Below are 57,671 nucleotides of genomic sequence, written 5' to 3' on the forward strand. Positions count from 1 at the left end.
TCGTGTACGAGGATCCTTGGCTCGCAGGCGGTCATAACGGCTTGTCTAACGCTGAGGACCCGTTGAAGCCGCAGGACCCGTATCCGCGCGTGAAGGAACTGCGCGACGTGATGCGCGAAGGTGGGATCAGCGATGCCGTGCCGATCGTGATGGCCGGCGGCGTCTGGTATCTCCGCGACTGGAACGACTGGATCGACAATCCGGAGCTCGGCACGATCGCGTTCCAGTTCGGCACGCGGCCTTTGCTGACGCGCGAGAGTCCAATCCCGCAGGATTGGAAGGACGCGCTGACGCAGATCGAGGAAGGCGACGTGCTGCTGCACAAGTTTTCGCCGACCGGCTTCTATTCGTCGGCGGTGCGCAATCCCTTCCTGCGTTCACTGGAAGCACGCTCCGAGCGTCAGATCGCGTTCTCGACGCAGGAGGCGGGGGATCACATCTTCCAACTCGACGTCGGCGTGAAGGGCAAGAATTTCTGGGTCACGCGCAACGACCTGCTGCGCGCACGCCAGTGGTTCGGCGAGGGCTATACCGACGCGCTGAAGACGCCCGACAACACGCTGGTGTTCGTCAGCCCGACCGAGAAGGGCATGATTCGCAAGGACCAGGCCGACTGCATGGGCTGCCTGTCGCAATGCTCGTTCTCGAGCTGGGCAGATACCGATACCAACTCGACCGGGCGTCTCGCCGATCCTCGCAGCTTCTGCATCCAGAAGACGTTGCAGGACATCGCCCATGGCGGGGACATCGACCAGAACCTGATGTTCGCGGGCCATGCAGCGTATAATTTCAAGAAGGATCCGTTCTATTCGAACGGGTTCGTACCTAGCGTCGGGCAGCTGGTGGATCGAATCCTGACGGGGGATTGAGGCGAGCGGGCGTCGTGCAATCGGGCTAGTGCCTGAGGTGCGCCGTCCGACTGCTTCTGGCTCAACCACGGCGAACAGCCAGGCGATTATACCCAGGAGTCAAAGATAGACTGTTTCCCCGCGAAGGCGGGGACCCAGACTGCCTCCCGCCTTCGCGGGAGGACGGCGCAGGGCGGGCTGTCGTTCGAATGCGGCAGTCCTTGCTTCGACAAGAGAAGCAGCGAACAGGTCGGCCTCCAGACATGGGATGCGCAGATGACGTTACACGCATGGTGGCTGTTCGTGGTCGCGGTGTTCCTGTTGTGCGGGACCCCGGGGCCGAACATGCTGCACATCATGACGCGCAGCATCGCGTTCGGCGCGCGACGCAGCATCGCGGCGATGGCGGGGTGCCTGACTGCGTTGGTACTTGTCCTCGCGGCATCGGCGGCAGGTGTTTCCGCGTTGCTGGTTGCGTGGCCGCGCGTATTCGACGCGCTGCGCTATGCGGGCGTCGCATATCTGATCTTCCTCGGGATCAAGGCGTGGCGCGGGGCGGGATCGCCGATCGATGTCGGCAGCGACGCGCTTCCGGAAAGCTGGTCCGCCCGGCGCCTGTTCCGGGGCGGGTTCGCGATCGGGATCAGTAACCCGAAGCTGTTGCTGTTCGCCGCGGCGTTCCTGCCGCAGTTTGTCGACCGCGCATCGCCGCGAGCGCCGCAGTTCGCGATCCTGGTGGCCACCTTCGCGGTGGTCGAAAGCGTCTGGTACGGCGTCTATGCGGCAGGCGGGCGGACGCTCGCCAGGTCGCTGACGCGGCCGGCGCTACGCCGCGCGTTCGACCGCGTGACCGGTGCGATCTTCATCGGCTTCGGCCTCGCATTGCTGCGAGTGCGCCCGTAACGATCTACGGCCTGCGGCGCCTCTGGCATTGCCGTTTTGGGCGATAGCGCGCATAGCCGAAGCATCGCGGCGCTTCGTACGGGCAGGCTGCGACTGAGAGATGCTTTGCGCTCCCGCTCTAAGCCGGGAATGCCGCATGACGATCTATTCTTCCATCATGACCTCAGGAGCCACATCGTGACGTCGGCTACCGATACGGTCGTACCGATCTCGCGCGCGGTCAACGTCAGCGTCGAACAGCCGCAAGTCGTCGCGATGTGCAAGAAGCATGATGCGATCATCAGCGCCATCGAGACGCTGCCATCGGGTGGAACGCGAGTCGTGTTAATGAACAGCGCGGATGCCGCGAAGATCATCAAGGCGTTCGGATCGAAGGTGCTGACCGGGACGGTCGCTCGGACGCACTGGATGCGCGCGGTCTAGGCATAACCCAATCCTCCCTCGCAAAGGGGGGGGGGGCTGGCACCGGGTAGCCGGAGGGGGAGGAAAGCGACACGTCGGTTCCGGGTCCTCTTCGCCTCAGGTGCCACCTTATCAATTCCGAAATTGTGAAGCGGCGTGTTTCTGCGGCTTTAGATCCAGCCGTCGAGCACCTGATCCGGCGGGCGATGCCCGTCGGCCCACATCCGGATATTCTGGATGACGCGCTCACCCGACGCCATACGGCCTTCGAGCGTGGCAGAGCCCATGTGCGGGAGCATCACGACGTTGGGCAGCGCCAGCAGGCGAGGATCAATCGCGGGCTCATGCGCCCAGACGTCTAGCCCTGCGCCGGCCAGCCGCCCGTTCTCCAGCGCCTCGACCAGTGCCGCCTCGTCGACGATCCCGCCGCGCGCCGCGTTGATCAGGTACACGTGCGGCCGCATCAGCGCGATACGGCGCGCGTCGATCAGGTCGCGGCTGTCGGGATTGAGCGGCGTGTGGATCGTGACGATGTCGACCGCCGCGAGCATGTCGTCGAGCGACGCATGGAACGTCGCGGCCAGCTGCGCCTCCCGCACCGTAGGAAGCTGCTGTCGATTGTGGTAATGGATCGTCAGCCCGAACGCGCGTGCCCTGAGTGCGACCGCCTGGCCGATCCGCCCCATGCCGACGATCCCCAGCGCCTTGCCGCCAATCCGGTGGCCGAGCATCCCGCCCGGGCTCCACCCCTTCCATTGGCCCGATCTCACCAGCTTCTCGCCCTCGGCAAGGCGGCGCGGGACCGACAGGATCAGCGCCATCGTCATGTCCGCGGTGTCCTCGGTGAGGACGCCCGGCGTGTTGGTCACGATGATCCCGCGCGCACGCGCCGCTTTCAGGTCGATATGATTCACGCCCGCGCCGTAGTTCGCGATCAGTTTCAGGCGGTCGCCCGCGCCTGCGATCAGGGCAGCGTCGATGTCGTCGGTCACGGTCGGCACGAACACGTCGCAGTCGGCCATCGCTGTGGCGAGCTGCTCGCGGTCGAGCTTGGTGTCGGCGCGGTTGTTCTGCGTGTCGAACAGCGCCTCCATCCGATCCATCAGCGTATCGGCCAGCTCGCGGGTGACGACGACCTTGGGGTTCGGACAGGGGCGTGTGTCGGTCATGCGGATGGCTTGGCGAAGCCATTCGTGCGCGTCAACGTCGGGCCGTCAACTTCGGTTGAGGAAAGCAGTTCGTCGCGATAGGACGGCGGCTCGCCAGTTAGGACATGACCATGCGCATTCTCGCCGCAGCGCTTTCCGCCCTTGTTTTCACCGCGCTGGTGCCCGAGCCGGTGGCTGCGGCCGACGCGACGAAGCGCACGCTGCCTTATTACGCGTCGATCTCGGCATCGCGTGCGCGGATGCGGACCGGCCCGGCGCGGACCTATCCGGCCAGCTGGCTGTACCAGCGCCAGGATTTGCCGATCAAGGTCGTGGCCATCTTCAAGGAATGGCGCAAGATCGCCGATCCCGCCGGCACCGAGGGCTGGATGCAGGCGAACCTGCTAAGCGGGACGCGGACTGCAATGGTGCAGGGGGCGGGGCCAGTGGAGTTGCGCGAGAAACCCAATGCGGGAAGCCGGTTGCTCTGGCGCGCGGCGCCGGGCGTGGTCGGGCGGCTGAGCCAGTGCGGCAATGGCTGGTGCCGGATGGATGTGAAGGGGCAGGCGGGGTTCGTGCAGATCGGTGGGTTGTGGGGCGTCGAGGCTGATGACGTTCTGCCTTGACCGCAACTTCGAGCCGATGGCGGATCGTTCGCGACGACCTGACCAACCCCGAGGTTATCGCGCTGGTCGAACTGCATCTGCGCGCGGCGCACGAAAACTCACCGCCGGGTAGCGTCCTTGCGCTAGACCTGACAGGGCTGCGCGATCCGCAGGTGACGGTCTGGTCGGCGTGGGACGGCGATCAGGTGGTCGGGATGGCGGCGTTGAAGCAGCTCGACGATCGTCATGGCGAACTGAAATCGATGCGGACCGCGCCGAACGCTCTGCGACGCGGCGTCGCACGGATGCTACTCGATCATGTCATCGCTCAGGCCCGAGGCCGCGGGTATCGGCGGATCAGCCTCGAAACCGGAACCGCGGCGTCTTTCACCGCGGCACATGCGCTGTACGAAAATGCCGGGTTCATCGCTTGCGAACCGTTCGGGCCGTACAGCGATCGCGTGTTCGCGGCCTATTATTCGATGGACGTGTGACCCACGACGGGACCGAGGGGGCGGTGCCCCCTCGATAGCGTTAGCGCCACAACTCCAGCGCCATCGCGGTCGCTTCGCCGCCGCCGATGCAGAGCGAGGCAAGGCCGCGCTTCTGGCCGGTGGTCTCCAATGCCGACAGCAACGTCGCCAGGATGCGCGCGCCGCTCGCACCGATCGGGTGGCCCAGCGCGCACGCGCCGCCGTGGATGTTCACCTTGTCGTGCGACAGGCCGAGGTCGCGCATCGCGATCATCGCAACCACTGCAAACGCCTCGTTGACCTCGAACAGGTCGATATCGGCCGCCGACCAACCCGCCTTCTCCATGGCCTTACGCATCGCGAATACCGGTGCGGTCGTGAACAGCGCTGGCGCATGCGCATGCGCTGCGTGCGCCACGACGCGCGCTATTGGCGTGATGCCCAGCCGCTCGGCAACGCTCGCACGCGTCATCACCAGCGCGGCGGCGCCGTCGGAGATCGACGAAGCGTTGGCGGCGGTGATCGTTCCGTCCTTCGAAAAGGCGGGCTTCAGCGTCGGGATCTTGGCGACGTCGCCCTTGGCCGGCTGTTCGTCGAGCGTGACCGTCGTCGTGCCCTTGCGGCCCGCAATCTCGACCGACACGATCTCGCGATCGAACGCGCCCGACGTCTGCGCGCGCTGCGCACGGTGCAGCGACTCGATCGCGTAATCGTCCATCTGCTTACGCGTGAACTGGTATTCGTGCGCGGTATCCTCGGCGAAATTGCCCATCAGCTTGCCGGGTTCGTACGCATCCTCAAGCCCGTCGAGATACATATGGTCGTACATCCGGTCATGCCCGATCCGCGCGCCGCCACGGTGGCTCTTCGACAGATACGGCGCGTTGGTCATGCTCTCCATGCCACCCGCGACCAGTAGGTCGACCGACCCCGCCGCCAGTGCATCGGCCGCGAGGATCGCCGCCTGCATTCCCGATCCGCACATCTTGTTGACCGTCGTCGCCTCGACATGGTCGCCGAGCCCGGCGTTGATCGCCGCCTGCCGCGCGGGCGCCTGGCCCAGCCCGGCGGGCAACACGCAGCCCATGTAAATCCGCTCGATGTCCGCGGCCGACACGCCCGACCGGCCGACCGCACCGCGGACTGCATCGGCGCCAAGCTGAGTCGCGGTCGCGCCCGCGAGCTCGCCCTGGAACGATCCCATCGGCGTACGCGCGTAGGACAGGATGACGACGGGATCTCGATCGACGGCCACTTCAGCTCTCCAGTTATTCTTCTGCCCCCGTATCTGGGGTTGATGCGCGGCAATACAAAGCAGCGCGGGATGCGCCTAGACCCATCGGCATGGAAACACTCATCACAACGCTCAAATGGTGTGCAGCAGGGTCGGGCGTGATCGCCGCCTTCATGGTGTCGCTGGACTTCGGCCGGCGCGTGACGGGGTGGGGGTTCGTGCTGTTCGTCGGCTCGTCGATCGCGTGGCTGAGCGGTGCGGCCTTGACCGGGGACTGGGCGCTGGGCACGCAGAATATCGTGTTGTTCGGGATCAACCTCCTCGGCGTGTATCGCTACTTGGTGCGCAAGACGGGTGTCTGAGCCCGCGTTCTGGGCGGTGCTGCTCGCGGTACTCGGTGCGATCGTCGGCAGCTTCGTCGCGGCGCTGGTGACGCGATGGCCCGATGGTCGATCGGTGGCTCAGGGGCGGTCGGCTTGCGACGCCTGCGGACGAACGCTGCGCCCGAGCGACCTCGTGCCGCTGCTCAGTGCACTGATTCTGCGAGGACGCTGTTGGTCGTGTCGCGCACCGATCAGCCCCGTCCATTGGCGGATCGAACTGGCCGGGCTGGTGATCGGCGTCGCGGCGGGGATCGTGGTGCCGGGGCCGGTCGGGCTCGCGGGTGCGGTCTTCGGATGGCTGCTCCTAGCGCTCGCCAGCCTCGATCTCGTCGCGTTCTGGCTCCCCGGTCGGTTGACCGGGCTGCTCGCCCTCGCCGGCTTGGCGAGCGCGGCGATCGGCATCGATCCGCCGCTTCCCGAGCGACTGATTGGCGGCATCGCCGGGTTCGGCACGCTGTGGCTGGTCGCGCTCGGCTATCGGCATGTGCGCGGGCGCGACGGGATGGGCGGCGGCGACCCGAAGCTGTTCGGAGCAATAGGGCTATGGCTCGGATGGCAAATGTTGCCGGCCGTTCTGCTGATCGCAAGCATGATCGGGCTCGGTGTCGTCCTCGCTGCACACCTCAAGGGACGCAGCATGGCCGCGGACACCGCGCTTCCGTTCGGCGCGTTGCTCGCGATCGCGGGTTATCCCGCGTGGTTGTTCATGATAGGCCTGACGTCATGATATCGCTCGCTCTTATGCTCGCGCTGCAGACCGCGACGGCTGCTCCTGCCGCCAATCCGGGTCCCGGCCCCCTTGGTGCGATCGGCACTCAGAAGCTGCCCGCGAAAGGATGTGCCGCCTATCTGTGGAGCATGGACGTCGGCCGGCAACTTGTCGCGATGGCGACCGCCGACCCTGCGCAGATCCGCGTAGCGGTCGACGGCAAGACGACCGATTACGCGGTGGCCACCCAGTCGCCTACGATCGGCTTCGGCTTTGGCGGAGTCACCCAGTATCGCGGCGGCGACGTGACCGCGACGCTAGACATGGCGATCGCCGTGCGCGCCGACATTTCGGCAGGCGCGACCGTGACGTCCGCGACGCTCCGCATCGACCGCCCCGGACGCGATACCGTCGTCATGCCGGTCGGTGGTCTAATCGGCTGTGTCTGAGGTAAATTTGTTGGAAACCAAGCCGTCCTATGTGCGTTACGTGGGCGAAGATGGGGGTGAATCGAGTACGATCGCTGCCTGTAAAGGGGATCGTGTGAAAGCTTCGAACAGCCGGCATCATTGGCTCGCTCTGGCGTTGGTAGCGTCGACAACGGGATTTGCGGCGACTGGTTCCGCCCAATTGGCGAAGCCGGGCACTGCCCCGGCCAAGGGTCCCGACGCGCCCAAGCCAAGCGACCGGCCGCAATCCAGCGATCCGCGCAACGATGCGCCGATCGTACCCGATTCCGAGTTCGACAGCGCGTTGCCGCCGTTGAGCGGCAACCTGAACGCGCCTTTGGAAGCGATGGCGCCGCTGCCGGCTTCGTCGACCCAGGCACCTGCCACGCCGGCTACCGCTACGACTTCGGCAACGACGGTCACTGGCGACGTCCTGCCGCCGACCGGCCCCGCCGATCCGCAACTCGCGCAACCGCTGACCCCGCTGTCGAGCTTCGACACGACTCCGCTCCAAACTGCGGCGGACATCAAGGACAAGGACGCGCCCGAGATCCGGTACGAGACCGCGACCAAGGGGCTCGACAAGGCGGGACCCGGGCTAGAGGGCGAATACAAGGCGCTGTCCGCGCTCGCCGAGGGCAAGGGCAAGGCGGCGAACGCCACGCAGGTCGCGGCGCGCGGCCGCGAGGACGAGGCGCTCGCGGTACGCTTGCTGAAGTCGCTCGGCTATTATGACGCCACCGCGATCTCGACGATTGAGACGATCCCCGACGCCGACAAGACCAAGCCCGCGCAGCTCAAGGCGACCGTCAGCGCGCAGCCCGGGCGGCTTTATTCGCTGTCGTCGATTACCGTGCAGGCGAACGCGACGACGCCCCCCGATCTGGTCCGCCAGCAATTGCCGCTGAAAGTCGGCGATCCGATCGAGGCCGCCCGGATCCAGGGCGCGGAAGCGAATGTCAGCCTGACGCTGCCGCAACAGGGCTATCCGTTCGTCAAGGTCGGCGAGCGCGACATCCTGCTCGACGATCAGACCCCGACCGGCGCGTATACGCTGCCCGTCGATATCGGCCCGCGCGCCTCGTTCGGCCAGCTTCGCACCGAGGGCGATCCGGTCTTTAATCTCAAGCATCTCGGCCTGTTCCCGCGGTTTAAGACGGGCGAACTCTACGACAATCGGATGACCGACGATCTGCGCGATGCGCTGGTCGCGACGTCGCAATTCTCGACCGTATCGGTCGAGCCGGTCCGCACCGGCACGGTCAACCCCGACGGCACCGAGCAGGTCGACCTGCTGGTGCGCCAGAGCGCGGGCAAGCCCCGCTCGCTCGGTGGCAATGTCGGCTTCTCGACCGGCCAGGGCTTCCGTGCCGAGGGGACGTGGCAGCACCGCAACCTGTTCCCCTATGAGGGCGCGCTGATCGGGTCGGTGATCGCAGGCACGCAGGAACAGGGGCTGGCGGGCACGTTCCGCCGCGCGAACGCGGGCCGCCGCGACCGGACGTTCAGCCTGACCGCGGGCGCGAACCATTCGAATTACGACGCCTATGACGCGTTCACGACCAGCGTCGGCGTTCGCTGGAGCTACGACTCGACGCCAATCTGGCAGAAGCCGCTGACCTATTATTATGGCGGCGAACTCGTGGGCACGAACGAGAGCGTCTATGACTTCGCGCAGGGCAAGGACGTTCGCCGGACCTACGGCATCGTCGCGCTGCCGGGCCAGGTGAAGTTCGATCGGTCGGACAGCCTGCTCAATCCGACCAAGGGCTATCGCCTGACGCTAAACCTCAGCCCCGAAACATCGGTGCAGGGGTCGGTCAAGCCGTACATCCGGACGATGATCGAGGGGACGTTCTACTACCCCGTCTCCAGCAGCATCGTCATCGCCGGGCGTGCCAAGGCAGGCTCGATCCAGGGCGTCGACCGCGACGACCTGGCACCGTCGCGGCGTTATTACGGCGGCGGCGGCGGATCCGTGCGCGGCTATGGCTATCAGCGGCTTGGGCCGTTCGATCCTAACGGCAACCCGATCGGCGGGCGTTCGCTCAACGAATTTGCGCTCGAAGCCCGCTACCGGTTCGGCGATTTCGGCATCGTGCCGTTCATCGATGCCGGCAACAGCTACGAGAGCAGCACGCCGAACCTGTCGTCTCTGCGCTATGGTGCGGGTATCGGCGGGCGCTTCTATACCAGCTTCGGCCCGATGCGTTTCGATATCGCGACGCCGCTGAACCCACGCGAGGGCGACGGCAAGATCGCGCTCTACATCTCGATCGGGCAGGCATTCTAATGGCCGAAAACGGCACCCCTGCGGTCGAGCAGACCGTCATCGTCGCGCGTCGCCCCTTGTGGCAGCGTTTCCTGAAATGGCTGGCGATCCTTGTCCTCGGCTTGGTCGCGCTCGTCCTGATCGTCCTGTTCGGCATCAACACCGATCCCGGCCGGCGGCTTGTCGCGGACCAGATCGGCGGCTACACAACCGCCTCGGGGCTGAACATCAAGGTCGGCCGCATCGACGGCTCGATCTACGGCGCAATGACCTTGAGTGACGTCCGCGTCTCGGACCCCAAGGGCGTGTTCCTGACCAGCCCGAAGCTCGCCGTCGACTGGCGCCCATTCGCATTCGCCAAGAACCATGTCGACGTGCGCTCGCTGACGACTCCGCTCGTCACGCTGCAGCGCCGTCCGGTACTCAACGCAACGCCGACCGATCCCAACGCGCCGTTGCTCCCCGATCTCGACATTGACATCAACCGTCTGGTGATCGACCGCTTCCTGATCGCCAAGCCGGTGACCGGCCAGACGCATATCGTGAAGATCGACGGCACCGTGCATGTCGCGGACAAGCGCGCGCAGCTCACCACCAACGCGGCTGCGCTCACTGGCCCCGGCATCGCCGGCGGCGATCGCCTCATGCTCAAGCTCGATGCGGTCCCGGCGCAGAACAAGTTCGACGTGAACGTGAGGCTGACCGCGCCGGTCGGCGGGGTGGTCGCGACGATGGGATCGTTAAAGGCGCCGCTGACCGCGACCGTCGATGGCCGCGGCAGCTGGGCCGTGTGGCAGGGCCGCGCAGTCGCAACGCTCGGCGGCGGGCAGCTCGCGAACCTCGCACTCACCGCGAAGAACGGCCATATCGAAGTGCGCGGCTCGACGCGTCCCGGCCTGTATCTCGAAGGGCCCGTCGAACGCCTGACCGCGCCACAGCTCGACGTCGCGATCGACACGACGCTCAACGACCGCAAGGCCGACACGCGGGTGACGCTGAAGTCGGACGCGCTCGCCGTCGACGCGGGTGGTCTGATCGATCTCGCCAATAGCCGGTTCGGCAATTTCGCGGTGAACGCAAAGCTGCTGACGCCGGGCGCGATCCTTCCCAACCTCCGCGGTCGTGACGTCACGGCGCGCGTCGTCCTCGACGGTGCGTTCGCGATGCCCACGGTCGACTACAAGGTGCGCGCCGCGACGATCGCGTTCGGCGACATGGGCGTCGAGAACCTCTATGCTGAGGGTCTCGCCCGCATCAACGCGGACCGCATCCTGGTCCCCGTCAAGGCGCGCGCGCGCCGCGTGACCGGGCTCAACGCCGCGGTCGGCGGTCTCGCCACCAACGTCGCGATCGACGGCGACTTCGCGATCTCTGGCGTCAACATCCTGTCCGACAACCTTAAGATCCGCTCGGACAAGATCGACGCGACCGCGGTCGTCGTCGCGAACATGGCGACCGGCCGCTACACCGGCGCACTGAAGGGGCGGGTCAACAACTACCGCGTCGACGGCATCGGCATCGTCAACCTGACGACCGACGCCAAGCTGGTGCCGGGGCCCAATGGCGGCTTCGGGATCACCGGCCGCGTCGTCGCGCAGACCTCGCAGATCTTCAACGAAGGCGCTCGCAGCTTCCTCGGCGGCAACGCGATCGTCCGCTCGGATATCGGCTACAGTCCTGAAGGCATCGTCACCTTCCGCAACCTGCGGATGAACGCGCCCCAATTCCGAGTCACGCGCGGCGAAGGCCGGTTCGATCCGGCGACCGGAGCGGTGCTGGTCAATGCCGATGCCTATTCGACCGTCTACGGCCCGCTGTCCGCACGCGTGACCGGCAGCGCGACCGCCCCTGTCGTCGTGCTGCGCGCCCCGCGGCCGGGCGTCGGCGTCGGGCTCGTCAACCTCAACGCGCGCATTGTCGGCCGTGGCGGCGCCTATGCCGTCACCGCGAGCGGCGGCACCAATTACGGCCCGTTTACCGCCGACGTGCTCGTCACGCCGGGCACGCAGCTCGCGGTCGACATGCGCCGCGTGGTGTTCGCCGGGATCGTCGGCAGCGGGCGTATCGTTCAGACCGCCACAGGTCCGTTCGCCGGCGCGCTCCAGTTCGCGGGCCAGGGTCTGTCGGGCAACGTTCGTCTCGCCAACCAGCGCGGCTATCAGCGCGCCGACGTCGCCGCGCGCGCCAATGGCGCCCGGATCCCCGGGATGGTCTATTTCACGATTGGCCGCGCGATCATTAACGCGACCGCGGTCCTGACTCCGACGCCTCAGATCGTCGCCGACGCGCAGATCGCGGACATGCGCTATGGCGCGATCGTCCTGTCCGCAGGCCGCGCGAAGGTGAACTATGTCGGCGGCAACGGCACCGCGCAGGCGCTGCTGACCGGCTCGAACGGCGTCCCCTTCCGCCTCGCGGTCAACGCCAAGCTCAGCCCGAACAACTACCTCGTCGCGGCGCAGGGCCAGGCCAACGGCATCGACTTCCGCACCGTCAACCCGGCGCACATCCAGGCAGTGAAGGGCGAATATCGCCTGTCGCCGACCCGGATCGACTTCGGTGGCGCAGGCGGCGGCTCGGCACGTCTCGCGGGCACCTATGGCCGCGGCACGACCGCACAGGTCCGGCTCGATCGCCTCGATCTGTCGACTCTGTCCGCGCTCGTTCCCAATCTGGGGATCGGCGGCAAGGCCACCGGCAGCCTCGATTTCACGCAGGTCAATTCGACCGCGCTGCCCAACGCCGATGCGCGCATGACCGTCACCAACTTCACCCGCTCGGGTCTCGCCGCGGTCTCCGATCCCGTCGACATCGTGTTCGCCGGGACGCTCGGCGGCGAAGGCGGCACCGGCCGTGCGCTGGTGCGTCGCGGCACCTCGGTGATCGGCCGAATGGTCGCGAACCTGCGCCCGCTCCCCGCGGGCACCGGCTCGTGGAGCACGCGCCTGATGGCCGCGCCGCTGTCGGGCGGGATCCGCTATAACGGCCCGTCCGCGGTGCTGTTCAGCTTTGCCGCGATCCCGAACCAGCAATTGTCGGGGCCGATCGCAGTCGCCGCCGACTTCTCCGGCCGCCTCCAGGCACCGCAACTGAACGGCGTCGTCCGTGCCGACAACCTGACCTACGACAACGAGACCTATGGGACCCGCCTGTCGCAGATGCGGATCGCCGGCCGCTTCTCGAACACCGACCTGCAACTGACGCAGCTCAGCGCGAAGGCCGGCGACGGCACCGTGCAGGCGCAGGGCTCGATCGGGTTCGCGGCCGACAGCGGCTTTCCGATCGATCTGCGCGCGACGCTGAACAACGCGCAGCTCGCCAAGAGCGATGCGATCAGCGCCACCACGACGGGCACGATCCACCTGACCAACGGGCGTGACGGCGGGCTCATCCAAGGCGATCTCCAGATCCCCGAGGCGCGCTACCAGATCATCCGCCAGGGTCAGGCCGAAGTGCCCGAACTGACCGGCGTCCGCCGCAAGAGCGACATCCGCACCCCGGTCTCGACTGACCGGTCGCAGGTGCCCGCAGTCGGCAAGTTCAAGCTCGACCTGCGCGTGCGTGCGCCGAACCAGCTGTTCGTGTCGGGCATGGGGCTCGAATCCGAATGGGAAATGGACATGCGGATCGGCGGCACGTCCGCCGCGCCGGTCATCACCGGCGGAATGGATATCGTCCGCGGTACCTATTCCTTCTCGGGCAAGCGGTTCGAGGTCACGAAGGGGCAGATCCGATTCCGCGGCGGTGCGCTGACCGACCCGGACATCAACATCCAGGCAAGCACTACGACCAGCGACATCACCGTGACGATCAACGTCACGGGCACCGGTCAGCGTCCGCAGATCGCGTTCACCTCGACGCCAACGCTGCCGCAGGACGAGGTGCTCAGCCGCCTGTTGTTCGGGTCGAGCCCGGCAAACCTGTCGGCGACCGAGGCGATCCAGCTGGCGTCTGCGCTGAACTCGCTGCGCGGGTCTGGTGGCGGGGGTCTTAACCCGCTCGGCAAGCTGCGTTCGGCGACTGGGTTCGATCGCCTCCGCGTCCTTGGCGCCGATGAGGCGACCGGCCGCGGCACCAGCCTCGCGGCGGGCAAGTACATCACGAAGAACATCTATGTAGAGATCGTGACCGACGCGAAGGGCTATACGTCGACTCAGCTCGAGATCGCGTTGACCAAGGCGCTCAGCCTCTTGTCGGCGGCGGGATCGAGCGGCGGGCAGAGCGCCAGCGTCAAATATACCAAGGACTATTGAGTAAAGAACACAACAGGATAGGTTCGGTTATGAAACCTAGGGCGTAACGCCGGGGCGAGAGGATGCAGCATGACCGAGCATGTCGACGTGATCGTTGTGGGCGCCGGGATTTCCGGGATCGGGACCGGCTATCACCTCCAGACCCGCTGCCCCGGCCGCAGCTACATGATCCTCGAGGGGCGCGCGGCGATGGGCGGGACGTGGGACCTGTTCCGCTACCCTGGCATCCGCTCCGACTCGGACATGCACACGCTGGGGTTCGCCTTCCACCCCTGGACCGCGGCCAAGTCGATCGCCGACGGTCCTTCGATCCGCGCCTATGTCGAGGAAACGGCGAGGGAATACGGGATCAACCGCAAGATCCGCTACGGCCATCACGTCAAGTCGGCGGCATGGTCCACCGAGGATGCGCGGTGGACGGTTGAGGCGACGGGACCCGATGGCGCGCCGGTGACGCTCACTTGCAACTTCCTGTCGATGTGCGCGGGCTATTACAATTACGCCAAAGCCTATTCGCCCGAGTTCGCGGGGGCGGCGAGCTTCGCCGGGCAGATCGTCCACCCGCAATTCTGGCCCGAGGATCTCGATTACAGCGGCAAGCGAGTCGTCGTGATCGGCAGCGGCGCAACCGCGGTGACCTTGGTGCCGACGATGGCGCAGACTGCCGAGCACGTGACCATGCTCCAGCGTTCGCCCACCTATATCGTCGCGCGTCCCGGCGAGGATGGTGTCGCGAACTGGCTACGCGGGAAGCTTCCGGCCAAGGCGGCCTACGGCATCACGCGGTGGAAGAACGTGCTGATGGGGATGTTTTTCTTCCGCCTTGCGCGGAAAAGCCCCGCCAAGGTGAAGGAGCGGATGATCGGCATGGTCCGCGATCATCTCGGCCCAGACTACGACGTCGCGACGCATTTCACGCCGCGCTACAATCCGTGGGACCAGCGCGTCTGCCTCGTGCCCGACGGCGACCTGTTCACTGCGATCAACGCCGGCAAGGCCTCGATCGTCACCGATACGATCGCGCGGATCACGCCCGAGGGCATCCACCTCGAGTCAGGCAACGACCTGCCCGCCGACGTCATCGTCACCGCCACCGGGCTCGAACTGCAGTTGATGAGCGGCGTCGCGTTCAGCCTCGACGGGCAACCGATCGAACTCGCCGGCCGGCTCCAGTATAAGGGGATGATGTTCGATGGGATCCCGAACCTGTCCTCGACCTTCGGCTATACCAACGCGTCGTGGACGCTGAAGGCGGACCTGACCGCGGTCTATGTCTGCCGCCTGCTCAATACGATGACGAAGCGTGGGCTTCGCCAGGCGACGCCGCACAACGACGATCCGACGATGAAGAGCGAGGCGTTCCTCGATTTCTCGTCGGGCTATGTCCAGCGCGCCGCCGCCGCGCTGCCCACGCAGGGCGAACGCAAGCCGTGGAAGCTCAACCAGAATTACGCGCTCGACCTGATGGCGTTGAAGTTCGGCTCGGTCGACGACGCGATGCACTTTTCGAACCATGCGCCGATTCGTGCCAGACCGGCGCCAATGACAGTCGCGTGAGAGCGCTGCTGATACCGGCAGGGTAGGGCGCGAAGTGGGGCGACAGTTGAGCCAACCTCGTCGCGAAAGGACGGCCGAGCCAAGCGCTCGTATTATGCCGCTAGTGATCCAGCCAAAGCTAAACAAGCCATGTTCGCAGACGGTTGGCGACGATTGCCGGCAGCGGTTGCCGATACGGAGACAGGTCGCCGTCGCGTTGGGGGGGCGCTCGTAACAGTCTATGCTCGCCCCAACGTTAAGTGTCGGCCCGAACACCGAGACACGCCCTTATTCGACGTGCCACCGGCATCCGGACCGACTTAGTCATTCACCAGGGGCGAATGCCTTCGCCGTAGACGAGCGAGATAATGAACTTCAGCATGTTTTGCTCCCTTATTGACACCCATCGGGTGCCTTTTTTGTATAGATGTTAACGCTGCGTTAAACAATAAAATTTGTAAGATGTTAACCATTTCTGGGATGGCGTCATGTGCTTGCGGCTTAAGGGTATATTTAGGCGTTAACGCTATTCGGGATCGCATGAGGGACACTCCGTATGCGCAGATCGAGAGTAGCAAGCCGGTTGCGGGGACGCGGCTAGATATCGATTCTGCGGTAGAGCGCACACGGGAGGTCATCTTCCAGGCTTCGCACGCGTCGTGGCGGTTCGTGGTGCTGGCCGAAATCGCGAACTTCGCGCTATTGCGACGTCATCTCGGCCGGCTCAGGGCGGACACGCTGATCGTCGACGTGTCGGCCAGGATCGCGGATGCACTACCCGATGCTAGGGTAATGGTCGCCGGTAGAGAGACCGTGGAAATCGCCTTTGAGAGCAACGCGCGTCTCGCACTCGACGTCGCCATAGCGGCGGTGGAGGCTGGGTTCGAAGAACCGTTCGATATCGATGGCGAGTCTTACGTCGTGCATATCCAGTTGGGCGCGGCGGCTGCCGCGGCGCACCGCGACGAAGTGCTGCTGATCGAAGAGGCCGAGCATGCCTTGCGTGAAGCGCGGGCGGAACGAATAGCGATCGCTCGCGACGTGACTGACAATCCAGCAGCGATGGATCGTGCCGAGTTGTCGCTGGACCTGACCCGGGCGATCGAGAAAGAAGAACTGTTCCTTCAATACCAGCCAAAGGTTCACCTGCGCCGGCGGGAGGTCACGAGCGTCGAGGCGCTGGTCCGCTGGAACCACCCGACGCGCGGCCTCGTGCTACCCAACGACTTCATTCCCCTTGCTGAGGAATCGCGCGATATCGTCGCGCTGACGCTGTGGACGATCCGCCGTGCGATTACCGACCAAAAGACGCTGGCAGCTAGCGGTCACGATCTGCGGATCTTCATCAATATCGCGGGGGCATTGCTCGCCGACAAGCGCTTCGTTCGGTGCGCCTGCGCGCTGGTGCAGTCGAGCGGTGCGCAACTCGGGTTCGAGATTACCGAGACATCCGTCATCCGTGATCCGGAAAGTGCGATCGCCAATCTCAAGATCTTTGCCGATATCGGGATAGTCATCGCGATCGACGATTATGGTGCCGGCCTGTCCTCGCTGGCGTATCTCAAACAGCTGCCCGCGCGCGAGTTGAAGATCGACAAGCTGTTCGTCACGCAACTCACCAGCTCGAACCGGGATCCGTTGATCGTCCGCTCGACGATCGATCTTGCGCACGCGCTGGAAATGGAAGTCGTCGCCGAGGGGGTGGAGAGCCAGGCGGCGATGGCATTGCTGTCCGTCATGGGTTGCGACATGGTCCAAGGGTTTCTCATCAGCCGGCCGATCAATCTCGATGCGCTGATCCATTTCCTCGACGACGGAAAATACCAGGCGATCGCGGCGGATATCGGTGCGCCGTTCAACCGGCTGGCGACCGTCTGGAAGCGCGGCTGACAATGCTGACATACCGCTGGATCATGGCGGGGACCGCCATGGCACTGTCGATCATCGGTCCAGCTTCGACCGGGTACGCGCAGTCGACCACGGTTTCGTCGACCGACGCCGCCGTCGATCGCTACGAGGTGACCGTCGCGGATGCCAATGCGGCGATGCTGATCGATCCGGCGAAGGCGTTGCCGAAGGCGATCGTCGCGGAACGCTACGGTGCACAGATTGCGAGCGAGAAGGCGCGAGGCGTCGCGATCGCCACCGCGCAATGGTTACAGGGTGAGGCTCATCTCCGCATCAACGACCCGGACAAGGCGGATCCGCTCATCCGACGGGCGCTGGCATCGGTGAAGCGGTTTCAGCCGAGATCGAAGCTTCACGCCGACCTGCTGATATCGATGGGCTGGCTGGACAGCTATCAAGGCCATGTCGGCAATGCGCTGATCGACTATCAACTCGCGTTCACCATCTACCGAAAGCTCGGCGATGCCAGGGGGCAGTCGCGGGCGCTCGTCTTCATCGCGTTGCTTTATACGCAGGCCAAGGATCCCCAGACGGCGGATCGCTATTATCAGCAAGCGCTCGATGTCTACCGTGGCGACGTCAACATCGCGGTGTCGATCTACAATAACCGGGCCCTGGTCTTTGCCGAGGATCGTCAGTTCAAGAAGGCGGCCGAGCAGTTCAAGCAGGCGGTCGATCTGGCGAAACAGCTCAACAGCCGGAACCTGCTCGAGCTGATCTACATGAACATCGCCCGGGTTCAGCTGGAGCTAGGCAATCTTACGCTAGCGGACCGGGCGATCGCGAACGGCCGGGCGACTGCCGATCCCAGCGATCCGAGCCTTGCTGGGCGCCTGACCGCGACGGCCGCGCAGGCGGCGTTGCAGCATGGCGACTTGCCGCGCGCCAATCGGCTGATTCAGAGCGCGTTGATCGGGATAGACCCAAAGGCGACGGGCACGTCGTATCGCGATTTCCACGAAACCGCGTACAAAATCTTCAAGGTAACAGGCGATGCCAAAGCCGCGCTCGTGCATCTCGAAGCGCTGAAGCGGTTGGACGATGCCGGCACCACGCTTGCGACGGATACTAAGACGGCACTGATGGCGGCGCGATTTAATTTCGCCAACCAGGAACTCAGGATCAGCCAGCTGACGGCGAGCGAACTGCAGCGCAGCATCGCGTTCGAACGCACGCGGGCGCAGACTCAGCGCAACGTATTTCTCGGAATGGCCGCGGCCGTCGCGGTGGTGATCGCATTGTTGGCGATCGGGCTGATTACGATCCGTCGCAGCCGGGATCAGGTTCGGGCGGCGAACGACGATCTGGCCACCACTAACAGCGCACTGGGCAAGGCGCTGGCCGCCAAGACCGAGTTCCTCGCGACGACCAGTCATGAGATCCGAACGCCGTTGAACGGTATTCTCGGCATGACGCAGGTGATGCTGGCCGATCCGACCCTCGCGGCGGAGATGCGCGAGCGGCTTGGCGTGGTGCATGGCGCGGGCATCACGATGCGTGCGCTGGTCAACGATATTCTCGACATCGCCAAGATGGAGACGGGCAATCTCACGATCGAGGCCGCGCCGTTCGACGTCTGTGCTACGGTGACGGACGCGGCGCGGATGTGGGAGGAACAGGCGCGGGCGAAGGGCCTGTTGTTCACCGTCGATGTCAGCGGTTGCCCGGCCATGATCTTGGGTGACGCCGCACGGGTTCGACAGATCGTGTTCAACCTCCTGTCCAATGCCCTCAAGTTCACCAGGAAGGGCCACGTCGCGCTGAGCATCGACGTCGGTGGGGACGACCGGTTGCGCGTCGCCGTTACCGATTCCGGTATCGGTATTCCCTCCGACAAGATCGAGGAGATCTTCGAATCCTTCCGTCAGGCTGATGCCGGGACGACGCGACAATTCGGCGGGACCGGGCTGGGACTTTCCATCTGCCGCAATCTGGCGCGTGCGATGGGCGGGGACGTGTTCGTCGCCAGTATCGTGGGTCAGGGGGCGACATTCACGCTCGTCCTGCCCTTGGTGCGCGCCGAACCGAACGCGATCGAGGCCGTCGACCCTGACCCGCGGCGAGGCACGCTGATCGTCGATCGCAATCCGATCACGCGGAGTATGTTCAAGGCCTTGCTGGCACCACATGGCGGGCCAATCGCCTTGGCTGCGTCGGTCGACGACGCCGTCGTGCGGCTTGGTGGCAATGACGTTGCACGCGTGCTGATCGACGATGCGACGGTGCGCGGCGATGACGCGCTGAGCGGACTGACCAGGATTGCCGAGGCGGCGCGCATTTCCGCTGCTGAGACCACGTTGCTTTGGCCGGTTGCCGCGGATGTGGAGCGCGAGGAACTGTTGCGGACGGGGATCACGCGGGTTGTTGCCAAGCCGGTCAGCGGTGGTGGGTTGGTCGCGATGATGTTCGACGGATCGGTATCGACGAACGGCGTGAATCCGGACCTTGTATCGCATGCTGCATGAGGCGTAGAGGCCGCCATATGGCTACGATATATCCTCCTCTAATCTATGTTAAGTGGGGGTTTCGATGAACGTTTTGTTCATCGAGGACGACCGGATGAACCGCCGTGTCGTCAAGGATATGCTCGATGTCGCAGGTGTGGCGATGGTCGAAGCGGAGAGTGCGGAACGCGGGCTCGAGATCATCGACGAACAGGAGTTTGCGATCATACTCGTCGATCTGCGGATGCCCGGCATGGACGGGATCACTGCAATCGAACACATCCGCGCGCGGGGCGACGCGAAGGCGAAGGTCCCGATCATCGTCGTCACCGCGGATATAGCGCCGGACCTGCGCGAACGCTGTCTGGCGGCGGGCGCGGACGACGTGATTTTCAAGCCGGTCGCGATGGACTCACTCTTCGAATCGATGGGCGCGATCCTCGCCCGCGGTATCGCGGGCGAGGGCATGATCGGCTAACAGGACGCCGTTAGCGCCGTAGGGCGTCGCCGAGCGATGCGGTCGCGCTACCGCGCCGTGCTGGTTTTGGTTGCGAAGGATCGGGTGACCAGCCGGTCAGGAAGACGATCTGGAACGTCTCGTGCGTGCGGCCGCGGTCGTCGGCCGCGCTGGCGAACGCAGCTATGGTCCGACCCAGCGCGCCCGACACGAGGGGCTGGCGCTGCGCGAGGATGTTGCCAGCCGCCATTCCGCGCAGATCGCCGAACAGCCGACCGAGATCGCGGTACCCGACGTCCAGCGTCTCGACATCGGCCACGGGCAGAGCGAACCCGGCACGCATGAGCAGGTCGCCGGCGGAGCGAACGTCGATCTGCGGATGAAGCCGGGCCGCGGGGCGCTCGCTTTCCGCGGCCCTCAGCGCGCTACGAAGGGCCGGCAAGCTCCCCGCGCCCACGAACGCGCCAAGAAACAGGCCGTCGGGACGAAGCACGCGGCGGACAAGCGCCAATGCGCCGGGCAGGTCGTTGACCTGATCGAGCACGCCGGCGCTCACCACAAGGTCGAACGAGGCATCGGCGAAGGGGAGGCGGTCCTCGTCTGCCTGTACACCGTTCGCGCGCGCGGCAAACGCGAACCCTGCATCGCATCGCGCCACGCGGGCGCCCGGCGGAGGGGTGAAAGCGCCGTCGAAACAGCCGAGATCGAGGATGTCGGTAAAGTCTCGCGTAACGGCATCGAGCCGCTCAGCAATTCCGTCGAGCATAGTCGCGCGGAGGAAATCATGCTCGGCATAGTCCGGTGCAGCACGGTTCCGGCGGACACGGCGCGCGGCACGGTCGAAGATCTCGGGGGCGGAGTTTTCTGAAACGGTATCGGACACGTCTCCGCTTGTGCCGTGGTCGCGCGCCTCCGACAAGGGCTGGCGCGAATGTGAGGGGAGGGGCTGCATGAGGATACTCGCCCCGTTTCGCTACGTCGCCGGGTTGGCCTTGCCGCCCCGATGCGCTGGTTGCGGCACACCGGTAGGCGAGGATCACCGGTTCTGCGCGACCTGCTGGACCGGGTTGCGCTTTCTCGCATCGCCTTGGTGCGCCGGCTGCAACCGACCCTTCGCCTTCGATCGCGGCGACGCGGCTTTGTGCGCGCCCTGCATTGCCGAACCGCCGCGGCACGCCGGGGTGCGTGCTGCCGTCGCCTACGGCCCGATCGCGCGCGATCTGGCGCTACGGCTGAAGTATGGCGGTCGGATCGCGCTCGCCGAGACGATGGCGCGACAGATGCGGCGGTTGCTGCCGGGCGAAATCGATCTGCTCGTACCGGTTCCGCTCCACCGCTGGCGGATCTGGACGCGCGGTTTCAACCAGGCGGCATTGATTGCCGACGCGCTCGCCGGGCTTTCCGGTGTACCACATGATCGGGACGCGCTGGTTCGTCCACGCCGGACCATCGTGCTCCGAGGGCTCGGCGCTCGCCAACGTGCCAAGGCGGTCGCGGGTTCGTTCGCGGTATCGGCAGCCGAGCGGGTCGATGGGAAGACGATCGCGCTGGTCGACGACGTCTATACCAGCGGGGCGACCGCCGACGCGTGCACGCGCGCGCTGCTAAAGGCAGGCGCACAGTCGGTCACGATCCTGTGCTGGGCGCGCGTCCTTTCGTCCACCGCCGACGATTGACAAGTCTGGACCGAGACCACATTTCCGCCTCATGGCTAAAGTCGAAATCTACACCAAAGCGTTCTGTCCGTATTGCACGCGCGCGCTCAAGCTCCTCGCATCCAAGGGGGTCGAGCCCGAGCAGTTCGATGTCACCATGGGGGGTCCGAAAAAGGCCGAGATGGTCGAGCGGTCGGGCGGTCGCATGACGATGCCGCAAGTCTTTATCGACGGTAAGCATATCGGCGGATCGGACGATCTGGCGGCGCTCGACGCAAAGGGCGGCCTCGACGCACTGCTCGCCTGATGGCGAAGATCGGCGTCCTCCAGATGACGAGCGGGATCGATCCCGCCGTCAACGCCGCGACGCTGGTCGAAGCAATCGGAGACGCTGGAGCAGCGGGTGCGGTCATGCTGTTCACACCCGAAATGTCGGGTCTGATCGACCGTGATCGGTCCCGTGCGGCACATTCGATCGTCGTCCCGGATGACGATCGCGTGCTGGGGGCCGTGCGGGCCGCTGCAGCAGCAAACGGCATTTGGGTACATCTCGGCTCGCTCGCGATACGCCGCCCGGACGGCAAGTTTGCCAATCGTGGGTTCGTTATCGACCCGACCGGCGCCATCCGAGCCGCGTACGACAAGCTTCATCTGTTCGACGTCGATCTCCCGTCCGGTGAGAGTTGGCGGGAGTCCTCAGCCTATGTCGCAGGCGATACGGCGACTGTTATCGATACGCCCGCGGGTAAGCTCGGCACGTCGATCTGCTACGATCTTCGGTTCGCTGACCTCTATCGCGCGCTGAGCGATGCTGGCGCGACGATCCTGTCGGTTCCGGCCGCCTTTACGCGACCGACGGGCAGAGCGCATTGGCACGTTCTGTTGCGCGCCCGCGCGATCGAGGCGAGCGCGTTCGTCGTCGCAGCCGCGCAGACCGGCGTCCACGAAGACGGACGGGAGACGTACGGACAATCGCTGGTCGTCGACCCGTGGGGCGACGTGTTGCTCGAAATGGGTGAGGCCGCAGGGCTTGCGTTCGTGGAGATCGATCCTGCCCGGATCGAGGACGTCCGCTCGCGGGTGCCGGTCATCGCGCACCGTCGAACAATCCCACCCGTCTCGATCGTCGGGTGATCGTCTTCGATCTCAAGTGCGGTGGCGGCCATGTGTTCGAGGCGTGGTTCGGATCGAGCGACGTGTATGAAAAACAGCGCGTGGCCGGGTATGTCCGCTGTCCGGTCTGCGACGATGATAGGATCGCCAAGGCAGTCATGGCGCCCGCCATCTCGGCCAAGAGCAACAGCAAGCCGCCGCCTGCGTCCCCGGACGCCGTCAAGGCTGCGATGAAGATGCTCGCCACCCGCCAGGCCAAGGCCCTGGAGTCCTCGGAGTGGGTCGGCACCGCGTTCGCCGATCGCGCCCGAGCGATGCACCTCGGCGAAGAAAAACACGCGACCATTCACGGCCAGGCAAGTCTATCGGAGGCCAAGGCTCTTATCGAGGAAGGCGTGCCTGTCGCCCCGCTGCCCCTGCCGATCGTTCCGCCGGAAAAGGCGAACTGACCGCGGCCAACCGAGCCTTGGCGAAAGAGGTGGCTGCGGCGTAAACCATCATAACGTCCCTGAAAATACTATATATTTTTGCATCGGTATTTGGTCGGCGCCCCCTGCGGTGACCCCAGTTGGAGGGTCACTGCGTACGGGAGGCCCCGGCGCGCCGGGCGTTCACCCAATCGCAGACTTCACCTTCCCACCAACCGACGCACCGTTTCGTCAGCGTGGTGCTGGTTGGAAAATCACCCGCATCGATCAACCGGTAAATCGTCGCGCGGCTGAGACCGACGGTGGCAATCACATCGTTGATGCGGAGGAATCGATCGCTGTCGCTTGGCCGGCCGTCTTGCTTCGCTGCCGCTAGGTTGCGACGCGACAACTCGATCGCGATCGTGTTCACGCTGTTATCCTCATGTTGGCAAGGCGGTTAGGGTGGCGCGGCATAAGCCCACGGCTTTTGCGGGCCGGGCGGCCGCGATCACTGCACGCAGCTTGGCAGCATGCCGCGTTCCACATGATCGAGGCCGATACGACGTACACGGTCGGCGCCGGGGCGGCCGTAAAGGCAGCCGAGCTTATTATCTCGAACTTCGACCCACGATAACGGCCGAGGCGGCGGAAGCGGCGCCCCGGTCAATTTCGCCCAATTGCGGACATTGACGCGCAGGCGTCTTTCCGAGCAAGACCGATCGGCATGATGTTTAGGACGATCCTGATCTGCCTTACAGCCACTGCCTTCGGGACAGGATGCCAAAGGTTCGCGCCTGCTCAGAAAAGTGAAAGTAGCAATCTTCGATTAGCGTCTGAAAATGGCTTGAAAAGTTTCTTCGTCTGTATGGAACCATACGTTAAGGCTGCTAAAACACATCCAATCCTCCCCCAAGCTGAAATTAATAACTTCGGCTGGAAGTGTGCGTCGGAACTGAAGAAAGCTGCCGAACTTCGCGATGACTTCTGGTGGAGCGAACCTATGGAACATGATTATGATCCAGTTCTATTACTTCCGAACCGGGCTAGCCGCATTCGGTGGCATGAGTGCGATTTAGCTGGAACGTTCTACTGCAAACTTCGCTACTGTCAGCTTACTGACTAACGCGACCGTCCGGTTTCCACCACGTTGCAATAATCGCGATAGTGTGAAAGGTTCGCTTGGTGAAACTCCTTATCTCTTCTGCAACCTTGCTGGTGTGCGCTAATTGCACCCCATCTGTACACGCCGATCCGTCTGCGATTGTTGACGCCCAAGCCCGCTCTATGGCCGGGGCGGTAGTCGGCTGGGAGCTGCCGCAACGGCTTACCCCAAGTGTTATGCAAGCCGCGCGTGATAGAGCTTATGCTTTCTGCATGGAGATTAGACCGGGGGACATAGGTTGTTTGAAGGAGGAAGACCAATCGCTGATTGAATTTTCTCACGCAGTTACGATTTGGCAGTTATGGCAGCGGGATTACAGCTCCACAGATAGCTATGCCACCGCATACCGGCGAAACCCCGGTGGATTTCGCACAGCACGAAGATATTGCTATTCCGTCTACGCTGACAACGGCTCACGCGACGCTCGGATGCTTGGTCCTTGTATGCTTAACGCAGTGGGAGGCGATTTTTTCGGCATTATACCGATTACATAAGCCGGAGTTACAGTACCTGCGCATTTTCCGCGGCCTAACGTCGAAAAGCCGCCTGTCCGCTTTCCACCCCAAACCGGGCATTCACCGCCCCACTATTCCGAGGTCACGACTAGTTCAGCCCGCAGCTGCCATCCATTTGGTTTCGGCATCCTCCAGCGCTTCCCAGTCGTCGCCACTGGCACGGTTCGCCTGGAGCCACTTCCGTGCCGCGTCGACGTCGCTGGATCTGGAGAACGCGCGGTCGATCGCCGCGGCGTTGGCGAGTTGCCCGACGAAGCCCCCGGCATCGCGCTGGGTCAGCAGCCAGGCGCCAAAGGGCACGGCCGGTGCGTCATCGTGTTCGTGGTCATTGATCATCGGTATCCTCCATTGATCGCGTAGCATGTTCCGACCTGGTGCATGTCGTCGGTCTAACCTCGTAGCCTTCGCTCAAACCGCTTCCAGTGCCGTTCGTCCCGACCGTATAGCGGGAAGGATGGCGGCAGCGGCGTAGGCAAGATCCTGTTCGGCCGGCCGCCGCATTTCGAACAGTTTAGGTATCTCGGCAGGTTCTCGATCGCGCTGTTCACCCGCTTGAGGAAACACCAGCGGGCTAGAACGTCTCGATGTACGACGCCCTTGCGTCCGCAATGATCACAAACAGCGCCGACATTGGCTTCATACTTGGCAAAGTCGCCCAGCGTCCTGAAACGTGCGTTGCCCATAGATCACCAAGGCAAGGGGATCTGTGTAGCTTCGGCGTTCATTGGCCGAAATAGACCGCTATAAACATGCTGCGCGACTTCGAGTTGGGCAGCCGCACGCAGGCTTTCCCCCGGCGCGGCAAGTCCGATTAGCGCCCAGGCAGGGGCATCCTCAATCAGCGACGCGATCCGCTCCGCTGTGATCATGCCGCCCATCAGAGGTGGTCGGTTGAGTAGGTTGCGTAAGGTGACAGGCCACGACGGGCGAACTCCGCCTCGATCGGCGCGAGCAGCGTCTCTGGCCCATCCTCCATCGCTTGGAAATAGATCGTCTGCATCTCGCATGGGCGGATGTCGGGCAGGATCTCAGCGATCAGATTGTGCGTCTGGCTGAAGGGCTGTGAACCGTCGCGCATCGACTCGGGTGCGTGTCTCATGCTGCAGCTATACCGGAACAGATAGGGAACGCCAAGCAAGCGACTGTACCGTTCTGCACCGCAAAATTACGCGAAAAAAAATCACAAACCAACGAGGCAGGTCCCGCCGCTCCCTGACGCTGTGATCCCAAGAAACACGCTTTTCCCCCCCGCCTCGCCCGCGGTCTTTCGTGTCACAAACGGTGCGGTCTCGCCCCTAGTGCAAACCGGCCTATATCCTAGTCCAACGGGCGCGGAACGGGGCTGACCGGGCGGTGCAGAATGGTGCAGATCCCCGCATTTGTCAGTGGAGAGGCGACAATAAGCTAATGCCGCGGCGTGCGTCCGTGTTCATTGAACAGCGGGGGAGCAGCGCCGCAGCGCGTCTTCGGATCCGATCGTTGTAGTGTCAGCCGATTACGTCAATACCGCCGATGATCTGTGGAGCCAGTAGTGCAGCGTGCTCAGCAGACTGAGAGAACGAGAACAAAAGCTGAGCCTGCGTTAGGCCCCCATCCAGCTGGTTGACCCAAAAGGCACGCCCATCCGCATCGGCGGGGCGGTCTAATGTAGTTTGATACATATAATCAACGAGCGCGGCATTGGACTTGCCGCTTATCGCAGCCTGGAACTCTCCTGAACGAGCGAATTCCGCAGCGACTTGGGTAAGCGTTTGATTGCCGCTGTTTAGCTCGTTGGTCCAGAACGCGAGCCCCGATACTTCGGGCAGACGCGCTACCGCGCTATCGTAGAGCAGGGCGACGCCTTGGGCATTATCGTCGCTCTGGATATAGCCGGGCTCGACCGCGGCGTTGGTGCGTTCTCTGTGCTCCTCCGACTCGGAAGTGCCCACCAGGAAAGCCCCGCGCGACAAGCCCTGATCCAGCTGACTAACCCAATAGGCATGACCAGCGCCGTCAGCTTCGCGCCCTAGAGCGGTCCGGTAAACGTAATCGACAAAGGCACCGTTGTCCAAGCCGCCAGTCGCTTGCCGAAACTCCGGACTATCGGCGAAGGAGTTCGCAAGCTGAGTTAAACCGAGACCGTTCTCCAGCTGATCTACCCAGAAATCGAGCCCGATTGTATCGGGCGCGCGATCAAGAACCGTGTCAAACATCCGGTAAACCTGAGCACCGAAGCTATCGTACGATTTCACGTACGTGGCGTCTATGAACCTGACTTCTTCGACGTCAAAGAACCAGTCGCTACCATCAGCCGAATCGATAATAGCCAGTGAGTAGCTGGGATCGATTTCGGCCTGCCGCGAGGCAGCGTTCAAGAAAGCCACATCCCAACCGTCACGCCCGTCGATTGTGTCATCATCGGCGCCGCCGCTCAGCCAGTCGTTGCCTCGGCCTCCGTCTAAGTAATCGCGACCGGCACCGCCGTACATGATGTCGTTACCGCTCATGCCATCGATCTGATCATTGCCCGCACCGCCGCTGATCACGTCAGCACCCATGGATCCACGAAGGTCGTCGTCGGCGTCCGAACCGTTGATGGTACGACCCACAATGGCTCCGTCAGGAGCGTAGCCGTCAAAGTTGTAGGCGGTCAGCTGACCCACGCTGAGGCCTTCGAGGACCAGGAACGATCGAAAACCGAAGCTGGCCCCAGCCGCGCCATCCTCATCAATCTCCAACCGCACGGCGCCGCCATCGGCGATGAGGCGCATGAACCCGCCGGTAAAAGGATTACTGTTCGGGTCCCAGCCCACCAACTGCTCTTCGAAGAAGCCGTCGGCCAAGAACATGTCACCCCCGTCGCCAGACCCAAAGTCCGTGACGGTGACGGCAGTGGCAATGTTGCTGTCGTAGTCGAGAACGATTTGGTCGGATCCCAACCCCAGCGTGGCCCGCGCGCTGTTTCCCACGATCTGGTAGAGGACTAGTATGTCGTCGCCTTCACCAAGATCGATAAGGGTAGTTCCTGGGTTGAAGCTGTAGAGGAGAACTCCGTCGTTGCCCGCTCCCCCGTAAGCGGTGATCGTTTCTGCAACGCCAGCGGTTTCGCGAATGATGTAAATTTCGTCGCGGCCTGCTCCGCCCCGCAGCAAATCGTTGCCCCCCTCCTGCGTACTAAGTAAATCGTCGCCATCGCCGCCGTCGACCAGGTCATCGCCTAAGCCATCAATCAACTGATCGTCGCCATCCCCCCCTTCGATCGTGTCGTTACCCGCACCGCCATCAATGCTGTCATTGCCTCCTAGGCCGCGGATAACGTCTGCGTCGGACGTTCCGATCAGAACGTCACTATCGTTTGTTCCAAATATATCGGCCACCACGATTCCCCTTGCTCGAATATAGAACTCGTAACGTTCAACGCGGGGTAAGTTTCCAGCCCACAGTTCGTAGTCTTGAGGGACGTGGTGGCCCCGCCAAGTGACGCAGAGCATAGTTACGCAAAGGGGTTGCGCGACCGCTGGCGTCGCGGCGTCGCTCGCGTGCGTCCAGCGGAACATTCACATTCCCCACCTAACCCACGGGCCTTTCGTGCCCCAAGAGTTATGGTGCCGCCGCTGGCAGCATCCTGCCCGACGCGATCGGGCGAGCCGACACCTATAAAGCGGTTTGGTGCAGATCGCGCCCTGGCAGCTGGGGCGTCGGCTATTGGGGAAGCGGCACCGAAATTGCGTATCCTCCTCAGGATGCACGGGACGGCGCAAGCCGGCACGCTCACCAGCGGCCGCTGGATGTTGAACCCGTTGGGTTCGGAGCCTCGGTGGCTTGGTGGAGCTTCAAACTGCGCACGTCATAGGCGTTCCTTTTATATTTAGATCTTACAGGGCCTCTGTGTGACCGCTCGGCGGATTTGCACTATCAACAAAAGCGCGGACGAACTCGCTCGGCTTGCGGAGCATGCGGCGAACGCATTCAGGCACCGTTGTTGGCTGTAGCAGGATGAAGGCGTTCGAAATCTGCTCGCTCTGTTGTTCGTCGGGCAGAGCGTCCTCGATCGGCACGCACCGTCGGATCCAGTCGAAGAAACCGCACGCCTTCAGTCGATCGAGCGCCTCACCGACGGCGCTACGCGACCGGGGTATCTTGTCCGCGATCCACTGATAGGTTGGATCAAGCCGGCCGTCCTTACGGCCTTGTAGGCGAAGCAGGCAGCGCAACACTTCGAGTTCGATCGCGCCCAGGGCACCGTTGCGCTTCCCCCGGTAGCTTGGTCTCGTGGTCGAACGCCTCGGCCGCGCGCATTAAGGGGTGGCGGAAGAGGTGGGATTCGAACCCACGGATGGGTTACCCCATCGCTGGTTTTCAAGACCAGTTCCTTAAACCACTCGGACACTCTTCCGTACCGGCGCTCGGATGAGCCGGACGACGGCGTCTAAGCGGAGAGCGTCTGGATCGCAACCGTTGCGATAGCCCTCGACGCGGTCGCAACCGATTGCGCGGTGGGCGGGCGGTCCGCTAGGTTGCCTGCATGGACATAGACGCGATTTCGCACCACTTCTTCGGCACGACCGAGATCGATACGCTCGACCCTGAGGCGTTGGAGGCGGGACGCGATCGCGTTTCGCTCGCGTTCGGCACCGAGCGCGAGCCCGGCCGACGGTTCGCGTTGTGGGCGGTGTTGCGTGCGACCGGCGAAGCGCCCGATCCCGTTCGAGCGTTCAAGGATCCGCGGGAACAGCGCGCGGCGCAGATGTATGCGTCCGCGATCAGCATGGCGGGCGCGGACGACTAGCCGTCCAGGCCGCGCGACGTTCCAGTAGCGCTTTGTCGATTCGCTGGATGAGGTCTGCGATTGGGGGCATGTCATAGTCCACATTCACATCCAGATCGCGATGCCGCGGCGACGCGCACATTCGCTTGCCGACCAGTGCGAAGATATCCTGTTTCTGTGCCATCGATCCGATCCTCTCCGATCGCACCATTATGCCGGGCAAGCGTTAACCAAAGGTTCGGGACGAATTCGGATCCTGTTAACCGTGCCCTGCATCAAAGCACGCAACGCTCGCGCCGGTCCGGCGTTAGGGACAAGGCGGCCGTATCGCATGGTTCGCAGCGAACGGGGATTGATCCACTGGCCATGATTTCACCGGCACGAGCATCCGCTCATCCCAAGGGCTGGACGACGCTGGAAGCCGTTCGCGCATTGGCCGCGGACTGGGACCGTGCCAACGGCGAAGAAGCGTTTCCCGCCACGCGCGTGGCCGCGCTGCACGACGCCGGAGCGCTTGCCGCGTTCACCGATGTCTCGACTCCCGAACGGACAGATGCGCTGGTCGACGTGTTGCGCGCGATCGGCGGTGCCGATCTCAGCCTGGGTCGTGTGTTCGAGGGGCATGTCAACGCGGCGCAACTGATTGCGGCCTATGGTAACGATGCGCAGCGGCGGACGCTCGCCGACGACCTCGAAGCAGGCCGGGTATGCGGCGTATGGAACACCGAGCCGACGCCTGGCCTGTCGATCCGGCAGGATGGTGCAGATCGCTGGTCGTTGCATGGTCGCAAGAGCTTCGCGACCGGGGCGGGGCATCTCGACAGCATCCTGGTCACCGCGCGCGATGCGACCGGCGGCAAGCAACTCGTCCTCGTTCGGATCGCGGGCGAGACCGCACGCACCGACAACAGCGGATGGCAGGTTCGCGGCATGCGCGGCACGTGCAGCGGCATGTTCGATTTCTCCGATATGCCGATCGGTCCCGCGGGGATGATCGGGGCGCCGGACGGGTATGAGACCGAACCGAGGTTCAGCGCGGGCGCATGGCGGTTCACGGCTGTCCAGCTGGGCGCGATCGAGGCGCTGGTGCGGCATCTCCGCGATCATCTCGTCCAGACCGGCAAGGGCAGCGATCCGATCCAGCGCGCGCGGTTCGCCGATTGCCTGACCGAGACGCGTAGTGCCGGGCTATGGGTCCGCCGTGCCGCGCACCTTGCCGAGACGCAGGCGGCGGAGGCGATCCCGTTCGTGCTGATGACCCGCGGTGTGGTCGAGGAGGCTGGCTTGAGGACAATGGAGGCCGCTGCGCGCGCGGTTGGCACGGCATCGTTCTTTGCAGCCAGCCGGATCGACCGGATCACGCGCGATCTCGGCTTGTATCTGCGTCAGCCGGTCCCCGACCAAGCCCGCGACCGCGCGGCGGCGGCGTGGCTGGAGGATGACTGCTGGGGCGACGATCGGTGGTGGTAGCACCGGGCGGCAAGGCCTGGAGCATTCTCACACGACGCGCCCGACCGATGTCGGCCAAGACCGCGGCAGGGCAGGGACCTTGGCTGGTGCTCGCACCGCATCCCGATGACGAGACGCTTGGCTGCGGCGCGTTCATCGCTTCGGTTACCGCCGCGGGCGGTCGGGTTCATACCGCCTTCCTTACCGATGGTTCGGGGTCGCACCCTGATGCGCCAGGCTGGACCGGGACGCGGATCGCCAACTTGCGACATGGCGAAGCGCAGGCGGCATTGAAGGCTTTGGGTGGCAAGCCGGACGCGCTCTATCTCGACTGGACTGATGCATCGCCGGCTTCAGAAGGCGATCCGGCCTTCGCGCGCAGCGTCGATCGGCTCGCGGCGTGGTGCAGGGTTCGCGGTATTCGCCAGATTGCCGTGACATGGTCTGGGGAGCCGCATTGCGATCACGAGGCTGCGGCCATGCTCGCCAAAGCCGTAGCCCGGCGCGCGCATTGCCGCCTCTGGCAGTATCTCGTGTGGGGCTGGACCGTTGCCGACCTTGCCGAACGCCTGGGGACCGCCCGTGTGCTTGCGGTCGCCACCGGATCCGGTCGCGCCAGACAGCGTCGCGCAATGGCATGTCATCGGAGCCAGCGTGGTGGCCGGATCGTGGGCGCGCGCGAGAATTTTTGCCTGCCGGACGCGATGCTGCGGCTGATGGACCGGCCGAATACCCTGTTGCTGGAGACCGTGGATGCGCCGTGAACAGTCGATCGAACCCGCATATTTCGAGGCGCTCTACAAGGACAAGGGCGATCCGTGGGAGTTCGAGACCAGCCCGTACGAGGCGGCCAAGTATGACGAGACGCTTGCTGCCCTGCCCAGGGACCGGTTCGAGACCGTACTCGAAGTGGGCTGCGCGAATGGTGTCCTGACCGCTCGGCTTGGACCGCGTTGCGCAGACTTGCTGGCGCTCGACGTGTCGGAGACCGCCGTGGCAGCGGCGCGGGCGCGATGCGCGGACCAGAAGAATATCCGCATCGAACGACGCCGGCTGCCAGACGAAGCGCCTGCCGGCATCTTCGACCTCATCCTGCTGTCGGAGGTGGTCTATTACTGGGACAGTGCCGACATCGTCCGGCTCGGCGACTATGTCCGCTCGGCGGCGGCGTCAGGCGGGTATGTGATGCTGGTCCACTGGATCGGCGAGACCGACTATCCCAAGAGCGGGGATGACGCCGTTGCCGAACTGCACGCTGCGCTCGGTGAGTGCGTCACGGTCGTTCGCAGCGATCGGCACGAGGCGTATCGGCTCGACCTCTGGCGGCTGGAAGACGCGGGTTAGTCGGATCAGCGTCTGCGCCTCGCGGATCGCGGCGGGCAAGGTTGCAAAGCTGAGCTGATCGCTGGGGTTCGCGGTCGCAGGATTGAGTGCCGCCGGAACCGCATAGGTTTCGTGGAGCGGCGCATCGACCGGCTGGTCAATCCAGCGTGCAACCGCATCCGCCATGCCGCCCGGCGCGCGCCCTGATATCCGGCAGGACGTAAAGACACGGACGTCGAGAGGATGCCGCACCTGTCCGCCATGTGCCCGAATCCGATCGAACAGCGCACGGTCCTCGGCGACGGGCGGGGTAGGGGCGCCTCCGATCCGGCGGTACATGGCGTGGGTCACGGCAATACTCGCGCCGCCCTCGTAAAAATGGCGCGGCCAGGGATCATGGGTCTCGGCGTCAGCGCACGCGCGCAGATAATCCAGCGCGGTGTAATAGCGCCCGAGCTGATCGAGTCGCCGCCGTGCCGCCGCGCCAAGGCTTGCCCGGTCGGACCGAAGCGTCAGCGCACGACCGGCCACGGCGTCGCTTCCTGAATCGATATGCGCGACGATACGAACGATCCAGTCCGCGGAGACGTTCGTGTCCGCGTCGGTCGACAGCAGAAGATCGGTATGATGCGTCAGCAGCGCGGCACCAGCGTCGAGCGCAAGGCGGCGTGCCCAACCCGCATGCCGCGCACCGGGCAAAAGCGAAACGGCCGACCATGCGAGAGTCGCATGCATCGGCCGCCAGTGGGTCAGGATATCGATCGTGCCGTCGGTACAGTCGTTCGCCATCGCGACGATGACGACGCGGCCGCCGTAGCGCCCTGCAGCGCGGTCCAGCGCTTCGAGGCAGCCGCGCAGATACTCGTCTTCGTTCTTGACCGGAATGGCAATCGCCACCGCACGCTCAGCGTACGGTAGCGACGATCCAGGTCTGACCGAAGCGATCAAGCCGCCTCGGGGTTTTCGAACGCGGGTGCGTCAAGATCGACGTTCAGTTCGCGATCCCAGATGCGCAGCTTGCCGAGCGTGGTGAGGAACGCATCGACGTCGCCCTTGCCGCCCAGCGCGATCACGCCGTCGTCCATGTCCTCGTCCTCGATGCCGGCCTTTTCGAGGAACGGCTTCGCGTCGGCGTTGAAGCCGATGAACTTAGCATGCCCGAAAGCATCGCTGACGAAGTCCTTGGCCGTCTTGTCCTTGCCAAGCTTCTTCGCACCATCCGCCGACACGACGATTGCGACGGCATCGTAGAGTACCGATGGCGCGCCATCGATCTTCTGCTTGCCCTCGGCAACCGTGCCGTCGTCGAGCGTTGCACCCGCCACCTTGGGCGCGATGATCTCGTACGTGGCCTTCGCCGCGACGATCCCGTCGACAAGGGCCTGTACGATGGCAGCCGGTGCTCCGTCGGTGACGAGGATACCGAGCTTGCGACCCTCGAAGCTGCCCTTGGCGTTCTTCAGGATGCTAAGCGCATCCGAAGCCGGCAGGTCGGTCCGCGGTTCGACTGCGGCCTTCGCCTTTGGTGGCATCGACTTCAGACCGAGACCGGTCGCGACGGTCTTCGCCAGCGTGTCGTCGATGTTGAGCAGATGGCCGACCATCAGTTCGCGGATATCGAGACGCTCGACCTTCGACAGCTCGAACGTCAATGCATCGCCGATGTGCTTCTGCTCGATCGGAGTCTGGCTGATGAAGAACTGGCGCGCCTGGCTATAATGATCGGCGAACGTCGCCGAGCGCACCTGAGCCTTGCGTCCCGTCTCCTGCGACGGGAAGTGCTTGTAACCCTTGGTCGGGCTCTCGCGCGGCGTGTCGGCCCAGCTGTTCGGCTCATAGTTCGCACGGCCCTTGCGGCTGTGCATCGCCATGTGGCCGTCCTGCTGGTAATTGTTCACCGGGATCTTCGGCGCATTGATCGGGATATGCGTGAAGTTGGGGCTGCCAAGCCGCTTCAACTGCGTATCGAGATACGAGAAGTTGCGCCCCTGCAGCAGCGGATCGTTGGTGAACCCGATCCCCGGCACGATGTTCTGCATGCAGAACGCGACCTGCTCGGTCTCGGCAAAGAAATTGTCGACAAGACGGTCGAGCTTGAAGCTGCCGATGATGCGGACCGGGATCTGCTCCTCGGGAATGACCTTGGTCGCATCGAGCACGTCGAACTCGAAGCTGTCGGCGAAGTCGTCGTCGAACAGCTGAACGCCCATCTCCCACTCGGGGAAATTGCCCTGCTCGATCGAGTTCCACAGGTCACGACGATGGAAGTCGGGATCCGCGCCGTTGATCTTGACCGCCTCGTTCCACGCGACCGACTGTAGGCCCAGCTTCGGCTTGAAGTGGAACTTGACGTACGTGCCCTTGCCCTCGGCATTGACGAGCCGGAACGTGTGGACGCCGAAGCCCTCGACGAAGCGGAAGCCGCGCGGGATGGTGCGGTCGGACATGATCCACATGACCATGTGCATCGATTCCGGCGTCAGGCTGATGAAGTCCCAGAAATTGTCATGCGCGGTCTGCGCCTGCGGGAAGCCGCGATCGGGCTCTTCCTTCGCAGCGTGGATCAGGTCGGGGAACTTGATCGCGTCCTGGATGAAGAACACCGGGATGTTGTTGCCAACGACGTCCCAATTGCCTTCCTTGGTGTAAAATTTGACCGCGAACCCGCGGACGTCGCGTGCGAGATCGGGTGAACCCTTGTTGCCGCCAACCGTCGAAAAGCGGAGGAACATCGGCGTCTGCTCGCCGACTTCGGTCAGGATGCCGGCGCTGGTGAATTCTTCGAGGCTTTCGGTCAGCGTGAACGTGCCGTGTGCGCCGTAGCCGCGTGCGTGGACGACGCGCTCGGGGATACGCTCGTGATCAAAATGGAAGATCTTCTCGCGGAAGTGGAAGTCCTCAAGCAGGGTCGGACCCCGATCGCCGACCTTCAGCGAATTCTGGTCGTCGAACACAGGGATGCCCTGCTGCGTGGTTAGCACGTCGCCGGTGCCGCTGGCGATCTGGTGGAGTTCGCCGCCTTCGCCGATCTGCGTTTCGAATGTCGCGCCTTGCGGCGGCGTGCCGGTATCCTTGGCGATGGTCTTGGTCATGGGCCGTCCTCGTAGCTACTCAGGACCCTCAGCGCGTGTGAGGCGTAAGAGTTGCACCGAAAACGCAGAGTTAATGCAGATCAGCGAGATTGCCCCGGGAGGGCGTGGCCAGGGAGAAATGCCGGAGGGCGCGCGTTAAGCGGCGATACTTCCCAGCGAAAGATCAGCCATGCATATCGACCTGACCGGCCAGGCCGCGATCGTTACCGGCGCGAGTTCCGGGCTAGGCCGCGCGTCCGCCATCGCCTTTGCCAAGGCGGGCGCGAAGGTCGCGGTCAATTACAACAGCAGCGCGGACAAGGCGCGCGAGGTGGTCGAGGCGATCGAGCAGGCGGGCGGGGAGGCGTTCGCGTGCGAAGCGGATACGTCGGACGAAGCGGCTGTGTTGCAGCTGTTCGACCAGACGGCGGAGCGCTTCGGCGGCGTCGACATCGTCTTCGCCAACGCCGGTATGCAGAAGGACGCGGCCTATGCCGACCTGACGCTGGAGGACTGGAAGCGCGTCATCGACGTCAACCTGACCGGGCAGTTTCTCGTGTCTCGCGAGGCCGTGCGGCGGTTCCGCAAGCAGGGCGATCGCGGCTTGAGCCGGTCGATCGGCAAGATCCTGTTCATGAGCTCGGTACACGAGGTCATTCCCTGGGCAGGGCACGCCAACTACGCCGCGTCCAAGGGCGGCAGCGGAATGCTGATGCGGACGCTCGCGCAGGAGGTCGCCGGCGACCGCATCCGCGTGAACGGCCTCGCCCCCGGTGCGATCGCGACCGAGATCAACGCGGACGCGACCGCCGATCAGGACAAGCTGCTCGAACTCATCCCCTACGGTCGGATCGGCGACCCGGAGGACGTGGCGCGCGCCGCGCTGTTCCTGGTGTCGGACGCGGCGGACTATATCGTCGGATCGACCCTGACGATCGATGGCGGCATGAGCCTGTATCCCGGCTTCCGCGACAATGGCTGAGCGAGGCGATCTCCATAGCATATCGATCGCCGATCACGGCGCGATCGGTAACCTGGAGACGATCGCGCTCGTCGATACGGCGGGCACGATCGACTATCTCTGCTGGCCGTGCCTCGACAGCGCCTCGGTGTTCGCGCGGCTGCTCGACGGCGATGCGAGCGGGAGCGGGGGCGGGCATTTCTCGGTCGGTCCCGACCTTCCCGATGCGAACATCGTCCAGATGTACCTGCCCGAGACCAACATCCTGCTTACCCGGTGGATGGCGAATGCAGCGAGCGTCGATCTCGTCGACCTGATGCCGGTCGGCGACGATAAGAACGACGCGCCATCGCGGTTGGTCCGGCGGGTAACTTGCACGCGCGGATCGGCGACGGTTCGCGTTCGCTGTGCGCCGCTGTTCGACTATGGCGCGATGGGACGCAGCGCCTCCGTAACCACGACCGATGACGACGTGTCGCGCGGCCGGTTCGATCATGAAAGCGGCCTTGCGCTGGCGGTGCACGGCGGGGCGACGCTCGTGGCGGACGGCTGCGACCTGACCGCGGAGATCCGCCTGAACGAAGGCGACACCGTCTCGCTGATCCTCAGCAATCCCGACGACGTCTCGCTCGACACAGAGGCGCTCGATGCGATCGTCGAGAAGGACATCGCCTATTGGCGCGCGTGGAGCCGCAAGTCGCGCTACCGAGGCCGCTGGCGCGAGACGGTGGAGCGGTCGGCGATGGCGCTGAAACTGCTCACGTCGCGCAAGCACGGCTCGATCGCGGCGGCAGCGACCTTCGGCCTGCCCGAAGCCCCCGGCGGCGTGCGCAACTGGGATTACCGCGCGACGTGGATTCGCGATTCCTCGTTCACCGTTTATGCGTTGCTGAGGCTCGGCTATCAGGGCGAGGCAGTCGGCTTCCTCCACTGGGCGATGGACCGCGCGCAGGCGTGTTCGAAGGGCAATCTCGGCGTGATGTATGCCCTCGACGGCGGTGAGATCGCCGACGAACGCAAACTGGACCTTGCCGGGTTCGAGGGCGCGACCCCGATCGTCGTCGGCAACGAGGCAAAGGACCAGACGCAGCACGATATCTACGGCGCGCTGCTCGACGCGACCTATCTCGGCAGCAAGTATGGCGAGCCGATCGCGCATGACTCATGGGTTGCGATCGGGCGGATCGTCGATCAGGTCTGCGAGACGTGGTCGACGCCGGACTCGGGCATCTGGGAGGTCCGTGGGCCGAAAAAGCATTATCTCCATTCCCGCCTGATGAGCTGGGTTGCGATCGATCGCGCCGTGCGGCTCGCGCAGAAGCGCTCGCTGCCAGCGCCGCTGGTCCGCTGGTCGGAGACACGGACGGCGATCCACGACGATATCTGGGCGAACTTCTGGAACGACGATCTCGGTCGCTTCGTCCGCGCGATGGGCGATGCGCCCGAAGATCTGGCGGTCGACGGCGCGTTGCTGATGATGCCGCTGGTCCGCTTCATCGGCGCGACCGACCCCAAGTGGCTCGCGACGCTGGAAGCGATCGGCGAGGATCTGTCCGACGACGGGCAGGTCTATCGCTACCGGATCGACGACGGCCTGCCGGGGCAGGAGGGGACGTTCGTCGCCTGTTCGTTCTGGTACGTCGAATGCCTCGCGCGGGCGGGGCGGCTCGACGAGGCGCGGCTCAACTTCGAGAAGCTGCTCGCGCATGGCAACCATCTCGGCCTGTTCGCCGAAGAGATCGCGCAGGACGGCAGCTTCCTCGGCAATTTCCCGCAAGGCTTCAGCCATCTCGCGCTGATCAGCGCGGCTTTCTACCTCGACCGTGCGCTCGACAGCGACGGTCCGAAGGAATGGGCATGACCTTCATCATTACCAAAGGGACGACAGCATGAACCTCGATATCGCAGGCAAGATCGCGCTCATCACCGGTGCGGACAGCGGCATGGGCAAGGAAACCGCCCGGATGCTGTTGCAGGAAGGCGTCCGCGTCGCGATCAGCGACCAGCCCGGTGGCGACCTCGACGCCAGCGTCGCGGATCTGAAGGCGCATGGCGAGGTGATCGCGGTCGAAGCTGACCTTACCAAGCCCGACGACGTAAAGACCTTGTTCGCGAAGGTGCGCGAGCAGCTTGGCGAACCGGACATCCTGGTCAACTGCGCGGGCGTCACCGGTGCGACCGGCGACTTCCTCGATGTCGACGATGCCGGCTGGCAGTCGACGATCGACATCAACCTGATGGGTGCCGTTCGTGTCTGCCGCGAGGCGATCCCGGCGATGCGCGCCGCCAAATGGGGGCGCATCGTGCTGATGAGCTCGGAGGATGCGGTGCAGCCTTATGTCGACGAACTCGCCTATTGCGCGTCGAAGGCCGGGATCTCCAGCCTGTCGAAAGGGCTGTCGAAGGCGTACGGCTGCGACAACGTGCTGGTGAACACCGTCTCGCCGGCTTTCATCGCGACGCCGATGACCGACAAGATGATGCACAAGCGTGCCGACGAGAAGGGTGTGAGCTTCGACGAGGCGATCGAGACGTTCCTCGAGGAGGAGCGCCCGGGCATGACGCTGAAGCGCCGTGGTACGGCCGAGGAGGTCGCGTCGGCGATCGTGTTCCTATGCTCGGAGCGGTCGAGCTTCATCAACGGGGCTGATATTCGGGTGGACTCCGGCTCGGTGATGACCGTCGCGGGCTGATCGCCGCTAGGACCTGTTCCCCCGCGCAGGCGGGGGCCCAGGGTCTCAAGCGATACCACCCGTAACCCCGGACCCCCGCCTCCACGGGGGAACGCGACCGTGGCGGGTGGGGGCGGCGTTACGCCTCGAACAGGTCCTTGTACTGCCGGGGCTGCGACCGGAGATACTGGTTCGGTGCCTTCACCTTGCCGCCCAGATGCGCCGCGGCATGCCAGGGCCAGCGCGGATCATACAGGATGGTCCGGGCGAGCGCGACCATGTCTGCATCGCCCGTCCCGACGATCGCCTCGGCTTGCTCATACTCGGTGATCAGCCCGACCGCGACGACCGGGATCGACACGGATTGCTTCACCGCGCGCGCGAGCGGTACCTGGTAGCTTGGCCCGACCGGGATCTGTTGCGCTGGCGTCGTGCCGCCACTCGAGACATGGATCGCACTGCAGCCGCGCGCCTCGAGCGCCTTGGCAAACGCTACCGTCTGCTCGGAATCCCAACCGCCCTCGGCCCAGTCGGTACCCGAAACGCGCATCGTCACCGCGCGCTCGGCCGGGAATACTGCGCGAACCGCATCGAACACCTCGAGCGGGAAGCGCATCCGGTTTTCGAGGCTGCCGCCATAGGCGTCCTCGCGCCGGTTCGACAGCGGCGACAGGAATTCGTGCAGCAGATAGCCATGCGCGGCATGCAGCTGGACCGCATCGATCCCGAGCCGCGCCGCACGTACCGTCGCGGCTACGAACGCATCGCGCACCCGCGCCAGCCCCTCGGCGTCGAGCGAGACGGACGCATTCTCCTCGGGCAGGAACGGCACCGTCGAGGGGCCTTCGGTCTGCCATCCGTTCGGCGCGCCCGGCGCGATCTGAAGCCCGCCCTTCCACGGTACTTCGCACGACGCCTTGCGGCCGGCATGCGACAGCTGGATCGCGATCGGCATGTCCGACCAGCGCCGGATGCTCTCGATCACGCCTGCCATCGCCGCCTCGGTCGCGTCGTCGTACAGCCCGACATCGCCATGGGTGATCCGCCCCTCGGGCAGCACTGCGCTTGCCTCGATCGTCAGCAGCGCCGCGCCCGACAGCGCGAGCTGACCCAGATGGATCTGGTGCCAGTCGTTCATGCACCCGTTGACCGCCGAATACTGACACATCGGCGCGATCACGATCCGGTTGGCGAGCGTCAGATTGCCGATCTGGAGCGGCGCGAACAATTTGGGGCCGCTCATGCAGCGATCGATCGGAGAGTGGAAGCCATGCGCATATCCCTTGATACTGGGCGGAGGGGCGGCGAAAACTCGCTGCTGGCTGCGGAACATAGGAACCGGCGGATGGGTTTCACGCCAAGGAATGCTGCACCGCGATAAAGCCGCGTCCGCAGCGAGACGATTACGACACGAAAAGGGTCCTCGACTTGCATCTACTGCCCGACACGCTCGACGCCGGATCCGCCTATCCGCTCGGAGCGACCTTCGACGGCCTCGGCGTCAATTTCGCGGTCTATTCCGCCAACGCCGAGAAGATCGAATTGTGCGTCTATGACGAGACCGGCCGCCGCGAGCTGAAACGCTATCCGCTCCCCGAATGGACCGACGAGGTCTGGCACGGCTACCTCCCCGACGCGCAGCCCGGGCTGGTCTATGGCTATCGCGCGCATGGACGGTACGCGCCGGAAGAAGGCCACCGCTTCAACCCGAACAAGTTGCTGCTCGACCCCTATGCCAAGCAGATGATCGGCGAGCTTCGCTGGACCGACGCGATGTACGGCTATCAGGTGAAGTCGCCGCGCGCAGATCTGAGTTTCGACAAGCGCGACAGCGCGCTGACGATGCCCAAGGGCGTCGTGACCGACAGCCATTTCGACTGGTCGCGCGACGTGCGCCCCAACACGCCGTGGTCGGAGACGGTGATCTACGAGGCACATACCAAGGGCCTGACCAAGCTGTTCGACGAGGTCCAACCTTCCGAACGCGGCACCTTCGCGGCGCTCGGCAATCCCAAGGTTATCGATTACCTCAAGCGCCTCGGCGTCACCGCGCTCGAGCTGCTGCCGATCCACACCTACATCCAGGATCGTTTTCTGCAGGAGAAGGGGCTGCGCAATTACTGGGGCTACAATACCCTCAACTTCTTCACGCCCGAGCGCTCGTTCTTCGCGACCGACAGCCACAACGAACTGCGCCGTTCGATCCGCCGGCTGCATGCCGCCGGGATCGAAGTGATCCTCGACGTCGTCTACAACCACACTTGCGAGGGCTCGGAACAGGGGCCGACGCTGTCGTGGCGCGGGCTCGACAATGCGAGCTACTACCGGCTGGTCAAGGACGATCCGCGCTTCTCGATCAACGACACCGGCACCGGCAACACGCTGAACCTGACCAAGGCGCGCGTGCTCCAGATGGTGGCGGATTCGCTGCGTTACTGGGCGACCAGCTTCGGCATCGACGGCTTCCGCTTCGATCTCGGGCTGACGCTGGGGCGGACGGATACGGGGTTCGATCCCGGTGCGGGCTTCTTCGACGTGCTGCGGCAGGATCCGGTGCTCGGCCGGCTGAAGCTGATCACCGAGCCTTGGGACATCGGCCCCGGCGGCTATCAGCTTGGCAACTTCCCCCCCGGGTTTGCCGAATGGAACGACAAATACCGCGACACGGTGCGCAAGTTCTGGCGCGGCGATCATGCGCAGCGCGCCGATCTTGCCGCGCGGCTCACGGGTTCGGCCGACCTGTTCGACCGCCGTGCGCGGCGTCCGTGGGCCAGCGTCAACCTGCTCGGCGCGCATGACGGCTACACGCTCGCCGACACCGTCGCGTATGAGGAGCGCCATAACGAGGCGAACGGCGAGGACAATAACGACGGCCATTCGAACAATTGCTCGCGCAACTGGGGCGTCGAAGGCCCGACCGACGACCCCGCGATCCTGGAGACGCGGTCGCGCGTGATGCGCTCGATGCTGACCACGTTGTTCGCCTCGCTCGGCACGCCGATGCTGGTCGCAGGCGACGAGTTCGGCCGCACGCAGAACGGCAACAACAACGCCTATTGCCAGGACAATGAGATCAGCTGGCTCGATTGGGAGAAGGCGAAGTCCCCCGAGGGCGACGCGCTGATCGACTTCACCGCGCGCCTGATCGCGCTGCGTCGCGACTATCCGATGCTCCGCGCCGGCAACTTCCTCTACGGCGACGACACGCCCGCCGAGGGCCTCAAGGACATCGAATGGTGGGACGAGCGCGGCCAGCAACTCACCTCGGAGGATTGGGAGAACACCAACGGCCGCGCGCTAGTCATGCGTCGCGCGTGCGAACTGGACTCCGGCGAAGTCCAGGTCATCTCGCTGCTGCTTAACGCGTCGGAAGGCCCGCTGACCTTTCACATGCCGCCGCCGGCAGAGGTCGAGCGCACCGTGCTGATCGACAGCAGCAAACCCGAGCAGCCTGCCATACCGATCAATGACAGCTACGAGCTTCCCCCCCAGGGTGCGGCGTTGCTGTCCTGGATGATTGCAGCGGCATGACGACCTGGGGACCCGCGCTCGCCGGGGACGGTACGACTTTCCGGCTCTGGGCACCAGACCGCGACCGCGTGACGCTTGAGATCGCCGGTTGCGACGCGGTCCCCATGACCCGCGACCCGGAAGGCTGGTTCGAGGCGACCGCCTCGGTGGGCGCTGGCGCCCGCTACCGGTTCCGGCTGGCGGACGATCTGACGGTACCCGACCCGGCTGCGCGGGCGCAGGATGGCGGCGTCCACGGCTGGAGCGTCGTGGTCGATCACGATGCCTATGCGTGGCGCACGCCGGAATGGCGCGGCCGCCCGTGGGAGGAGATGGTGATCCAGGAGGTCCATGTCGGCACGCTCGGCGGTTTTGCCGGCGTCGCGGACAACCTCCCCGCGATCGCCGCGCTAGGCATCACAGCGATCGAACTCATGCCCGTCAACGCGTTTGGCGGCACGCGCAACTGGGGCTATGACGGCGTGCTCCCCTACGCCCCCGCCGAGAGCTACGGCACGCCTGACGCGCTGAAGGCGCTGGTCGATCGCGCGCACGAGCTCGGCCTCGCGGTGTTCCTCGACGTGGTCTACAATCACTTCGGCCCCGACGGGAATTACCTCGGCGCCTATGCGCAGGGGTTTTTCAACGCAGACGTCGATACCCCCTGGGGCGGCGCGGTGGCGGTCGATCAGGCGCCGGTCCACCGCTTCTTCGTCGAGAACGCGCTGATGTGGCTGAACGAATACCGCTTCGATGGCCTGCGCTTCGACGCAGTTCATGCGATCGGCAACGACGATTTCCTCGACGCGATGGCCATCGAACTCCGTGCGAAAACGGAAGGCCGCCATGTCCACCTCGTCCTCGAAAACGAAGGCAACGATGCCGACCGGCTCCACCCGGCCGCGTTCGACGCGCAGTGGAACGACGACTTCCACAACGTCCTACACGTCCTGCTGACCGGCGAGACCAGCGCCTATTACGCTGATTTTTCAGACCGTCCGGCCGAGCGTCTCGCACGCTGTCTCAGCGAAGGGTTCATCTACCAGGGGGAGGGCTCGCCCAACCACGACGGCAAGCCGCGCGGCAAGCCTAGCGCACATCTAGCGCCGACCGCCTTCGTCGCGTTCCTTCAGAACCACGACCAGATCGGCAACCGGGCGATGGGGGAGCGCCTGACCCTTTTGGCCGACCGGCAGAAGCTTCGCGCGGCGACCGCACTGCTGCTGCTTGGCCCGCAGATCCCGTTGCTGTTCATGGGCGATGAACAGGGTAGCGAAACCCCGTTCCTGTTCTTCACCGACTTTCACGACGAACTGGCCGACGCAGTGCGTGAAGGTCGGCGCAAGGAATTCGCCAAGTTCGCGGCCTTCGCCGACCCCGAAGCGCGCAAGGCGATCCCCGATCCGAACGCGCATGCGACCTTCCACCAGTCACGCGCGCAACCCGGCCCCGACGCTGCCGCGTGGCAGGACCTGTACCGCACGCTGCTGAAGATCCGCCACGACGCGATTATCCCCCGCCTGCGTGGCACGACCTCGCTCGGCGCCGAAGCAATCGGCGAGGGGGCGGTGGTCGCGAGGTGGCAAATGGGTGATGGCGCGATCCTCACGATCGCGCTCAACCTCGGCGAGCCGATCGCCTTCCCAGAAATCGACGCCGTACCGATCTTCGCCGAGGGCGAACCGGGCCATACCGGCAGCGTCGCGGTCTGGCTGAAGTCATGAGCGCGCTACGAACGCTGGCCATCGCCGCCGGCCTGCAACCCGAATGGCAGGACGCCGCTGGTCGCCGCCAGACCGTTAGCGATGAGGCATTGCAGGGCATCCTCGATCGCCTCGGTCATCCGTCGGCCGACGAAAAGCAGATTGCCGAAAGCCTCGCTGCGATCGATGCGCGGAATAGGCGCGGACCCCGTTTCGTGTCGGTCGATGTCGGCGACCCGATCACGCTCTCCTCGAAGCTGACGGGCAGGGCGGATCTCGTCCTCGAAGACGGTACGCGAACGTCGGTCTTGATCGACGAGGGCGTGCTGAAACCGATCGTGAAGACGGGCTATCATCGTCTCGAAATCGATGGCGAGGTGATCGTGCTGCTCGTTGCGCCGCACCGGTGCTTCACGATCGACGACGCCCTACGGGGGCGCAGATTGTGGGCACCCGCCGTCCAGATCCCGAGCCTGCGGGACGAGACGAGCAAGGCATTTGGCGATTTCGGCACGCTCGCCGAGACCGCCCGAGCGTTCGCCGAGCGCGGCGCCGACGCGATCGCGATCAGCCCCACCCACGCGTTGTTCCCGGCCGATGCCAGCCGGTACAGTCCCTATGCGCCATCGAGCCGCCAATTCCTCAACGGGTTGTACGGCGATGCGTCCGCATTCGCTGGGACGACGGACGACGTTGCTCCGGACCTGATTGACTGGCAAGGTGCGATACCGTCGAAGCTCGCACGACTTCGCAGAACCTTCGACCAGGATATTCATATGCTTGGCAAAATTCTCGACGCGTTCAGGTGCGATGGCGGAGATGCGCTCGAACGTCACGCCGAGTTCGACGCCCTTCACGCACATTTCTTCGCGACCACCGGCGCGCGAGGCTGGCAGCAATGGCCAACCGACTATCACGATCCTGCAAGCCCAGCCGTCCGCCGGTTCGTCACCGAGCACGCCGACGACGTTACGTTCTACATGTTCCTCCAATGGCTCGCCCGGCGCGATCTCGACGCCGCGCAAACGGCGGCCACGGACGCCGGCATGGCGATCGGCCTGATCGCCGATCTTGCCGTCGGCATGGACCCGGGCGGTAGCCACGGCTGGAGCCGCCGCGGCGATCTGCTGACTGGCCTCTCGATCGGCGCACCGCCCGATCCGTTGGGTCCTGACGGCCAGAGCTGGGGCATCACCGGCTTCGATCCTCAAGCGCTGCGCGATACCGGCTTCGCGCCCTTCATCGCGACGATCCGCGCCGCGCTCGCGCATGCCGGCGGCATTCGTATCGACCACGCCTTCGGTCTTCGTCGGCTCTGGGTCGTCCCCGAAAGCGCCTCCGCCGCGGAGGGCGCGTATCTCGACATGCCGTTCGACGACCTGATGCGGATCATCGCGATGGAATCGCAGCGCGCCAAGGCTATCGTCATCGGCGAAGATCTCGGCACCGTTCCCGACGGGTTCCGCGAGGCGATGGACGCGCGAGCGATGCTGGGGATGCGCGTGCTCTGGTTCGAGCGCAACGCCGACGGCTTCGTGCCCCCCGCGACTTGGTCGTCCGACGCCGTCGCGATGACCGGAACACACGATCTCGCGACCATCGCGGGCTGGTGGAGCGGTCGCGACATCGACTGGACCTGGGACCTAGGCCGCAAGTCCGACGCGGTCGACGAAGCGGCAGACCGCGCCGCGCGCGCCGAAGATCGCGCCGCGCTCTGGTCCGCGTTCGGCACCGGTACCGAGCAACCCGCGCCCGACGATACCGGACCCGTCCTCGACGCCGCGATCGCGCATGTCGCCGGCGCACCCTGTAGGCTCGCGATCATCCCGATCGAGGATATCGCCGGACTTATCGAGCAACCCAACTTGCCCGGCACGATCGACGAGCACCCCAATTGGCGCCGCCGCATGCCGGACACGACCGAGGCGCTGCTGACCCGCACCCACGTCGCCGCCCGCATCGACACGCTCAACGCCCAGAGACCCGCATGACCTCCTCTACGCCGCGCGCAACCTACCGCTTCCAGTTCCACAAGGACTTCACCTTCGCCGATGCGGAGGCGCGGGTGCCGTATCTCGACGACCTCGGCATCAGCCATCTCTACGCCTCGCCGATCACCACCGCGCGCAGTGGCTCCACGCACGGCTACGACGTCGTCGACCCGACCCGGATCAATCCCGAACTCGGCGGGGAAGAGGCCTTCCGCAGCCTCGTCGCAGCGCTTCGCACCCGCGACATGGGCGTCATCATCGACATCGTCCCCAATCACATGGGCGTTGCCGGTGGTGAGAACGCGTGGTGGAATGATGTCCTAGCACACGGTAAAACCAGCGAATTCGCGCGGTATTTCGATGTCGATTGGCGCGAGAAGCTGGTCCTTCCGATCCTTGGCGATCCGCTTGCCGAAACGCTCGCGCGTGGCGCGATCACAGTCGAGCAGGTCGACGGTCGCTATATCCTCGAAGCGTACGGGGAACATCGCCTGCCGATCCGCGACGAGGACCAGGCGACCGCCGCGACCGACGATGTCGCCGCGCTGATCGATCGCCAGCATTACCGCCTTGCCTCGTGGCGTGTCGCCAACGACGAACTCAACTGGCGACGGTTCTTCACGATCAATGATCTTGCCGGTCTTCGCGCTGAAGACCCGATCGTGTTCGACGCCACGCACGCGCTGTATTTCCGCCTCTACGCCGAAGGCCTGATCGATGGCGTCCGCGTCGATCATGTCGACGGGCTGACCGACCCCGCCGGCTATTGCCGCCACCTCCGTGCTCGCTTCGACGCGATCGAACGCCCCGCCGACGCCCCCACCGGCCCGGCCTATATCGTCATCGAGAAGATCCTTGCCGATGACGAACCGCTCAGCACCGACTGGAGCGTCGACGGTACCAGCGGGTACGACTTCATGGCGCAGGTTACCGCCTTGCTCCATGCGCCCGGCGGCGCCGAACCGCTAGCCGGACTGTGGGCCGACATCAGTGGCCGCTCTGCCGATTTCGCGCCCGAGGAATTGCGCGCCCGCCAGGAACTGCTCGCATGGCAGTTCGACGCGCAGCACCGCCGCTGCGTCGAGGCGTTCGTTGCGCTCGCCCGCTCGGCGCCTGAGTGCGACGGGCTGACGACGGGCATGCTCCACCGCGCCATCAAGCGTCTGCTGTGGGTGTTCCCGGTGTACCGGACGTATGGAACGGGCGGAGCGGCTCCAGGCGGAGATGCCAGGATCCGCGAGACGGTCCGCCAGCGCGTTGCCGAGTTCGTCCCCCCCGGCGAGGGCCCGGTCGTCGACCGGATACTGTCATGGCTGGCAGGCGAGGGGCCTGGCGACACCGCACTGGCCGCCGATGCCGTCCGGCAATTCCAGCAACTTTCCGCGCCGATCGCGGCAAAGGCGGTCGAGGATACCGCATTTTATCGCTACGGCCGTTTGCTGTCGCGCAACGACGTCGGCTTCGACGCAGCGCGGATGTCGCTTGATATCGACGCGTTTCATGCCGCGATGATCGAGCGTGCGCGCGACTGGCCGTCCGCGATGCTTGCCACCGCGACGCACGATCACAAGCGCGGCGAGGACGTTCGCGCGCGGCTTGCGGTGCTGAGCGAGGTCCCGGACCTTTGGCGAGCCCGCGTCGAGCATTGGCTCGAACTGGCTACGCCATATGCCAAGGGCGTCGATCCCGCAGACGCCTATATGTTGCTCCAGACGCTGTTCGGTGCATGGCCGGCGAACCTGTGCGGGTCAAATGCCGAGGGACTCTCGGAGTATGCCGAGCGGATCGTCGCATGGCAGGAGAAGGCGTTGCGCGAAGCCAAGCTCCAGTCGTCCTGGGAGGCGCCGGACGAGCGCTACGAAACCCTATGCCACGACCTCGCCCGTGCTTTGCTCGATCCCGAGCGGTCGACGGCGTTCCTCGACGACATGACGGCGTTCGTCGACCGGATCGCGCCAGCGGCGGACGCGAACAGCCTGGCGCAGGTGGCGTTGCGCTATACCGTTCCGGGCGTTCCCGACCTGTATCAAGGTACCGAAACGACCGATTTGAGCCTGGTGGATCCGGACAACCGCCGGCCGGTCGACTATTCGGTGCGTCAGGCGATGCTCGCATCCGCGTCCGATCCGAAGGCGACGCTGATTGCTCGCCTGCTCGCCCTGCGGCGGCAGCATCCGACGCTGTTCACGGTCGGCGCGTACGAACCGATCGCAATCACGGGCGCGCGCGCGGCGCACGTGATTACGTTCGACCGCACGCATCACGGTGTGGCTGTGCGGTGCGTCGTTGCCTTGCGGAGTGCGGGACGCTGCCTCGACGCGACCGATACCGACGGTTGGTGGGCCGATACCGCTCTGTCGTCCGGCGAAAGGATCGCCGATCTGCTTGGCGAATCCGCCGCCTCGGTGGTCGTGCTGGATGGTGCAGCGCGCTGACCAAGTCGTTGCCGAACCGTGACGCGCTTACCGATGTCGCAAGAGGCGATACGGTCACAATGGTGATCGAGGCGAGCGACGTCCTGATCGGCAAATGATCAGGCCCCGGCCGTTCCCGTTTCGACGCGGGAACGGCCGGTGCCGGTTACAGACCGAAGCGCAATGTCGCGCGGAAATCGCGTCCGGCGAGCGGCGCGAAGTCCTTCAGGAAGCTGGTCGCGCGCCGTGCGTTCACGTCGAACAAGTTGTTCGCGCTCAGCAACAGCGTCGTCTTCGAATCCTTGCCGAACGGGCTGAGGCCGATCGAGGCGTTGACCATCGTATAGGCGTTGGTCGTCGTCTCGAATGCGGCGATCCGGTTCTGGTCGAACACGTGCTCGACCTCGACGCGGCCGTTGATCCGGTCGCCTTGTGCCTCGATCCCCCCAAGCACGCGCATCGGCGGGATGCGCGGGACGGGGCCCTGATCGACGATGTTGGCGTGGACGTAATCGCCGAGTACGTCGGCGTTGACCGCATAGCCCCCGATCTGCGCGACCTTCACCGACGCATCCGCCTCGAACCCGTAATAGCGCGCATCGGCCTGCTGATACTGGAAGCAGGGCAGGTCGACGGTGCGACCCGACGGATCGGCCGCCGCCTGGCAGACCGACCGTGCGACCTGGTTCTCCGAGATGTAGTTCGAGAACCAGTTGTAATAGGCCGACGCGTCGAAGCTGAAGCCATCGCCGTGCGCGTGCAGCGTGCCTTCCAGTCCCCAGGACTTTTCGAGCTTGAAGTCGGGGTTGCCGAGTTCGTACGCCTGCGTGCCGGCATGCGCGCCGTTCGCGAACAGTTCTTCGGACGAGGGCGCACGCTCGGTGCGCGAGCCGTTCAGGCCGATACGGACGCTGTCGGTCAGCGCATAGGATGCACCGAGCGACCCCGAGACCGAATGATAGCTCTGGCTGCCGCGGAAGAAGCGGAGATCGTCCTCGGGCGTGCGCGCGGCGAGGTCGGTAATCTCGTAGCGGACGCCACCCTCGGCGTGGAACTTGCCCGATTCATACTGCTGAAGCGTGAAGAGGCCGGTCTGGTTGGTCTCGTTCTTCGGCAGGAAGGCTTCGTCGCCGACCACGTTGAAGATGCGGTTGTAGAACTGGACGCCCGACGCACCCTGCCACCCGCCGCGGTTCGCCTGGACGACTTCGAGGCGTCCTTCGAGGCCCTTGTTGTAGAAGGCGGTGCCGACGGAATTATCTTCCTCCAGCTCGAAGTGGCGATAGCTCGCCTGGCCGACGCGGACGCGGATCTTGCTGAACACGTCGCCGCCGGTGTCGATCTCGCCGCGCAGGTCGACTCGGTTCTGGACGACGTCGAGGCGCGGTGCTTCCTGCTCCTGGCCGGGTTGCGTGGCGTAGCGGATCGGCACGCCGTACAGGCTGTCATAGTGGCTGTACGAGATGCCCAGATTGCCGGTGTCGGTGATGATCGATGCACCGGCGCCCGCGGTCCAGGTCTCGGCCTGCGTGTTGGGCAGCTTGCCCTTCAAACGGGCGGAGGCGGCATAGTCGATCGGGTCGGCCTCGTTCGGATCGACCGGCTCGGCGGCGGTAGCGAGTGCCTGTGCGCGGGCGTCGCGCGACAGGATGTACCCGCCGGTGCGCAGGTCGCCGGACTTCAGGTACGAGCCATCGGCGTGCAGCACGAGGTGCTGGCCGACCGCAACGTCGCCGGCCATGCCGCCGGACCGCTCGTCGGCGGCCGAACCATAGTTGGCGATGCCGTTCACGCGGTAGCCGTTCTCGGGCACCGACCGCGGAATGCGCGTATCGATGACGTTGACCACGCCGCCGACCGCCGACGTGCCGTACAGGAGCGCGCTGGGCCCGCGCAGGATCTCGATGCGCTCGGCGAGCAGCGGGTCGATGATGACCGCGTGGTCGACCGAGGTGTTCGACACGTCGATCGAGCCGATCCCGTCGGTCAGCACGCGGATGCGGTCGCCCTGGAAGCCGCGCAGGATCGGCCGCGAGGCGCTGGGGCCGAACGAGCTGGCCGACACGCCGGGCTGGCGGGCGAGCGTCTCGCCGATCGACGGGCGCAGCTGGCGGGTGAGTTCCTGGCCGGTGAGGACTGTGGTGCCCTGCAACACGTCGCGCTCGCTGGTCTGGATCGGCGCGGTGACGATGATGTCGCGCTGGTTGGTGGCGCCGACCGATGCCGGGGCGCCGACCGATGCGGAGGCTGGGGCAGGCGCTGACGTCGCGGGATCCGCCGTCCCGGTCTGCGCGTGAGCCTGAGAGGAAAGGAGCGCAGCCAGGGCTGTGGCGCCGAACAGCATCGTCTTCATGAAATTCCCTTGTGTCGTCCCTGTATGACGATGCGGGTAGATTTAATGATACATCATATCAAGTGACAATGATGCCATGTTAGGCGATACGCGGCGCGCTGTTGCCGCGATGCAACATGGCCTGGTTTAGCCGCGGGGAACACGACGCCCGCCGTCCACCGGACGAGCGGCAGGATCCAGAGTAACGGACGCCGTCCATCTTGGCTTTGGATCCTGACGTTCGTCAGGATGACGAAGTAGGTGGAGGGTTCGACTACGAGTTCCAATCACCCGGCGACGATCAAATCCCGGATGCGCGTGGCCAGGGCCTCCATCGCGAAAGGTTTGGTCATGACATGCATGCCCGGATCGAGATGGCCGTTGCCGACGACCGCGTTCTCCGCATAGCCGGTGATGAAGAGGATCTTCAGGTCGGGGCGGGCAACGCGTGCCGCGTCGGCCATTTGCCGGCCGTTCATCCCGCCGGGCAGGCCGACGTCGGTGACCAGCAGGTCGACGCGGATGTCGGATTGCAACAGCTTCAACCCCGATGCACCGTCCGCGGCTTCGATCGCGGCATAGCCGAGCTCCTCGAGCACCTCCACCACCAGCATCCGGACGGTCGGTTCGTCGTCGACCACCAGCACGGTTTCCCCCGCATTCGCCCGCGGTGCGTCGGTGTGCTCGGGCAGCGTTTCGGTATCCTCGGCATCGCCGAAATGCCGGGGCAGATAGATGCACACGTTGGTGCCCTCGCCGACCTCGGAGTAGATCCGGACGTGTCCACCGGATTGCCGCGCAAAGCCATAGATCATCGACAGGCCCAGCCCGGTGCCGAGACCCAGCGGCTTGGTCGTGAAAAAGGGATCGAATGCCTTGGCGATCACGTCCGGAGTCATCCCCGTGCCGGTATCGGATACGCTCAACGACACATATTGCCCCGCATCGAGTTCACGCTCGCGCGCCGTCCTCGCGTCGATCCAGCGATTGGCGGTCTCGATCGTCAGCCGCCCGCCGCCCGGCATCGCATCCCGCGCATTGATGCACAGGTTGAGCAACGCGTTCTCCAACTGGTGCGGATCGACCAAAGTCGTCCACAACCCGACCGAGGCGACGACCTCGACCTCGACCCCGGGGCCGACCGTGCGACGGACCAGATCCTCGAGACCCGCGACCAACCGGTTGACGTCGGTCGGCTTGGGATCGAGTGTCTGTCGCCTGGAAAAGGCCAGCAGCCGGTGGGTCAGCGCCGCGGCGCGCTTGGCGGCGCCTTGCGCGGCCAGGGAATAGCGCTCGACATCGTTCAGCCGGCCTTGCGCGATCCGTATGCCGAGCAGTTCCAAGCTCCCGGTAATACCGGTCAACAAGTTGTTGAAATCGTGCGCGATCCCTCCGGTCAGCTGGCCGACCGCCTCCATCTTCTGGCTTTGCGGCAACGCCTCCTCGACTTGCATCAATTCGCGCGTGCGGGTTGCGACCTGGTCTTCCAGCGTCTCGTTCCATTGCGCCAGTTGCGCAGTCTGCCGGCGGCTGTCGTCGATGTCGGTATTGTTGCCGACCCAGCGCAAGATCTCGCCGTCATTGCCGCGCACCGGTTCGGCACGCACCAGGAACCAGCGATAGTCGCCGTTCGCGCCACGCACACGAAACTCGGCGGCATAGGAATCGCCGGTCGCCAGCGAGTGACGCCATCGCTCCCCGGCCAGCGCCACGTCGTCGGGATGCATCAAGGTGACCCACACCTCGGTACCGTCGAGCTCGCCGGGTTTGAACCCATTATATGCGTAGACCTGCCGGTTGAACCAATAGAGATACCCGTCGGGCCGCGCCGCCCAGATCTGATTGGGGACGGCTTCGGCAAAGACCCGAAATTGTTCGTCACTGGCGCGTCGGGCGTCTTCTGCCCGCAGCCGCTCGCTGGCCGCCCGGACCCGCTCGGCAACTTCGCGGATCAGCACGAGGTCATCGTCGCTCCACAGGCGCGGCGTCGCGTCGTTGGTGTAGATCAACGCGACCAAATCGTCCTGCTCGACCAGCGGCATGTTGACGAACGAAGCCGCGCTGATCCCCTTGAGCATGTCGGCCGTCTCGCGGGTCCGCGGATCATGATCGACATCGGCGATGGTCACGGTCCGGCCGGCTTTCAGGTCTTCGATATACGAACCATAGTCCCGAAACTGGAGCGTTCCGGCCAGCGTCGTGATGCCCGGCGCATTCCAGTCGCGCTCGACGGCGATCGTCTCGCGCACCTTGTCGATAACGCCGTAGCCGACCCGGCTCACCTGGAGCGCCTTGCCCAGGATCTCGGAGGCAGCATAGGCAATCGCGTCGGGATCGGTCAGGTCGCGGATCGCGTCGCCAAGATTCAACAAAGCGTTTTGTCGGAGCTCCGCCTGCTTGCGCTGGGTGATATCGAAGCTGACACCGGGAAACCGCGATGGCGTGCCATCGGCGGCGAACCGGCAGCGGCCCTGCGCGGCGACCCAGCGGACCGCGCCGTCAGGCTGCACGAGACGGTACTCGGCCGTGAAATCGCCATCGCCCTCGAGCGCATCGGCGATCGCCGCGCGGGTGCCGGGAAGATCGTCGGGATGAATGCCACCAAAGAACCGTTCGAGCGGTGCCCCCTTGCGACCGAGTTCCTCAGGGACGCCGTATAGTCGCGAGAACCGCTCGTCCGCCTTCACGCGATCGTTCGGGATGTCCCAGTCCCATGTACCGATGCCGTTGCCGGCCGCGAGCGCCTGGTTGAGCCGTTCCTCGCTTTCCTGCGTGGCGATGGCCGCACGACGGTACGCCGATACGTCGGTGAACAGCACCGCGACGAGGCGCGGTGTCCCCGAACCGACGGGAAAGGCATGAACGTCGAACCACCGGTCCATCGCGTCGGAACCGTGATCGAACCGCGCCGGCTCGCCAGTCAGCGCGACCTTGGCATAGGCGTCGAACCAGAAGCGCTCCAGATCGGGAACGAGTTCGCCGGCCGTCCGACCGACCGCGTCGACCAGGCCAGTCTGACTTTCGAACTGCGGATTGACCTCGACGAACCGGTAATCGACCGCGCGATCGCCATCGAACACCATTTCGATGATGCAGAACCCCGCGTCGATCGCTTCGAACAGCGCGTCGTATCGCTCCTGCGCTGGATTGACGGTACCAGCTTCAATCGTCGGTCGGTGCATCGGATCTCGAAGGTCGGAGGGCGCGACCTTATGCAACATATGTAACCGCCCCATACGCAAGAGGGTTTTTGAAACTCGTTGTGGCGCGTGTCGGGTGCTGACATATGTCCGGCCTCATGATGCGGCCTTACAACTGCCGCGGGCCCGTATGGTGTTCGCAGGTCGGGTCCAGATCAAAGCCGCGTGCTCGAAGGCACTCTGTTGCAAACTGGTTTTCCCGATCCCCGTCTCACGACCGTTGCGCCAAACTGCTCCTTGCCCTCGTACGCTCCGACGCCTCGCGACTGACGGTCGGCTTATGCCGCCGCAGCCGGAGCCCGGTAACTTTCACCCTTGATCATCAACGCCCAGGCGACGCGCGCCATCTTGTTGGCCAGCGCGACACGGACGAGCATCGACGGCTTGCGCGACAGCATTCCTGCCAGCCAGGTGCCCGGTCGAGCTGCCTGATGGACACTCCGTTTGATGATGACGCTGTTGGCCCCGATGATCAGGAGGCGGCGCAGGGATCGCTCGCCCATCTTCGTCGTTGCCCCAAGGCGTTGCTTGCCGCCCGTTGAGTGTTGTCGCGGCACGAGGCCGAGCCAGGCCGCGAAATCGCGGCCGCGACGGAACGTCTCCGGTGGTGGGGCCAGCACCGCGATGGCTGTGGCGATCAGGGGACCGATGCCGGGGATCGTCATCAACCTTTGCGCGACTTCATTCTCTTTAGCGCGATGGGTGATTTCGGCGTTCAGCTTCTCGATCTGCGCGTCGAGGCCGACGAGCGCGTCGACAAGCACCCGGAATGTCGCAACAGCCTGAGCAGGCAGGCCGCTGTCCGGATCATCCACAATGGCAATCAGGCGGGAGATATTTGCAGCGCCTTTGGGCACCACCTTGCCGAACTCTGTCAAATGGCCGCGCAAGGCGTTAATCGCCTGGGTGCGCTGCCGGATCATCAACTCCCTGACCCGGAACACCGAGGCAGCTCCCTGTACCTCTTCGCTCTTCACCGGCACGAAGCGCATCGATGGGCGTTGCGCCGCCTCGCAGATCGCCTCGGCGTCCGCCGCATCATTTTTCTGCCGCTTCACAAAAGGCTTCACATACGCCGGCGGGATCAGGCGAACCTCATGGCCCAGAAGGGCAATCTTCCGCCCCCAGAAATGCGAGCCTCCGCAAGCCTCCATCGCGACCGTGCACGGCGGAAGCGTACTGAAGAACGGCAGCAACTGATCCCGGCTCAGCTTCTTGCGCAGGATCGCATGACCCGCTCCATCAGCCCCGTGGACTTGGAACACTCTCTTCGCCAGATCGAGTCCGATCGTAACAATCTCCGACATCACCGCACTCCTCCATCAGTTGAAGACCCCCGTTTCCACTTTAATGCCGTCGGGGGGCGGTTACATCATCAAGGCCGGCGAAAAAAACGCTTAAAAGATAGATCCGATCCCGCGGTCAGATCCGGCGTGCGCCGATCCGCTCGAGCGCGACCGGCAGCACGCGGGCAAGGCGATCGGCCCATGCGGCGCAATTCTCGGCAGACGCCAACAGGTCCTGTCGTATCTCGATCTCGGCGTACGCGCGGGCTGGGTAGGCATGCCGCGGAACGGTGTAGTCGATCAGGTCCATCCGATAGGGTTCGTTGTCGCCGACGATAAGGTCGCCTTCGGTCCGCAACACCGCGAGCAGCGCCTGCGCGAATCTCGTATCGCCACCGTCGTGGAGAATGCCGATCTGCCATGGCCGCGCCTGATCCCGCAGCGGCCCGCGCATCATCGGGGTAAAACTGTGCAACGCGATCACCGCCGTCGGCAGGTCGCGTGCGTCACGGCGCGCCAGTTCTGCGTCGATCGCGGCGTGATACGGCTCGTGGATCTCGGCGAAGCGTGCCGCGCGATCCGCCTCGCTGAGCGCAGCATTCCCGGGCACGACTGTGTCGTCGCTGACCGCAGCGATGACGTCCGCTTGGTCGGGGCTTCGGTTGCAGTCGATCACCAGCCGTGAATAGGTCTGGCGCACGAACACCGCGTCGACGCGCTCCGCCAGCAACGCCCCGAGCTCGCCGATGCCGATGTCCCAGCCGATATGGCGGGACAGATCCGCGTCGCTCAGGCCCAGCGTCCCGAGCAGGGCCGGTACCGCTTTCCCCGCATGGTCGCCGATCAGCAGGAACGATGACGCGCCTGCCGGGTTGATCACCGTGACCGGAGAGGTATCCTCGGTCGTAAGCAGCGTTTGGCTGGCAGTGCTGTTCATGCGACACGGATCCTCAATGCCATCTCTAACGCTCTCTCACGTCACGAAATACTCTTACCGCCAGCCAGTGGCGTTTGGCGAGCACCGGATCATGGTCCGGCCGCGAGAAAGCTATGACCAGCACCTTATCGACGCCAAGCTGACGATCACGCCGGCGCCGTCCGACGTGCGTTGGCTGCAGGACGTGTTCGGCAATTCGGTCGCGATCGCCACGTTCGACAAGCGTGCGAAAGACCTTGTCATCGACAGCCAGATCCGGCTGAACCACAGTCCGGCCGAATTGCAGAACGTCGATATCGAACGCTATGCGCGCTTCTATCCGTTCACGTATTCGTCCGAGGAAATGCCCGACCTGTTGCGGTCGATCGAGCGCCAGCATCATGATCCGCTGCGCGAGATCGATGCCTGGGCGCGGCGTTTCGTCGGCACCGGGGGGCAGACCGACACGCTCGCGATGCTTTCGGAGATGACCGCGGCGATCAAGCGCGAGTTCACCTATGTCCCGCGCCCGGAAAAGGGCACGCAGTCGCCGATCGAGACGCTGGCGAGGCGCAAGGGGACGTGCCGCGATTATGCGATGCTGATGATCGAAGCGGTTCGCGCGCTCGGCTTCGCAGCGCGGTTCATCTCGGGCTATGTCTATAACCCCAGCAGCCGTGAGCAGCGTACCGGCGGTGGCAACACGCATGCGTGGGTCCGCGTTTATCTTCCGGGCTCCGGCTGGGTCGAGTTCGACCCCACCAACGGCATCGTGGGCAACCGCGGCCTGATCCGCGTCGCCGTCGCGCGCGACATCTACCAGGCGGTTCCGATCTCCGGCACCTGGAGCGGGTTTCCGGGGAGCTTCCTCGACATGAGCGTGTCCGTGAACATCGCTGTCGATGATGCCGCCACAGGCGATGCCAACAGTTTTCAACACACGGCGATAACGGCCTGAACCGGGGGACTTTTATGCTGATCAGGGCAGGCTACGACATTCGATTCGAAACCGACGTAGCGACTCCGATGATGGCGATGCTGAGCCTGCATCCGTCGCGGAACAAGGATCTCGTTACGCCGCACCGGATCGTCGACGATCCGGACATGCCGGCCTATGATTATCTCGATGCGTTCGGCAACGTCTGCACGCGGATCACGGTGCCCAAGGGTGGCCTGACGCTGTCGTGCGACTTCACCGTCCAGGACAGTGGCGC

The 57,671-nt window shown here is 64.7% G+C and carries 46 protein-coding genes, 1 tRNA gene and 1 pseudogene (2 of these 48 running past the window's edge); 31 read left to right on the top strand and 17 right to left on the bottom strand.

From position 1 onward, the window contains the following. From HMP09_RS01895 to HMP09_RS01905, 3 genes are all read left to right on the top strand, one after another. Positions 1 to 869, top strand: the 3' portion of a protein-coding gene (locus HMP09_RS01895) for an NAD(P)H-dependent flavin oxidoreductase (RefSeq protein WP_176498952.1). The gene continues 535 nt to the left of window position 1, outside the view; 869 of the gene's 1,404 nt are visible here — the last part of the coding sequence; the start codon falls outside the window, past its left edge; the stop codon is at positions 867 to 869. A 255-nt stretch (positions 870 to 1,124) separates the two neighbouring features. Continuing rightward, the gene (locus HMP09_RS01900) at positions 1,125 to 1,751 is read left to right on the top strand and encodes a LysE family translocator (protein ID WP_176498953.1); all 627 of its coding nucleotides are present in this window, start codon (positions 1,125 to 1,127) and stop codon (positions 1,749 to 1,751) included. Positions 1,752 to 1,928: 177 nt separating this feature from the next. Next, positions 1,929 to 2,174 (top strand): hypothetical protein, encoded by a 246-nt coding sequence (locus HMP09_RS01905; RefSeq protein ID WP_232090542.1) that lies wholly within the window; start codon positions 1,929 to 1,931, stop codon positions 2,172 to 2,174. A 149-nt stretch (positions 2,175 to 2,323) separates the two neighbouring features. Here the strand turns inward: HMP09_RS01905 and HMP09_RS01910 are convergent, their stop codons facing one another. Next, the gene (locus HMP09_RS01910; protein WP_176498954.1) at positions 2,324 to 3,322 is read right to left on the bottom strand and encodes a 2-hydroxyacid dehydrogenase; all 999 of its coding nucleotides are present in this window, start codon (positions 3,320 to 3,322) and stop codon (positions 2,324 to 2,326) included. Positions 3,323 to 3,426: 104 nt separating this feature from the next. Here HMP09_RS01910 and HMP09_RS01915 point away from each other — a divergent pair, with 104 nt between their 5' ends. Together HMP09_RS01915 and HMP09_RS01920 are read left to right on the top strand one after the other, a co-directional pair. Beyond that, on the top strand, positions 3,427 to 3,927 hold the full coding sequence (locus tag HMP09_RS01915; RefSeq protein WP_176498955.1) for an SH3 domain-containing protein: 501 nt from the start codon (positions 3,427 to 3,429) through the stop codon (positions 3,925 to 3,927). Further along, positions 3,924 to 4,400, top strand: a complete 477-nt coding sequence (locus HMP09_RS01920; protein ID WP_176498956.1) for a GNAT family N-acetyltransferase — start codon at positions 3,924 to 3,926, stop codon at positions 4,398 to 4,400. Before HMP09_RS01915 ends, HMP09_RS01920 begins: the two co-directional genes overlap by 4 nt. A gap of 40 nt (positions 4,401 to 4,440) precedes the next feature. Here HMP09_RS01920 and HMP09_RS01925 read toward each other — a convergent pair whose 3' ends face one another. After that, complete coding sequence (locus tag HMP09_RS01925; RefSeq protein WP_176501514.1) at positions 4,441 to 5,583, bottom strand: acetyl-CoA C-acyltransferase; 1,143 nt, start codon at positions 5,581 to 5,583, stop codon at positions 4,441 to 4,443. Positions 5,584 to 5,723: 140 nt separating this feature from the next. Between HMP09_RS01925 and HMP09_RS01930 the strand changes: the two genes are divergently transcribed. The 9 genes from HMP09_RS01930 to HMP09_RS01970 all read left to right on the top strand — a co-directional run bounded on the left by HMP09_RS01930 (position 5,724) and on the right by HMP09_RS01970 (position 20,045). Further along, positions 5,724 to 5,975: a hypothetical protein gene (locus tag HMP09_RS01930; RefSeq protein ID WP_165895429.1), complete on the top strand. Its 252-nt coding sequence runs from the start codon at positions 5,724 to 5,726 to the stop codon at positions 5,973 to 5,975. Then, positions 5,968 to 6,723: a prepilin peptidase gene (locus HMP09_RS01935; protein WP_232090543.1), complete on the top strand. Its 756-nt coding sequence runs from the start codon at positions 5,968 to 5,970 to the stop codon at positions 6,721 to 6,723. The genes HMP09_RS01930 and HMP09_RS01935 overlap by 8 nt, the downstream gene beginning before the upstream one ends. Then, the gene (locus HMP09_RS01940) at positions 6,720 to 7,154 is read left to right on the top strand and encodes a hypothetical protein (protein WP_176498957.1); all 435 of its coding nucleotides are present in this window, start codon (positions 6,720 to 6,722) and stop codon (positions 7,152 to 7,154) included. The genes HMP09_RS01935 and HMP09_RS01940 overlap by 4 nt, the downstream gene beginning before the upstream one ends. 181 nt (positions 7,155 to 7,335) lie before the next feature. Further along, entirely contained in the window at positions 7,336 to 9,447 is a 2,112-nt protein-coding gene (locus HMP09_RS01945; protein ID WP_176498958.1) for an autotransporter assembly complex protein TamA, read from the top strand. Continuing rightward, entirely contained in the window at positions 9,447 to 13,679 is a 4,233-nt protein-coding gene (locus HMP09_RS01950) for a translocation/assembly module TamB domain-containing protein (protein ID WP_176498959.1), read from the top strand. Before HMP09_RS01945 ends, HMP09_RS01950 begins: the two co-directional genes overlap by 1 nt. Before the next feature lie 69 nt (positions 13,680 to 13,748). Further along, the gene (locus HMP09_RS01955; RefSeq protein WP_176498960.1) at positions 13,749 to 15,236 is read left to right on the top strand and encodes a flavin-containing monooxygenase; all 1,488 of its coding nucleotides are present in this window, start codon (positions 13,749 to 13,751) and stop codon (positions 15,234 to 15,236) included. A 519-nt stretch (positions 15,237 to 15,755) separates the two neighbouring features. Further along, a complete protein-coding gene (locus HMP09_RS01960; RefSeq protein WP_176498961.1) occupies positions 15,756 to 17,105 on the top strand; it encodes an EAL domain-containing protein in 1,350 nt (449 codons plus the stop codon). Between the two features lie 23 nt (positions 17,106 to 17,128). Further along, complete coding sequence (locus HMP09_RS01965; RefSeq protein ID WP_232090545.1) at positions 17,129 to 19,588, top strand: ATP-binding protein; 2,460 nt, start codon at positions 17,129 to 17,131, stop codon at positions 19,586 to 19,588. 64 nt (positions 19,589 to 19,652) lie between these two features. Continuing rightward, entirely contained in the window at positions 19,653 to 20,045 is a 393-nt protein-coding gene (locus HMP09_RS01970) for a response regulator (RefSeq protein WP_176498962.1), read from the top strand. A 10-nt stretch (positions 20,046 to 20,055) separates the two neighbouring features. Here the strand turns inward: HMP09_RS01970 and HMP09_RS01975 are convergent, their stop codons facing one another. Beyond that, positions 20,056 to 20,943 carry a class I SAM-dependent methyltransferase gene (locus tag HMP09_RS01975; protein WP_232090829.1) on the bottom strand — a complete coding sequence of 296 codons (888 nt, stop codon included), beginning with the start codon at positions 20,941 to 20,943 and terminating at the stop codon, positions 20,056 to 20,058. 31 nt (positions 20,944 to 20,974) lie between these two features. Here HMP09_RS01975 and HMP09_RS01980 point away from each other — a divergent pair, with 31 nt between their 5' ends. Genes HMP09_RS01980 through HMP09_RS01995 form a run of 4 tightly spaced genes read left to right on the top strand, consistent with a single transcriptional unit; the run spans position 20,975 to position 23,241 of the window. Further along, on the top strand, positions 20,975 to 21,700 hold the full coding sequence (locus tag HMP09_RS01980; RefSeq protein WP_176498964.1) for a ComF family protein: 726 nt from the start codon (positions 20,975 to 20,977) through the stop codon (positions 21,698 to 21,700). 31 nt (positions 21,701 to 21,731) lie between these two features. Continuing rightward, entirely contained in the window at positions 21,732 to 21,986 is a 255-nt protein-coding gene (gene grxC, locus HMP09_RS01985; RefSeq protein ID WP_056063132.1) for a glutaredoxin 3, read from the top strand. Next, positions 21,986 to 22,813 (top strand): carbon-nitrogen hydrolase family protein, encoded by an 828-nt coding sequence (locus HMP09_RS01990; protein ID WP_176498965.1) that lies wholly within the window; start codon positions 21,986 to 21,988, stop codon positions 22,811 to 22,813. Before grxC ends, HMP09_RS01990 begins: the two co-directional genes overlap by 1 nt. After that, positions 22,810 to 23,241, top strand: a complete 432-nt coding sequence (locus tag HMP09_RS01995; RefSeq protein ID WP_176498966.1) for a DUF1178 family protein — start codon at positions 22,810 to 22,812, stop codon at positions 23,239 to 23,241. The genes HMP09_RS01990 and HMP09_RS01995 overlap by 4 nt, the downstream gene beginning before the upstream one ends. 127 nt (positions 23,242 to 23,368) lie before the next feature. On the opposite strand, the gene HMP09_RS02000 is transcribed toward HMP09_RS01995, so the two are convergent. The 7 genes from HMP09_RS02000 to HMP09_RS02030 all read right to left on the bottom strand — a co-directional run bounded on the left by HMP09_RS02000 (position 23,369) and on the right by HMP09_RS02030 (position 29,257). Beyond that, entirely contained in the window at positions 23,369 to 23,632 is a 264-nt protein-coding gene (locus HMP09_RS02000) for a helix-turn-helix transcriptional regulator (protein ID WP_232090547.1), read from the bottom strand. Between the two features lie 1,340 nt (positions 23,633 to 24,972). After that, positions 24,973 to 25,215 carry a hypothetical protein gene (locus tag HMP09_RS02005; RefSeq protein ID WP_176498967.1) on the bottom strand — a complete coding sequence of 81 codons (243 nt, stop codon included), beginning with the start codon at positions 25,213 to 25,215 and terminating at the stop codon, positions 24,973 to 24,975. A gap of 350 nt (positions 25,216 to 25,565) precedes the next feature. Beyond that, complete coding sequence (locus HMP09_RS02010) at positions 25,566 to 25,757, bottom strand: DUF6771 family protein (protein ID WP_176498968.1); 192 nt, start codon at positions 25,755 to 25,757, stop codon at positions 25,566 to 25,568. Continuing rightward, on the bottom strand, positions 25,757 to 25,978 hold the full coding sequence (locus tag HMP09_RS02015; RefSeq protein ID WP_176498969.1) for a hypothetical protein: 222 nt from the start codon (positions 25,976 to 25,978) through the stop codon (positions 25,757 to 25,759). The genes HMP09_RS02010 and HMP09_RS02015 overlap by 1 nt, the downstream gene beginning before the upstream one ends. 388 nt (positions 25,979 to 26,366) lie before the next feature. Further along, positions 26,367 to 28,238, bottom strand: coding sequence for a DUF4214 domain-containing protein (locus tag HMP09_RS02020; RefSeq protein WP_176498970.1), 1,872 nt, complete (start codon positions 28,236 to 28,238; stop codon positions 26,367 to 26,369). Positions 28,239 to 28,736: 498 nt separating this feature from the next. Beyond that, complete coding sequence (locus tag HMP09_RS02025; protein ID WP_176498971.1) at positions 28,737 to 29,078, bottom strand: hypothetical protein; 342 nt, start codon at positions 29,076 to 29,078, stop codon at positions 28,737 to 28,739. An 89-nt stretch (positions 29,079 to 29,167) separates the two neighbouring features. After that, positions 29,168 to 29,257 (bottom strand) — tRNA-Ser (locus HMP09_RS02030). 129 nt (positions 29,258 to 29,386) lie between these two features. Here HMP09_RS02030 and HMP09_RS02035 point away from each other — a divergent pair. The 4 genes from HMP09_RS02035 to HMP09_RS02050 all read left to right on the top strand — a co-directional run bounded on the left by HMP09_RS02035 (position 29,387) and on the right by HMP09_RS02050 (position 32,422). Further along, positions 29,387 to 29,650, top strand: coding sequence for a hypothetical protein (locus tag HMP09_RS02035; RefSeq protein ID WP_176498972.1), 264 nt, complete (start codon positions 29,387 to 29,389; stop codon positions 29,648 to 29,650). 345 nt (positions 29,651 to 29,995) lie between these two features. Beyond that, positions 29,996 to 31,099 (top strand): acyl-CoA dehydrogenase family protein, encoded by a 1,104-nt coding sequence (locus tag HMP09_RS02040; protein ID WP_176498973.1) that lies wholly within the window; start codon positions 29,996 to 29,998, stop codon positions 31,097 to 31,099. Next, a complete protein-coding gene (locus HMP09_RS02045; protein WP_176498974.1) occupies positions 31,090 to 31,842 on the top strand; it encodes a PIG-L deacetylase family protein in 753 nt (250 codons plus the stop codon). The genes HMP09_RS02040 and HMP09_RS02045 overlap by 10 nt, the downstream gene beginning before the upstream one ends. Then, positions 31,832 to 32,422, top strand: a complete 591-nt coding sequence (locus HMP09_RS02050) for an SAM-dependent methyltransferase (protein ID WP_176498975.1) — start codon at positions 31,832 to 31,834, stop codon at positions 32,420 to 32,422. Before HMP09_RS02045 ends, HMP09_RS02050 begins: the two co-directional genes overlap by 11 nt. Positions 32,423 to 32,620: 198 nt before the next feature. Here HMP09_RS02050 and HMP09_RS18315 read toward each other — a convergent pair. Beyond that, a pseudogene (locus tag HMP09_RS18315) lies at positions 32,621 to 33,298 on the bottom strand (glycosyltransferase); the annotation flags it as partial. Positions 33,299 to 33,345: 47 nt separating this feature from the next. After that, the gene (locus HMP09_RS02055) at positions 33,346 to 35,493 is read right to left on the bottom strand and encodes a catalase (protein ID WP_176498976.1); all 2,148 of its coding nucleotides are present in this window, start codon (positions 35,491 to 35,493) and stop codon (positions 33,346 to 33,348) included. 169 nt (positions 35,494 to 35,662) lie between these two features. Here HMP09_RS02055 and HMP09_RS02060 point away from each other — a divergent pair, with 169 nt between their 5' ends. Genes HMP09_RS02060 through HMP09_RS02070 form a run of 3 tightly spaced genes read left to right on the top strand, consistent with a single transcriptional unit; the run spans position 35,663 to position 39,126 of the window. Further along, positions 35,663 to 36,454 (top strand): SDR family oxidoreductase, encoded by a 792-nt coding sequence (locus HMP09_RS02060; protein ID WP_176498977.1) that lies wholly within the window; start codon positions 35,663 to 35,665, stop codon positions 36,452 to 36,454. Then, the gene (locus tag HMP09_RS02065) at positions 36,447 to 38,294 is read left to right on the top strand and encodes a glycoside hydrolase family 15 protein (protein WP_176498978.1); all 1,848 of its coding nucleotides are present in this window, start codon (positions 36,447 to 36,449) and stop codon (positions 38,292 to 38,294) included. Before HMP09_RS02060 ends, HMP09_RS02065 begins: the two co-directional genes overlap by 8 nt. Before the next feature lie 28 nt (positions 38,295 to 38,322). Continuing rightward, positions 38,323 to 39,126 carry an SDR family NAD(P)-dependent oxidoreductase gene (locus tag HMP09_RS02070; RefSeq protein WP_176498979.1) on the top strand — a complete coding sequence of 268 codons (804 nt, stop codon included), beginning with the start codon at positions 38,323 to 38,325 and terminating at the stop codon, positions 39,124 to 39,126. A gap of 118 nt (positions 39,127 to 39,244) precedes the next feature. Here the strand turns inward: HMP09_RS02070 and HMP09_RS02075 are convergent, their stop codons facing one another. Next, the gene (locus HMP09_RS02075) at positions 39,245 to 40,348 is read right to left on the bottom strand and encodes an NADH:flavin oxidoreductase/NADH oxidase (protein ID WP_176498980.1); all 1,104 of its coding nucleotides are present in this window, start codon (positions 40,346 to 40,348) and stop codon (positions 39,245 to 39,247) included. Between the two features lie 185 nt (positions 40,349 to 40,533). Between HMP09_RS02075 and glgX the strand changes: the two genes are divergently transcribed. The 4 genes from glgX to treY are packed head-to-tail and all read left to right on the top strand — an operon-like array spanning position 40,534 to position 48,744. Continuing rightward, positions 40,534 to 42,636: a glycogen debranching protein GlgX gene (glgX, locus tag HMP09_RS02080; RefSeq protein ID WP_176498981.1), complete on the top strand. Its 2,103-nt coding sequence runs from the start codon at positions 40,534 to 40,536 to the stop codon at positions 42,634 to 42,636. Further along, positions 42,633 to 44,339 carry a malto-oligosyltrehalose trehalohydrolase gene (gene treZ / locus HMP09_RS02085; RefSeq protein ID WP_176498982.1) on the top strand — a complete coding sequence of 569 codons (1,707 nt, stop codon included), beginning with the start codon at positions 42,633 to 42,635 and terminating at the stop codon, positions 44,337 to 44,339. Before glgX ends, treZ begins: the two co-directional genes overlap by 4 nt. Then, positions 44,336 to 46,309 carry a 4-alpha-glucanotransferase gene (gene malQ, locus HMP09_RS02090; protein WP_176498983.1) on the top strand — a complete coding sequence of 658 codons (1,974 nt, stop codon included), beginning with the start codon at positions 44,336 to 44,338 and terminating at the stop codon, positions 46,307 to 46,309. Before treZ ends, malQ begins: the two co-directional genes overlap by 4 nt. After that, the gene (gene treY, locus HMP09_RS02095; RefSeq protein WP_176498984.1) at positions 46,306 to 48,744 is read left to right on the top strand and encodes a malto-oligosyltrehalose synthase; all 2,439 of its coding nucleotides are present in this window, start codon (positions 46,306 to 46,308) and stop codon (positions 48,742 to 48,744) included. Before malQ ends, treY begins: the two co-directional genes overlap by 4 nt. 145 nt (positions 48,745 to 48,889) lie before the next feature. Here the strand turns inward: treY and HMP09_RS02100 are convergent, their stop codons facing one another. From HMP09_RS02100 to HMP09_RS02115, 4 genes are all read right to left on the bottom strand, one after another. Next, positions 48,890 to 51,076: a TonB-dependent receptor gene (locus HMP09_RS02100; RefSeq protein WP_176498985.1), complete on the bottom strand. Its 2,187-nt coding sequence runs from the start codon at positions 51,074 to 51,076 to the stop codon at positions 48,890 to 48,892. Positions 51,077 to 51,342: 266 nt separating this feature from the next. After that, a complete protein-coding gene (locus HMP09_RS02105; protein ID WP_176498986.1) occupies positions 51,343 to 54,237 on the bottom strand; it encodes a PAS domain-containing protein in 2,895 nt (964 codons plus the stop codon). Between the two features lie 296 nt (positions 54,238 to 54,533). Then, positions 54,534 to 55,562, bottom strand: coding sequence for an IS110 family transposase (locus HMP09_RS02110; protein ID WP_176498987.1), 1,029 nt, complete (start codon positions 55,560 to 55,562; stop codon positions 54,534 to 54,536). Between the two features lie 115 nt (positions 55,563 to 55,677). Then, complete coding sequence (locus HMP09_RS02115; RefSeq protein WP_176498988.1) at positions 55,678 to 56,478, bottom strand: N-formylglutamate amidohydrolase; 801 nt, start codon at positions 56,476 to 56,478, stop codon at positions 55,678 to 55,680. A gap of 67 nt (positions 56,479 to 56,545) precedes the next feature. Here HMP09_RS02115 and HMP09_RS02120 point away from each other — a divergent pair, with 67 nt between their 5' ends. Beyond that, the gene (locus HMP09_RS02120; RefSeq protein ID WP_232090549.1) at positions 56,546 to 57,415 is read left to right on the top strand and encodes a transglutaminase family protein; all 870 of its coding nucleotides are present in this window, start codon (positions 56,546 to 56,548) and stop codon (positions 57,413 to 57,415) included. Positions 57,416 to 57,429: 14 nt separating this feature from the next. Further along, positions 57,430 to 57,671: the start of a transglutaminase-like domain-containing protein gene (locus HMP09_RS02125; protein ID WP_176498990.1), read on the top strand. It continues 601 nt past the right edge of the window; 242 of the gene's 843 nt are visible here — the first part of the coding sequence; its start codon is at positions 57,430 to 57,432; its stop codon lies beyond the right edge, outside the window.

Source organism: Sphingomonas sp. HMP9 (genome assembly GCF_013374115.1).
Taxonomy (GTDB): domain Bacteria; phylum Pseudomonadota; class Alphaproteobacteria; order Sphingomonadales; family Sphingomonadaceae; genus Sphingomonas.

What these genes read in the sequence shown, in the direction of transcription:
- HMP09_RS01900 (WP_176498953.1), top strand. Translation starts at nt 1,125, where the DNA reads ATGACGTTACACGCATGGTGGCTGTTCGTGGTCGCGGTGTTCCTGTTG.
- HMP09_RS01910 (WP_176498954.1), bottom strand. Translation starts at nt 3,322, where the DNA reads ATGACCGACACACGCCCCTGTCCGAACCCCAAGGTCGTCGTCACCCGC.
- HMP09_RS01915 (WP_176498955.1), top strand. Translation starts at nt 3,427, where the DNA reads ATGACCATGCGCATTCTCGCCGCAGCGCTTTCCGCCCTTGTTTTCACC.
- HMP09_RS01925 (WP_176501514.1), bottom strand. Translation starts at nt 5,583, where the DNA reads ATGGGATCGTTCCAGGGCGAGCTCGCGGGCGCGACCGCGACTCAGCTT.
- HMP09_RS01930 (WP_165895429.1), top strand. Translation starts at nt 5,724, where the DNA reads ATGGAAACACTCATCACAACGCTCAAATGGTGTGCAGCAGGGTCGGGC.
- HMP09_RS01940 (WP_176498957.1), top strand. Translation starts at nt 6,720, where the DNA reads ATGATATCGCTCGCTCTTATGCTCGCGCTGCAGACCGCGACGGCTGCT.
- HMP09_RS01950 (WP_176498959.1), top strand. Translation starts at nt 9,447, where the DNA reads ATGGCCGAAAACGGCACCCCTGCGGTCGAGCAGACCGTCATCGTCGCG.
- HMP09_RS01955 (WP_176498960.1), top strand. Translation starts at nt 13,749, where the DNA reads ATGACCGAGCATGTCGACGTGATCGTTGTGGGCGCCGGGATTTCCGGG.
- HMP09_RS01960 (WP_176498961.1), top strand. Translation starts at nt 15,756, where the DNA reads ATGAGGGACACTCCGTATGCGCAGATCGAGAGTAGCAAGCCGGTTGCG.
- HMP09_RS01965 (WP_232090545.1), top strand. Translation starts at nt 17,129, where the DNA reads ATGGCGGGGACCGCCATGGCACTGTCGATCATCGGTCCAGCTTCGACC.
- HMP09_RS01970 (WP_176498962.1), top strand. Translation starts at nt 19,653, where the DNA reads ATGAACGTTTTGTTCATCGAGGACGACCGGATGAACCGCCGTGTCGTC.
- HMP09_RS01980 (WP_176498964.1), top strand. Translation starts at nt 20,975, where the DNA reads ATGAGGATACTCGCCCCGTTTCGCTACGTCGCCGGGTTGGCCTTGCCG.
- grxC (WP_056063132.1), top strand. Translation starts at nt 21,732, where the DNA reads ATGGCTAAAGTCGAAATCTACACCAAAGCGTTCTGTCCGTATTGCACG.
- HMP09_RS01990 (WP_176498965.1), top strand. Translation starts at nt 21,986, where the DNA reads ATGGCGAAGATCGGCGTCCTCCAGATGACGAGCGGGATCGATCCCGCC.
- HMP09_RS02005 (WP_176498967.1), bottom strand. Translation starts at nt 25,215, where the DNA reads ATGATCAATGACCACGAACACGATGACGCACCGGCCGTGCCCTTTGGC.
- HMP09_RS02010 (WP_176498968.1), bottom strand. Translation starts at nt 25,757, where the DNA reads ATGGGCGGCATGATCACAGCGGAGCGGATCGCGTCGCTGATTGAGGAT.
- HMP09_RS02015 (WP_176498969.1), bottom strand. Translation starts at nt 25,978, where the DNA reads ATGAGACACGCACCCGAGTCGATGCGCGACGGTTCACAGCCCTTCAGC.
- HMP09_RS02035 (WP_176498972.1), top strand. Translation starts at nt 29,387, where the DNA reads ATGGACATAGACGCGATTTCGCACCACTTCTTCGGCACGACCGAGATC.
- HMP09_RS02040 (WP_176498973.1), top strand. Translation starts at nt 29,996, where the DNA reads ATGATTTCACCGGCACGAGCATCCGCTCATCCCAAGGGCTGGACGACG.
- HMP09_RS02050 (WP_176498975.1), top strand. Translation starts at nt 31,832, where the DNA reads ATGCGCCGTGAACAGTCGATCGAACCCGCATATTTCGAGGCGCTCTAC.
- HMP09_RS02055 (WP_176498976.1), bottom strand. Translation starts at nt 35,493, where the DNA reads ATGACCAAGACCATCGCCAAGGATACCGGCACGCCGCCGCAAGGCGCG.
- HMP09_RS02060 (WP_176498977.1), top strand. Translation starts at nt 35,663, where the DNA reads ATGCATATCGACCTGACCGGCCAGGCCGCGATCGTTACCGGCGCGAGT.
- HMP09_RS02065 (WP_176498978.1), top strand. Translation starts at nt 36,447, where the DNA reads ATGGCTGAGCGAGGCGATCTCCATAGCATATCGATCGCCGATCACGGC.
- HMP09_RS02070 (WP_176498979.1), top strand. Translation starts at nt 38,323, where the DNA reads ATGAACCTCGATATCGCAGGCAAGATCGCGCTCATCACCGGTGCGGAC.
- HMP09_RS02075 (WP_176498980.1), bottom strand. Translation starts at nt 40,348, where the DNA reads ATGAGCGGCCCCAAATTGTTCGCGCCGCTCCAGATCGGCAATCTGACG.
- treZ (WP_176498982.1), top strand. Translation starts at nt 42,633, where the DNA reads ATGACGACCTGGGGACCCGCGCTCGCCGGGGACGGTACGACTTTCCGG.
- malQ (WP_176498983.1), top strand. Translation starts at nt 44,336, where the DNA reads ATGAGCGCGCTACGAACGCTGGCCATCGCCGCCGGCCTGCAACCCGAA.
- treY (WP_176498984.1), top strand. Translation starts at nt 46,306, where the DNA reads ATGACCTCCTCTACGCCGCGCGCAACCTACCGCTTCCAGTTCCACAAG.
- HMP09_RS02100 (WP_176498985.1), bottom strand. Translation starts at nt 51,076, where the DNA reads ATGAAGACGATGCTGTTCGGCGCCACAGCCCTGGCTGCGCTCCTTTCC.
- HMP09_RS02105 (WP_176498986.1), bottom strand. Translation starts at nt 54,237, where the DNA reads ATGCACCGACCGACGATTGAAGCTGGTACCGTCAATCCAGCGCAGGAG.
- HMP09_RS02110 (WP_176498987.1), bottom strand. Translation starts at nt 55,562, where the DNA reads ATGTCGGAGATTGTTACGATCGGACTCGATCTGGCGAAGAGAGTGTTC.
- HMP09_RS02115 (WP_176498988.1), bottom strand. Translation starts at nt 56,478, where the DNA reads ATGAACAGCACTGCCAGCCAAACGCTGCTTACGACCGAGGATACCTCT.